Below are 57,671 nucleotides of genomic sequence, written 5' to 3' on the forward strand. Positions count from 1 at the left end.
TTTTTCTTGATAAGAAGTTTCTTTAGGTATACCAATAAAAAGTTCTCCTCTTTTACTGATAATTTCTAATGTTTCTTCTTGTGGTAATAACTGTTGCTTTGAAAAAGGTGATAGCGGATTACTCATTCGTTAAGTTGGTTTAACACCAAATTACAAATAAATTGTTAATTACAATCAATTTACTTAATAATTTCTAGCGTTCTACTGTTATCCTGATTTAAAGATATTTTAATACTCACTGCATCTTCAGGTAATAAATTAGCAATTTTATGAGGCCATTCTACTAAGCACCAAGCATCTGAGTAAAAATAATCTTCTATACCAATGTCTAAAACCTCTTCCTCATCGTCTATACGATAAAAATCGAAATGAAAAACAGTATTGTCAGTTCCTCGATATTCATTTACCAAAGAAAAGGTTGGACTAGACGTTATATCGTTAACACCTAACAGATGTACCAATTCTTTAATAAGAGTTGTTTTTCCAACTCCCATATCACCATAAAACAATAGGGTTTTAGATGATATATGCTCAAGAACTTGTTTGGCTACTTCTGGTAGTTGATTTAGATTATAAATAAGTTTCATAATACAAGTTGTTACAATATTATTTGGGGTCTAAAACAACAAACGGAATAATCATTTCTTCTAAAGAAACACCTCCGTGTTGATAAGTGTTTTTGTAATAACTAACATAGTGATTGTAATTGTTTGGGTAAGCAAAAAACAAATCGCCTTTGGCAAATATAAAAGAACTACTCATATTAATACTAGGCAAATGAATAGTTTTAGGGTTTTTAGCTACCAACACATCTTTATCTTCATAGGTTAAACTTTTACCAGTTTTGTAACGTAAGTTTAAACTAGTATCTCTATTTCCTATTACTTTTGAAGGAGCCTTTACATTAATAGTACCATGATCTGTGGTAATAACTAATTTCATTTTATGCTCTTGTGCTTTTATAATGATATCTAATAAAGGTGAATTCTTAAACCAACTTTGTGTTAAAGACCTATAAGCCTTATCGTCTGAAGCTAATTCTTTAATTACTTCCATATCTGTTTTGGCATGCGATAACATGTCTACAAAATTATAAACAACAACAGTTAAATCGTTAGATACACAAGACTTAAAGTTATTAGCCAATTTTTTTCCACTGTTTAAATTGGTTATTTTGTAGTATTCATGTTTAATATTTAAGCCTAATCTTTTTAACTGAGCTTTTAAAAAGTCATTTTCATGCAAGTTTTTTCCTCCTTCATCAGTGTCATTTTTCCAGAATTCTGGATGTAGTTTTTCCATGTCAGATGGCATTAACCCCGAAAAAATAGCATTTCTAGCATACTGTGTAGCAGTAGGCAAGATACTCATAAACGGTCTTTCTTCTCTTTTTTTGTAATGAGTAGATAAAATGGGTTCAAAGGCCTTCCATTGGTCGTATCTTAGGTTGTCTATGACAATCATTAAAGTAGGTTCGTTTCCTAATTCAGGAACCATCCAATCTTTAAATAAGTTATGAGACATCATTGGAGCATCAGAATCATGATCAAACCATGTAGGGTAGTGCTTGTCTATATACTTACAAAACTCATTATTAGCTTCAGTTTTTTGAGACATTAATATTTCTCGCATCCCATAATCTTCGATGCTTTCTAACTCTATTTCCCAGTAAATCAATTTTTGGTATAACTCAATCCACTCTTCCCATGAATTAATCATGGCTAAATCCATCGCTATTTTTCTGAATTCTTGCTGATAGTTAGAAGTGGTTTTTTCTGATACCAACCTTGAATAGTCTAAATTCTTTTTAATACTTAATAAAATTTGGTTTGGGTTTACGGGTTTAATTAAGTAATCTGCTATTTTAGAACCAATGGCTTCTTCCATAATATACTCTTCTTCACTCTTGGTAATCATAACTACCGGTATATTAGGCCTTTTTATGGCAATTTCGGCTAAAGTTTCTAATCCTGTAAGCCCAGGCATATTCTCGTCTAGAAATATAATATCAAAATTATTTTCTTCAATTAATTCTAAAGCTTCGGCTCCACTTAAACAAGGAGTAACTTTACAGTTTTTCTTTTCTAAGAAAATAATATGAGGTTTTAATAAATCTATTTCGTCATCTACCCAAAGAATATTGATGTGGCTCATGTAATAAAAAGTATTTAAAATTTAGTTACTCAAAACAAATTAAGTAAGTTTGTATGCATTCGTAAAAACACTTTAACAGAAAAATAACAGCATTTTTCTAATAAGAATCTAAAATACTAATTTAAAGTTTAGCTTATTGAATTCTACTCACAAACTTAAGATATTAAACGACCCTATCTACGGTTTTATTACAATTCCCAACGAACTTATTTTTGATGTTATTCAACACCCTTATTTTCAGCGATTAAGAAGAGTGTCGCAAATGGGATTGACATATTTAGTATATCCAGGTGCTCATCATACTCGTTTTCATCATGCATTGGGGTGTATGCACTTAATGAATAAAGCAATTCAAGTATTGCGTTTTAAAAAAATAGCTATTTCAGAAGAAGAAGCTACGGCTTTATTATTAGCCATTCTGCTTCATGATATTGGTCATGGTCCTTTTTCTCATGCTATGGAACACAGTATTGTTGAAGGTATTACCCATGAAGAAATTTCTTTGGCTTTTATGGAAGAGTTGAATAAGAAATTTAATGGTAAATTAAGTTTAGCCATTCAGATTTTTAAAGGAGATTATCCGCGAAACTTTTTCAACCAACTAATTAGTAGTCAGTTAGACATGGACAGGGCAGATTACCTAAAAAGAGATAGTTTTTACACAGGTGTTGCAGAAGGAAATATAAACTCCGAACGTTTAATAACTATGTTAAACGTAGTGAATGATGAATTGGTTGTAGAAGAAAAAGGAATTTATTCTATAGAAAAGTTTTTACTAGCTAGAAGGCTTATGTATTGGCAAGTTTACTTGCACAAGACAAGCTTAGTAGCTGAGCAACTATTAGTAAGGGTACTAAAAAGAGCTAAAGAGCTAACACAAAAAAATATTGATTTAGACGCGAGTAAACCATTTAAATATTTTTTAAACCATCAGATAAATGATACGAATTTTACTTTGGAGCAATTAAAAACATTTGCACTTTTAGATGATTATGATATCATGGCAGCCATGAAATCATGGATGAGTCATGAAGACGTTGTTTTGTCTAATTTGTGTAAGATGATTATTAATAGAGATTTGTTAAAAATATCGATTAGCTCGAAGTCTATTTCTAAAGAAGATTTTAACAAATTAAAAGAGGTTACAAAGAAAAAATACGATTTAGAAGATTATGAAGTAGAATATTTTGTGTTTAAATCGTCTGTAAGTAATCAAGCTTACGATTCAGATAAAACAGCAATAAATTTATTGATGAAAAATGGAGACGTTATAGATGTTACCGATGCTTCAGATCATTTAAATTTAAAAACACTGGCCAAGCCAGTTAAAAAATATTTTGTTTGTTACCCTAAAGAATTATAAAATTTAGAAAATAAAATAAGCGTCTATTTTCATTAGAACTTCAATTTACAAACTCATTTTTATATATTTGCCTTTAATGGAGTTTACAGCAGAACAAATAGCCGGTATATTAGAGGGAGAAATCCAAGGAGATCCTTTAATTACCGTATCTACTTTGGCTAAGATAGAAGAAGGTACTCAAGGAGCCTTAACTTTTTTAGCAAATCCAAAGTACACACAATATATATATACTACTCAAGCATCTATAACAATAGTTAACAAGGACTTTGAGCCCGAAAAAGAGATTACAACTACTTTAATAAAGGTAGAAGATGCGTATAAATCTTTTTCTAAGTTATTAGAGTATTACAATCAGGTAAAAAATAATAAGGTTGGCATAGAACAACCTGTTTATGTTTCAGATTCGGCTACATACGGAGAAAATATTTATTTAGGAGCTTTTGCATACTTAGGTAATAATGTAAAAATTGCAGATAATGTAAAGATTTACCCAAATGTTTATATAGGTGATAATGTAACCATAGGTAGCAATACTACGTTGTTTGCAGGAGCAAAAGTATATTCTGAGTGTGTTATAGGAAATAATTGTACCATACACTCTGGAGCAATAGTAGGTGCAGATGGTTTTGGATTTGCGCCAAATGAACAGGGAGAATTTCAGAAAGTACCACAAACAGGTAATGTTATTTTAGAAGACAATGTAGATATAGGTGCTAATGCAACTATAGATAGGGCTACATTAGGATCTACAATAATTAGAAAAGGAGTTAAGCTAGATAATCATATTCAAATTGCTCATAATGTTGAAATTGGTAAAAATACTGTTATAGCTGCTCAAACAGGTGTTGCTGGTTCTACTAAAATAGGAGAAAGTTGTATGATTGGAGGGCAAGTTGGTATTGTAGGACATATTACTATTGGTAATGGTGTAAAAATACAGGCTCAATCTGGAATCGGTAGAAACGTAAAAGATAACGAAGTACTACAAGGATCTCCAGCGTTAAATTATGGCGATTATAACAAATCATATGTTCACTTTAAAAATTTGCCTCGTTTAGCAAATAAAGTTCATCAATTAGAGAAAAAAATAAATAATGACTGATTTAAGTATCGAAAAAAAGCAACGAACAATTGCTAAAGAGATAACTTTAACCGGAGTAGGTTTACACACCGGAAAACAAGTAACATTAACATTTAAACCTGCAGAACCAAACCATGGTTATGCATTTTGCAGGGTAGATTTAGAAGGAGCTCCCATAATAGAAGCAGACGCTAATTATGTAGTAAATACTCAAAGAGGAACAAACCTTGAAAAAAAAGGCGTTCAGATACAAACATCAGAGCATGTGTTAGCAGCTCTAGTAGGTTTAGAAATAGATAACTGTTTAATTGAATTGGATGCTTCTGAACCTCCTATAATGGATGGTTCTTCTATTTATTTTATTGAAGCATTAGAAGAAGCGGGAATTGTAGAACAAGACGCGCAACGTGAAGAATATGTTGTAAAAGATGTTATTTCATATAAAGACGAAGAAACGGGTAGTGAAATTATTATCATGCCTTCAGATGAGTACCAAATAACTTCTATGGTAGACTTTGGAACCAAAGTTTTAGGTACCCAAAATGCTACGTTGAATAAAATTTCTGATTTTAAAAAGGAAATTGCTAGCTCTAGAACTTTTAGTTTTTTACATGAGCTAGAAATGTTGTTAGATCATGGCTTAATTAAAGGTGGCGATTTAAATAATGCTATTGTTTATGTAGATAAAGATATATCTGAAGAGACAATGGGCAAATTAAAAACTGCATTTAATAAAGACAATATAGCAGTAAAGTCGAATGGAATTTTAGATAATTTAACTTTACATCATCCTAATGAAGCTGCAAGGCATAAGTTGTTAGATGTAATAGGAGATTTAGCTTTAATAGGTACTCGAATTAGAGGTAAAATAATAGCAACTAAGCCTGGTCATTTTGTAAATACTCAGTTTGCAAAGAAAATGGCAAAAATTATAAAAATAGAGAAGCGAAATAACGTACCTTCTTACAATTTGCACTTACCACCCTTGATGGATATCCATAAAATAATGGATATGCTACCTCATAGACCTCCATTTTTATTAATTGATAAGATTATAGAAATGTCAGACACCCATGTGGTAGGAGTGAAAAATGTTACCATGAATGAGCCTTTCTTTGTAGGGCATTTTCCTGGAGCTCCTGTTATGCCAGGTGTTTTACAAATAGAAGCTATGGCACAAACAGGAGGTATTTTAATATTAAGTACTGTTCCAGATCCAGAAAACTACTTAACCTATTTTATGAAAATAGATAATGTTAAGTTTAAGCAAAAAGTATTACCTGGAGATACATTGGTGTTTAAATGCGATTTAATCTCGCCAATACGTAGAGGAATATGTCATATGCAAGCCTATGCTTATGCCAACGGAAAAGTTGTAGCTGAAGCAGAAATGATGGCACAAATTGTTAAACAAAAGAACTAATTTATGAATCAGCCACTAGCATATGTACATCCGGGAGCTAAAATAGCTAAAAATGTAGTAATAGAGCCTTTTACTACTATACATAACAATGTTGTTATAGGAGAAGGAACTTGGATAGGATCTAACGTAACCATTATGGAAGGGGCTCGAATAGGGAAAAATTGTAATATTTTTCCAGGAGCAGTTATTTCTGGTATTCCTCAGGATTTAAAATATAATGATGAAGATACTACTGTAGAAATAGGAGATAATGTTACTATTAGAGAATGTGTTACTATTAACAGAGGTACTACAGATAAAATGAAAACAGTTATTGGTAATAATTGTTTAATTATGGCGTACTGTCATGTCGCTCATGATTGTATTGTAGGTGATAATTGTATTTTTTCTAATAATACAACTTTAGCAGGTCATATAACTATTGGAGACAATGTAGTTCTAGCAGGTATGGTGGCTGTGCATCAATTTTGTTCTGTAGGAAATCATGCTTTTGTTACTGGTGGAACTTTAGTAAGAAAAGATGTTCCTCCTTATGTGAAAGCAGCAAGAGAACCTATTTCATATGTTGGAATTAATTCTGTAGGTTTAAGACGTAGAGGATTCTCAACAGAAAAAATAAGAGAGGTTCAAGATATTTACAGAATATTATACCAAGGAAAACATAATAATAGCCAAGCTGCTGCTGTTATAGAAGCAGAGATGGAAGCAACACCAGAAAGAGATGAGATTCTTCAGTTTATAAAAAACTCAAAAAGAGGAATCATGAAAGGATATTTTAAAACCAACTAAAAAAAGAGAAATTATGGCAGATACGTCAGATATTAGAAATGGGTTATGCATACGTTATAACAGCGATATTTATAAAATTATAGAGTTTTTACATGTAAAGCCAGGTAAAGGTCCTGCTTTTGTTAGAACTAAATTAAAAAGTGTAACTACAGGTAAAGTAATAGATAACACATTTCCATCAGGAAGAAAGCTTGACGATGTTCGTGTAGAAACACATAAATATCAGTTTTTATATCCAGAAGGAGATACTTTTCATTTTATGCATACTGAAACATACGATCAGATAACATTAGAAAAGCAATCATTAGACGCCCCAGGATTGTTAAAAGAAGGAGAAGTAGTATCAGTATTAATTAACAGTGAAGATAGTATGCCACTATCTGTAGATATGCCTGCAAGTGTTATTTTAGAAGTTACCCATACAGAGCCAGGTGTAAAAGGAAATACCGCTACCAATGCTACCAAACCTGCAACAGTTGAATCTGGAGCAATAGTAAATGTACCTTTGTTTATAAATGAAGGAGATAAGATTAAAGTAGAAACAGCTAAAGGTACATATAAAGAAAGAGTTAAAGAATAATTTTAAATGAAGTTTCCTCAAAAACATACTTTAGAACAGATAGCTACAATAATTGATGCCGAATATGTAGGAACTCACGACTTTCCGGTTTTAGGAATGAATGAGATTCATGTAGTGACTCCAGGTGATATTGTTTTTGTAGATCATCCCAAATATTATAAAGCGGCTTTAAAATCTGCTGCAACTATTGTTTTAATAAACAAAAGAGTAGAATGCCCTGAAGGTAAAGCTTTGTTAATATCAGATGATCCTTTTAGAGACTTCAATAAGTTATCTAAGTATTTTAAACCGTTTATAAATGCAGATAAATCTATTGCAGATTCTGCTATAATAGGTAGCAATACAATTATTCAACCCAACGTATTTATCGGCAATAATGTAACCATTGGGGATAATTGTCTTATACATGCCAATGTTAGTATTTATGACGGAACTGTTATAGGTAACAATGTTACGATACACTCGGGTACTGTTCTTGGTGCTGATGCTTTTTATTATAAAAACAGACCAGGTTATAGAGATAAGCTAATTTCTTCTGGTAATGTGGTAGTAGAAGATAATGTAGATATTGGCGCAGCTTGTACTATAGATAGAGGTGTTTCTGCATCTACCACCATTGGTGCTGGAACTAAAATAGACAATCAGGTACAAATAGGACACGATACTATTATTGGTAAAAAATGCCTATTTGCATCTCAAGTAGGTATAGCCGGATGTGTAGTAGTAGAAGATGAAGTAATTCTTTGGGGACAAGTAGGTGTTAAAAGTGGTATTAATATAGCTAAAGGTACAGAAATTTTTGCACAGTCAGGATTAGGTCATTCTACAGATGAAAATAAAAAGTATTTTGGTTCTCCAGCTACTGAAGCTAGAGAGCGTTTTAAAGAAATGGCCTATATTAAGAGATTACCTGAGATTATTAAAAAGATTCAATAATTAATTACCAAAACTATGAGCTCAAAAGAATTTGTAAAGTCGTTTTATGAATCAGATTTTTATAAAGATCCTGAAATCTTAAAAGGATTTCTTCATCCAGAATGTGAATTGTTTTGGAGCAGTAGTTCGGGATTTGTAAAGTTTAATTACGACCAAATAATAGAACATGGAGTTCGCATTTCTGAATCTTTTAAAGAGTTAAGAGCCGATATTAGCCATATCATAGCAGAAGATAATTTTGTAACTGTTCGTTATACGTATTATGCCGTTTCTTTTGAAGATCCGGAGGAAGAATTCTGTTTGGCTCACTTTATTTCAATTTGGGAAGTTAAAGAAGGTAAGTTGTTTAGTTGCCATGAAATGAGTCAAATGGCAGATGAATTAGCAGTAGATAACAACGCTTATTTAGCTGTTAAAGTTTCCTAATTTATTAGGTAAAAATTAAGTAGAAAAAATTACATTTGTAACAATATTAAAAAAACTAAAAAAATGAGTGTTTTAGTCAATAAAGATTCTAAAATTATAGTACAAGGTTTTACAGGAAGTGAAGGAACATTTCATGCAGGTCAAATGATCGATTACGGTACAAACGTAGTTGGTGGAGTAACACCAGGTAAAGGAGGTCAAACTCACTTAGGAAAACCAGTTTTCAATACTGTAGAAGAAGCAGTAAATAAAGTAGGCGCAGATACTACAATTATATTTGTACCACCAGCTTTTGCTGCTGATGCAATTATGGAAGCTACTGATGCTGGAATTAAAGTAATTATAACTATTACAGAAGGAATTCCTGTAGCAGATATGATTAAAGCTAACGCTTATGTAAAAAATAGTGGAGCTAGATTAATAGGACCTAACTGTCCAGGTGTAATCACTCCAGGTGAAGCAAAAGTTGGTATCATGCCAGGTTTTGTATTCAAAAAAGGAAATGTAGGAATTGTTTCTAAATCAGGAACCTTAACTTACGAAGCTGCAGACCAAGTAGTACGTGAAGGTTTAGGAATTACAACTGCAATTGGTATTGGAGGAGATCCTATTATTGGAACTACTACTAAAGAAGCTGTAGAGTTGCTAATTAACGATCCTGAAACTGAAGCTGTAGTTATGATTGGTGAAATAGGAGGGCAATTAGAAGCTGATGCTGCTAACTGGTATAAGGCAAGTGGTAGTAAAAAACCAGTTGTTGGTTTTATAGCAGGAGAAACTGCACCAGCAGGAAGAACAATGGGGCATGCAGGTGCTATCGTTGGAGGTTCTGATGATACAGCTCAAGCTAAAAAAGCGATCATGAGATCATGTGGAATTCATGTAGTTGATTCTCCAGCAGAAATAGGAGCTAAAGTAGCAGAAGTTATCGGGTAATTCATCTGATTTCTTTTTGTAATAAAATTCGTTAAAAAACGTTATCTATTCGGATAGCGTTTTTTTTATTGCTATTTTTATTCGATTTAAAAAAATTAAATTTTCATTATGAAAAAACTAACCGTAGTTTTAGCACTTGCCCTAGCATTGGTAAGTTGTAAAGACAAAAACATGAATTCTGTTGCAGACAAAAAAGAAGTTGCAGTAGAAAACCATACTGATACGAAAGGTTATGAGTATGAAACCGTTACTAACGATCCAACAGGATTACGTTTATATACCTTAAAAAATGGTTTAAAAGTATATTTAAGTAAAAATACAGACGAACCAAAAATACAAACTTTTATAGCTGTAAGAGCTGGTTCTAATTACGATCCTAAAGAGTCTACTGGTTTAGCTCATTATTTAGAGCATATGGTTTTTAAAGGGACTCATGAGATAGGAACTTTAGATTGGGAAAAAGAAAAAGAGTATTTAAAACAAATATCAGATCTGTATGAAGCTCATAGGGCTGAAAAAGATCCTATTAAGAAAAAAGAATTATATAAAAAAATAGATGAAATTTCACTAGAAGCATCTAACCATTCTGTTGCTAACGAATATGATAAAATGATTAGCTCTCTTGGTGCAACAGGAACAAATGCTCATACATGGTTTGAAGAAACAGTATATAAAAATAAAATACCAGCTAACGAATTAGAAAAGTGGCTACATGTAGAAAGTGAGCGATTTAGCGAGTTAGTATTACGTTTGTTTCATACTGAATTAGAAGCAGTTTTTGAAGAGTTTAATAGAGGACAAGATAACGATTGGAGAAAAAGTTATAAGGCTATGCTTGAAGGATTGTTTCCTAACCATCCATACGGACAGCAATCAACAATAGGAACGTCAGAGCATTTAAAAAACCCTTCTATGGTTGATATTCATAATTACTTTAATAAATATTATGTGCCAAATAATATGGCTATGGTATTAGTAGGTGATATTGATTTTGATAAAACTATAGCAATGGTCGATGCCTCTTTTGGTAAAATGGAAAAGAAAGAAGTTGTACATCCAGAATTGCCTAAAGAAGAGCCTATTACAGCTCCTGTAATCAAAGAAGTATTTGGTCCTACAGCAGAAAATATTTCAATTGCTTTTAGATCTAATGCAATAGGAACTAAAGAGCACAAATTATTGACTATGGCTGATATGTTATTGGCTAATGGTAAAGCAGGTTTGATAGACTTGAATTTAAATTAAAATCAAACAGTACAAAGCGCTGGATGTTCACCAACGTTTTTGAATGATTATGGTTATCATAATTTTACTGGTTCTCCTAAAGAAGGTCAAACTTTAAATGAGGTAAAGGATCTATTATTAGCTCAAATAGAAAAATTAAAAAAAGGAGAATTTGATGAGTGGATGCTTGAAGCAGTAATTAATGATATGAAATTATCTGAAACCAGACAATATGAAAATAATTCTGCTCTTGCTTCTGCATATTATAATGCTTTTATACATAGACAAGATTGGAAGGATAAAGTTAATTTTTTAAACGAATTAAGAAAAATAACTAAAGATGAGATAGTAGCTTTTGCTAATGAGTTTTACAAAGATAATTATGTAGTAACTTATAAACGTAAAGGAGAAGATAAAAACATTTCTAAGGTAGAGAATCCGGGTATAACACCTGTTAATTTAAATAGAGGTAAACAATCTGAATTTGTTGAAAACTTTAACAAGAAGGAGTCAGGTAAATTAGAGCCATTGTTTATAGATTACAAAAAAGAAATTCAAACTAAAAAATTGGCTAACGGAGTAGAGTTATCTTATATTAAAAATAAAAATAACGATCTTTTCGACCTTAATATAATTTTTGATATGGGTAAAGACCATAATAAAAAATTAGACTTAGCAGTTGGTTATTTAGATTATTTAGGAACTGATAAGTATACGCCAGAAGAAATTAAAAAAGAGTTCTATAAATTAGGAGTTAGTTATTATGTTTTTGCAAGCGATGATAAATCTTACGTAGGTTTAAGAGGTTTGAAAGAAAACTTACCTAAAGGATTAGAATTGTTAGAACATTTATGGGATAATGCTGTTTCAGATCAAGAAACATATAACAAATATGTAAAAAAAATAGCTAAACAACGAATTGATAATAAAACTCAAAAGGGCAATATTTTATGGAATGGTTTGTATAGTTATGGTAAATATGGAGAAGAATCTAGATTGAGAAACATTTATCAATTAGATGAATTAGAAGCCATGAACCCTAAAGAGTTGGTTTCTTTAGTTAAAGGAATGAAAGATTTTAGCCAACGTATTTTTTATTACGGAAAAGATGTAGATAATGCAGTTAATGCCTTAAATACATATCACAAAATAGCACCTGAACTAAAAGAATATCCAAAACCTGTTGAGTATGTAGAAAATAATACTGGCGGGAATGTGTTTTTTGTAGATTATGACATGGTGCAAGCAGAAATGTTATTGTTGGCAAAAGGTGAACCTTTTAAAGCTGAAAATATGGCTGCTTCTACATTGTTTAATTCTTATTTTGGAAGCGGCTTATCATCTATTGTTTTTCAGGAAATTAGAGAGTCTAAATCGTTAGCCTATTCTGCTTTTGCTAGTTACCAAAATGCAAGTGAAAAAGAAAAAAACAACTATGTTATGGCATATATGGGGACCCAAGCTAACAAAATGGAGCAAGCTGTAAATGCTATGATGGATTTAATGAATAATATGCCAGAAGCAGAAGAGCAGTTCAATGCAGCTAAAGAGGCTGCGTTAAAGAAAATTGCAGCTCAACGTATTACCAAGTCTAATATTTTTTGGTCTTACGAAAGGTTAAAGAAACTAGGTATAGATAATGATAATAGAGAAGTTATGTATAATACTATTAAAAACATGACTATAGAAGATTTAAAAACTTTCTTTGATAAAAACATTAAAGGAGAAGAGTATAATGTTATGGTTATAGGTAATAAGAAAGATGTAGATATGGACGCCCTAGCAAAACTAGGAAGAGTGCAAGAAATGGATGTAGATTACTTATTTAATTACAAGACTAAAGAAATAAATCCATAAGCATAAAATATATTTTTAAACGCCTTCTGAATTAGAAGGCGTTTTTTATTAAAAAAAGTTACTTTTACGTCTATTGTTTTAGTTAGTTTTATGAGTAAAGTAATAAGTGTAAAAATTAGAATAAAATACATAATACTGTTGTTTTTAGTATGGGGTAGTATTATTGCTTTTCTATCTGTTAATAGATACTTTGTAGGATTCTATGGAGATTTTCATTTAACCTTTACTAATTTAATACTTGAAAAAAAATTTCTGTACTCTACTCAAGGAGTACTTTTTGAATTGCTTTCAATATGTTCGATAATTATTTTGTTAGTACCTATACAAATAGATTTAAAAAGCACTAGAGTCTATCAAATAGTTACAGGACTTTATAAAATAATTAAACATATTGGTAAAGGTGATTTAACGAAGTCTTTTAGTTTAGAAAAAGAAGAAAAATTATCATTACTAGTTCTTTGTGTTAAGTTTACTTTTTTACCCTTATTGGTAAACTTTATGTATCACAACATAAAAAATCTATTACATCATTTAAGTAAATTTTCAGGTGATTGGTTAAGTATTTTATCGCCAGAAATATTTTGTCTATTCACATTTAAAGTTCTTTTTTATTTAATTCTATCAATAGATACCGTTTATTTTGTATTTGGGTATTTAGTTGAGTCTAAAAAACTAAAAAGCACGATAAAGAGTGTAGAACCAACTCTATTTGGTTGGATAGTTGCATTAGCTTGTTACCCACCATACAATGAATTGTCTAGTTGGTTTTTGGGTTGGCACTCTAATGATTTTGCAACATCGTCTAACACAACACTAAATTACATATTAAGTATTTTGTCAATATTAATGTTCACCATATATGTTATGGCTACAATTAATTTAGGTGCAAAGGCCTCTAATATGACTAACAGGGGTATTGTATCTAAAGGAGCGTATAGTATTGTTAGGCACCCAGACTATATTTCTAAGAATATAGCTTGGTGGTTAATGGGTATACCTTTTATTGCAAATTATGGTTATATAGCTGTTCTTAGCTTAATAGCGTGGTCTTTTATTTACTATTTACGAGCAATAACCGAAGAGAAACATTTATCGCTAGATAGAGAGTATATAGAATATAAAAAGAAAGTTCCTTATAAGTTTATACCAGGAATATATAAATAATAAATGAATATTTTACCAGAAATTACTACTAAAACCATCGCATTTAAGTTGCGTGCTAAGGCGGAGCGTATGATTAAAAAGAAACATCCTTGGGTGTTTGAAGATAGTATCGTAAAGCAAAGTATAGATGGAAATGCAGGAGATGTTGCTGTAATTTACGACCATAAAAAGAATAAATTTTTGGCCTGTGGTTTATACGACCCTTTTTCTCCAATAAAAATTAAAATGCTTCATTTTGGAAAAGCAACTAAAATTGATTCGTTTTTTTTTAAAAGCAAAATTCAAAAGGCTTTTGAGAAAAGGGCCGAACTTTTAAAAACAGATACGAATAGTTATCGCTTAATATATGGAGAAGCAGATGGTATGCCTAGCTTCATTGCAGATGTTTATAATAATGTTTTAGTTATTAAATTATATTCTGCTATTTGGTTTCCTTATTTAAATGATTTGTTAACAGTCTTAGTTGAAATAACCTCTTGTAAAACAGTTGTCTTGCGTTTAAGTAGAAATGTAGCCAAACTTAAAAATAATTTTGGTTTAAAAGACGGGCAAGTTATTTATGGAAAGTTAGATAATAATGTAGTAGAATTTATGGAACATGGAATTCATTTTTCTGCTAATGTTATTTATGGGCATAAAACAGGTTATTTTTTAGACCATCGAGAAAATAGAAGGAGGGTAGGCTCGTTGTCAAAACATAAAACAGTATTAGATGTTTTTTCTTATGCAGGCGGCTTTTCTGTTCATGCATTGGCCAATGGAGCAAAAGAAGTAACGAGTTTAGATATTAGTAGTCAGGCATTAAAGGTAGCTGAGCAGAATGCAAAATTGAACAAATTTTCTGGTGTTCATAAAACTATAGCAGCAGATGCATTTAAAGGGCTTCAGGAACTTATAAATCAGAAAAATAAATTTGATATAGTAATAATAGATCCACCATCTTTTGCTAAAAGTGCTAAAGAAATAGAAAGAGCAAAGCATAGTTATGAGCGATTAGCTAATTTAGGATGTAAATTAGTAAATGACAATGGAATTTTAGTGTTGGCTTCTTGTTCATCAAGAATTGTTGCAGATGATTTTTTTGCTATTTGCGAATCTAGCCTGCAAAACAATTCTATTCAATATAAAATACTAGATACTACATTGCATGATCTAGATCATCCTGTAATATTGAGTTTTCCAGAAGGAGCATATTTAAAATGTCGTTATTATCAATTTAATTAAGTTTGTTATTGTAAATAATTCGCCAAATATTTGTTAAATATTAGAAACATGTGTAAATTTAAGTCTAGATTACACACAATCTTTCATTTTACCTTACTCTAGTGCGTCTTTTTATAAGGCATCATTTCCCCTTTAAAATTTCTCATCCCAAAACAATAGTTTTTAACATTTACAATTGAAATTCTTAAAACATTTCAATGCGATAAATCTAGTGTAATGGAGAACAAAAAGAGAAAGGTGTTACTCATTTTAGAAGGTACATATCCCTTTTCAGGAGGAGGGGTTTCTACTTGGGCACATATGCTATGTAATCAGGTTTCTAATGCATCATATACATTATACAGTATTAATGCTAACCATGAAACGAAATATAAATATGAGTTGCAAAATATAGATCAAGTAATTCAGGTTCCTATTTGGGCTCCTCAAGAACCAAGAGAATATATTAATTACTCATCTTGTTCTTATTCTAGTTTTATTATAAAGAAAGAATCGACATCTAATAGGGCTATTAAAAAACAGTTTTTACCACTATTTAAGTCATTATTATACATTATTTATCAAAATAAAAAATCAAGTTTACAACTGTTTGATTTGACACTTTACAATATGTGGCTTTTCTTTAAAAAATATGATTATAAAGCAACTATGCAAAATGAGTTTGTTTGGGAAACATACTGTGAAACCATCAAAAAAATCAACTCTCATTATAAAGATGAAATTAGTATACAAGATTTAACTATAGGATTGCGATGGATTTATCGTTTTATTATGCCTATATCTATAGATGTGCCTCAAGTAGATATTGCTCACGTTACTTTAGCAGGATTTCCTATAATTCCTGCTTTGGTTGCACAATATAAATATAAAGTACCTATTGTTATAACAGAACATGGCGTTTTTATTAGAGAACGATTGTTAGCAATTAATGGATCAGCATATTCATATTTTTTAAAAAAGTTACTCATCCAATTTTCAGAACGTATTACTCAGTTAAGCTATTATAAAGCAGCAAAAATATTGCCTGTTAATGCGTTTAATATGAAATGGGAGAAAAAATATGGAGCAGAGCAATTTAAATTAAAAACCATTTATAATGGCATTGATCATTTAAAATTTATACCTAGAAAAAAGCCAGCATACTTAATGAACACACCTATTGTAATTGCTGCTGCAAGAATTTTTGAGCTAAAAGACTTAAAAACAATGATTCGCTCTTGTTCAGAGGTGAAAAAAGTAATTCCTAATGTTAGATATATTGTATATGGAAATAAAAATGCAGTGCCAGAATATACAAAACAATGTGAGCAACTTATTGAAGAATTAAATGTGTCAAAAAACTTCATTCTTGCAGGTTTTCATAGCAATCCACATATGTTATATGCAGAAGGAGATATATCGATACTTACATCAATTTCAGAAGGGTTTCCGTATACAGTACTAGAAGCTATGAGTTGTGGTTTACCTGTAGTAGCTACAGATGTAGGAGGGGTTTCTGAGGCAATGAATAGTTCTTGTGGATTTATTTGTAAACCAAAAGACTATAAAGCCATTGCTAATAAGGTAATTACACTTTTGCAAAACAAAGGTTTGAGAAAACAAATGGGATTAAATGCTAGAAAAAGAATTGAAGAAAACTTTACAATTAACAATTTTATTTCAGCTTATGAAGCTGTATATAATGAAGTAATTCAGCAACAAAATAGAGATGTCCAAAGTCTATATAAGAATGTGGTAAAAGAAGCCTCATAAATTAACCTACCCATGGAAAGTAAACCTATAATAATCACTTAACCATTGGTAAATGAATAAACAAAATATAAATATTGATGTATTAACAGAGCAAATTGCAAATAAAATAGGAAAGCCTGTAAGCGAGACAGTAGTTTTAGCAACTATAGAATCTTTTGGTATTCGAGAAATTGATGCTCAACAAGACTATGGAATGCAAAGCTTAGATATATTGGCTAGTAAAATTTACACAAGCTTGATAGAAGTATCGAAGCAATTTCAATTAAAAAATGCGAAAGAAATAGCAGATACTGACACAGAAACTATGGCTGTTTCAGGGTATTTACATACTAAAATAAGACTGTTCTCTAAATATTATCCTTTAGGAATATTGCACTTATTACCTGTAATTATACAAATAGTTGCTATTATTCTTTTTGGTTATTCTCTTTGGACTTATATAGGATTTAATCAGCTACAATCTACAGCCGTTGTACTAGGAGTAATATTAGGGATGGTACTTTCTGGAGGTTTTATTCAGGTAATAGGCAAACAATTATCATTTCATTATAACTACAAGAATTTTGACTTAATGAAATCTAGTTTGCAATACATTTTAAAACTAGCTTTAATAACAACATTAGGTTTTGGAGTTTTTGTTTTTTTAGTTAATTGTTTAATACCTGCTTTTCCAATATCATTTATACTTATAGGTCTATGTTATGCACTTTTAATTAGTTACTTATTAGTTTTATTAGCAACCCTTTATCCGTTAAAAGAAAGGTGGATGATTTCTACAGCTGTAGCTTTGGGCACCTTGGTAGCAATTCTTTCTTTATTGTTGGCTAATATGAATATATATTTAAGTCATTGGTTAGGTATGCTTACAGTGATTTTTACCATAAAAGGATATTTAAGATACTATTTTAAAAAGCAGATTAAAACAGATACAGTATCTAACAATAAAGTAAGGGTAAGTAGCTTTATTTACAATAGCTATAAACATTTTATTTATGGCTTACTGTTATATATTTTCTTTTTTATAGATAGAATCTTAGCCTGGTCAGTAAGCATAAATGAAAAATCACCCCTATTAATATATTATGAAAAGAATTATGAAATAGGAATGGATATAGCTATTCTAGTGTTTTTACTTTTATCGGGAGTATTAGAATACGCAATGGCTTCATTTACCAGTTTTTTGTCTTTAGAACAGAAAAAAACTTTAATAACAGATATCAAAGCGTATAGTAGAAAATTAATGAAGCTTTATTGGCAAAATATGGTACTATTCTTTGGTTCAACCATTTTTATTTTTGTTTTTATATATCTAATTATAACCTCTTCATGGGGCTACGAAGCTCAGTTTAAAGAAGTACTAAATAATGTCAGTATAAATGTATGTATAATAGGCAGTATTTCATACATACTGCTGGCTTGGGCAATACTCAATGCACTCTACATGATGTGCTTAAATCAACCAAAAATCATTATTAAAGCTTTATTTATTGCATGTTTAGTAAATGTATTTTTCGGCTTTGTTTTTAGCAGACTAATTAGTTATGAATATAGTGTTCTCGGTCTTTTATTTGGAACATTAGTTTTTTTAATATTAAGCTTAAAAGCATGTGCAAATTATTATCAAAAACTTGATTATTATTACTATGCTGCATTTTAAATACATATTGCTACTATTACCAATTATAATATTTGTTCAAGCAAGAAAATTACCTGCTTGCAAGAGTTCGGTACTTATATGTTATGGCAAACTAAACCCTGTAGATATTTCTAATTACGACTATGTTATTTTAGAAGCAGATTTATATACCAAAAAAGATATTGAGTTAATAAAAAAGAATAATAAAAAAGTACTCTGTTATATAAGTCTAGGAGAGGTAAATCAACACGCTAGTTATTTTGAAGATTTAAAAGGAATGGTTGAAACTAGAAATCATATTTGGAATAGTTACGACCTAAACTTAAACTATAAAAAAACAAGAAATGTATTAAGTAAGGTAATTAAGAATAGATTACTGAAAGGTTTTGACGGTTTGTTTTTAGATAATATAGATAGTTATACAGTATATGGAAACCAGTATAAAAATTCAAGCTACTTAGTAGCTTATTTAGAATTACTAAGAAAGAAATATCCAAGTATTCACATAATGCAAAATGCGGGTTTGCCCTTATTAGACAATACAAGTAAATATATTAACTCATTGGCTGTAGAGTCAGTTGCTTCTAATTATGATTTTTCTAAAAAAGAATACCGATTAAGAAGAATTAGTGATTTTATGAGGCAGAAAAAAGCAATACAGCGAATAGAAAAACAATATCAAAAAGAAATTATTGTAATTGAATATGCTAATACTGAAGCCCTGTATAAAGAAATAAAATCGCGATTAAAAAGTACTAATTGGAATTGTTATGTAGCAAAGATCGACTTACAAAAGCAATCAATTTTTTCTAAAAATTAATACCATGCAAATAACGACTAACCTCATATTTATTATGTTAAGAATAGCTATAATATTCTTAATATGGTATTATATAAATTTAAAGCTGTCTAATAAAAATAACAAATGCAATGTTTTTGATTTTTTGGTAAAGAAAGGCCTGGTATATGGAAGTTTATTAGCTTTTTGTTCATTTGTTTTTCTCTTGTTAGGTATTTATGATTTTTTAAATATTCTAATTGTAATGAGTGTTTTTGGTTTATTGTTATCATACGATTTTAAAAGTATTCAATCTGCTAATTCAGTATTTTATAATAAGCTAAAGCAATATTTAGTACTAAGTATTAAAAGGGTAGAAGAGGGTAACTTTTTTTCAAAAACATTTTCTATTGGCTTACCTAGTAAATATAAAAAAGAAGCCTTAACCCATGTTATATTATTTATTCTTATTGGAGGAATATGCTTTTGTAGTAGAGCCTATTTTTTAAAATTCGATCAATATGTTTTTTCTGATTCGTGGTTTAAAAGCATTGAGTATATATCAGATTTAAATAATCAACACTGGTTACTTGGTAATAATCAGGCTTTTGGAGCTTATATCTTTGTAGATTTTTTAACAAATATTACACAACAAATACCCGAGACCTCTCTATTTATTTTTAACATTATAGTATCAATCTGCTTAAGTTTTATATTGTATTGGACGGTATTAAAAATTGGTAATACCCAAAAAACTGTAGCGTTATTAACAGCTCTATTATTCGCTGTTTTTTATAGGGTTTTGCCTGTAAACTTAACTTCTATAAGCCAAATTAGTCCAATACTTTTATCTCTATTATTTGTGGTCCCCTTAATGGTTTACCTGTTAAAGCCTAAACTATTTAGCTCAAACAAAGCGTTTTTCTATGTTTGTGTGTTTCTTTCGTTTTTCGCTATAGCATGTATTAGTGTATTTACTTATATAATCATAGTATTTCCTCTTTTAGTGTTGTTGCTATTATTGAGTAAGCGAAAGCAAGCTTTATCTATTTTAATATGTTTGCCTCTTTATTTATTAGTATCAATTATTTTAACAGTTGTTTATAATTTAAACGGAATAGATATATTATTATTTGTAAAAAGTAATATAATAGCTGTTAGTTCCTATACCCAAACTCCACATTTACTCTTCCCTTTAAAAATATTGCTTCATGGCGTTCAATTCATATCTTTTATTACGCTAGTTGTTATTTTTCTTTTTAAAAAGGATAATAGTAGAAGCATAAGTATAGTTTTGATTTTTTACAATGTATTAGTACTAATCAATTCATTTAAATTAATATGGGTAGATACTGATTTATTAATAGAAGTATTTACAGTATTTATTCCTTTAACGTTGGGGCTTTCTCTAGCTGTTTTAGGAAGAGTCTTTAAACCTTTATTTAAGAACAGAGTATATTATAAAAGGTATGTACTACCTGTGGCAACTCTTATTAGTTTTTTTATTGTTTCAGTATTTTTTAATAAGAATGTGACACAGCATTTAGATGAATCAAATCAATTTGCATCAAGAATCTTAAGTGTTTACGAAAATATTTCAAGCAATTATTTACCATATAGTTATGCAGTAGTAAATGATAAGAAATTACAATCTTTTAGTAAACAAAAACATTACTATCTATCATTCGAAGAGTTTAATCAAAATTACTTAAGAAAAGACCAACTATATCACGCTTTTAGGGTTAAAGAAGATATTCTAAAAAAGAATCCAGAATTAGTAATACCTAAATCTATTTTACTCTTTATTTATAAAGATAACGATGTAACAGAATTAGGGCTAGATTCTTCAATTGAAACCATTGAACTCAGTAAGAAAAAGTTGTCTAGCTTAAAAGAAAGAAATAGAGACATAAAATTGTTCTATGAGAATGATATTTTTAAAGTAATTGAAATAATTAACGAACCCAAATCAAGTAAAATTACTGAGTTAATGATATATTAAATAAAGTATGCTATGAAAAAGAAGGTTGTTTTTAGATGTTTCTTGGGTATTATGATATTAATTTTATTCAATAATTGTGCAGAAAATATAAGTTACTCACAAGCTTTTTTAGACAAAATGAACGAAGATTATCTAAATGAAAATAAAACATCGTTTAGTTATTCTACATATTACTTAAAAGAAGATCAAGTAGTAGAGTTTATTATTGATAGCAAAGATTCTAAAAGTAAAAGTTATGCCCAATCATTACAGCAAGTTTGTAATTATACAAAAATACCATTCAAAAAAAACACTATAGATAATTGGAATAATAATCATTTTATAATAAACAACACTGTAAGAGTTATTTGTATAAATAACACGATTAAGCTAAATGATAATGCTATAAGTAATTTATTAAGATTTGTAGCGAATGGCGGAACATTAGTGATACCCAATTATTTTGAAGATAAAAGAATGGGGTACTTTTATGGACTAAAAGTAGAAGCCAATTATTCAGTAAATAGCAATGCTTATGGGTATTATTTTTTAACCAATATTCTTCCTAATCATAAAGGCAAAAAACATAAAAAAAGGCTATTGCATAACGGACTTGCAAAAGAAAATTTTAAAAACAATGTAGAGGTTTTGGCTTCTGCAATAAATGACCCAAATTACCCTGTAATTATTAAAAATAAGATAGGAAAGGGGGAAGTCGTCTTTTTTAATTCAGATACATATTTTGAGCGTAATGATAGAGGTTTATTTTTTTCGAGTATTCTAACTGGCTTAGAAGGTATAGCGTATCCAATAGCTAATTGTGCTACAATTTTTTTAGATGATTTTCCTGCCACTCTATATGAAAGTAAAGAAGAACCAATAGCTGCTGAGTTTGATTTAACATCAGCTCGTTTTGTAGATCAAATTTGGTGGCCAGATATGCAAAAATTAGCCCAAAAATACAATATCAAATACACTACAACTATTACATTTAATTACAATAAAAAAGTAAACCCTCCTTTTTTGTATTTAGGTTGGGATGAGTTAAAAAAAACTAGTAATTCTGGAAGTTTAAGTGATTGGATAACAAAAGATGTACTTAAAAAACATCATGAATTAGCTTTTCATGGTTATAATCATGTTTCTTTAACAAAAAAGAACTGGGAAAAAGAAAATATAGAACTTTCACTAAATACCGTAAAAAAGAAATGGGTATTAAGTAGTTATGGTAAAATGCCTGTTACTTATATTCCTCCAACCAATATTATTGATGAATTTGGCTTACAAACTTTAAGTAATTCTTTACCAACAATTAAATATATCTGTAGCGCTTATTCAGGCTCTATAAAAAATGGTAGCGGTAGAGAGTTTAACCCAGATCCATACAACGATAAATTATTTGATTTCCCCAGAGTTTGTAGTGGCTTTTATCTAAACGGTGAAAAATACTTCAATCAACAGTCTGTTTATTTATTTACAGGTATTTGGACACATTTTGTGCATCCAGATGATGTATTACAAATTCCCAATAAGCAGCACAACGATCATGCTTTTGAGAAAAGAAATAGTTTAGGTTTAGGATGGTACGATGCAAGCAAAGGAAATACTGGTATGTATTATAGGTTTGACTCTTTGTTAAAAAAACATAAACATACGTACCCATTAAGTAATTATTACACAGCAAGAAAAGGAGCAGAATTAACTAGTAAGTGGAGAGCAGAAAGCTATAAGCATACGGTTAACAATAACTTATATTCTGTAAAAGCATTTAATGATAATAAACATAATAATCATTGGTTTGTTTATGTTACAGATAATAATATTTCTAGAATAGAGAAATATTTAAGAAACAATGGCTTACCGTTTAGTAAAACGAGTTTATTAAAAGGTAAGTTAGTGCAAATAAAAACACAAAAGCCTCAGATATCATTACCAAACTTATCTAAAATAGACTACAGAAATATTATAAGTGAAAACGAATTAATAGCATTTCGTAGTTATGATAAAGCTAGAAAATTACATTTCAAAAAAGTACTGGAAAGTGAACAGAATAATGAAGAAAGCATTGATAGCAAAATTCATAATTTAAGACAACAATTATTTCAACCTAAAGAGATAAACTTAACCAATTGGAATAAATATGCTAAATACAAAACCTGGATTAATGATCCATTAGATGTATGGGATGATTTAGAGCATTATTATAGAATGCATAATGATCCTTCAATAGCAGCATATAGTAAAGAGTTATCTACAAAGATTTGGTATCCTAATGATAGTATCCAACATCTATGGTTAACAAGAAATATTGAGTTGAACAAGAATAATTTAGCTCATCATAAAGAATATGTATATAACTATAATACAGAAGATAATAGCACTAGAGTTATAGCATCACTTGAAGAAATTGCAACTAGAGAACCTACCGTATACAATAAGGAAATGTACATAAAACATTTATTGTGGAATGGTTCTAATTTTTCGCAAAGTCAGTTAGATAAAATAGAACCCTCAGACCAATATAGTGATGTAGCTAAAGATGTGGCTTGGTTTTATTATAACAAAAATAACTTACTTAAAGCATCTGCTTGGTCTAAACATGCCAAAAATATAGATATAGCTGTTAAATTAGATTGGCTATTTAAAACCAAACAGATCGATGAATTAAAAAGACTATATAAAAACCATATCCAAAATTCACCCAACAATGATAAAGCAAAAATTGCTATGGCCTACATTTATCATAGTTTGGGTGAATTTAAAAATGCATGCTTAATAACAGAAAGTATAAACAATACTTATACAGGTAAAAATAAGTTAGTAAAGATGTTAAATAACGATATTAAGTATGCAAATTTATCTGTACAAATAGATTTGTTAACTAGTGATATAGATTTGTTTAACACAAAAATTAAAGATAGTTTATTAACAGAAATTAGAGTAAATAATCATAATTACATAAGTTTTTCTGGAGATGTGGGTAGTGATAAAGCAAATACGTCATTTTTTGATAAGCGCACTAGTTATATTATAAAAGGGAATCAAAATTTTGAGCATCAAATATCATTAAACAACAGCACTTTATACCAATTAAAAAACACAACTATAGAAGAAGATAATGTAGATAGAGATGTAATCGGAATTAGGTATCAGTTAAACAATCCTGAAGAGTTTAAAAAAATAAACTATTGGGTTAATGTTGGAGTAGAAAAAGATTTAATCGATGATGAATATTTATATAATGGAAGTATAGGAGCTAAGCTGTCAAAAGAGAAGAATTTTATTTCAGCTCAATTGCAAACTTTTCCTGTGAGAAATGGCCCCAGTTATAGCAAAAAGATCTACAGAAACAATATGTCTGTATATTTTGAACAAAAAGTATTACAAACAAAAGGAAGTTTAACTGCTTTTACACAAGGGAATTATTACTCTGATGATGTGTTTAGTAATGCAAATACAGTTAAATTTCAGTATAATGTTTATAAACTATCTGAGGTAACATTTAAACCTTTTACAGAAGGTCATTTGAGTTTTGCATCTATAGATAGAGTTAATAGTTATCCTTATTGGATAATTAACAATAGATATTTTGGAGGAGGAGGCTTAGGGCTCACTTATGGAAATCAATATAGTTCAAAAACATTTATACATATAGATGGAGCTTATTTTTTAGATGATTATACAGATGCTTTTACAAGGTTTACAGGAAATACATCGGTTAGATTTTTTAAATATTTTGTTTTTACAAGTAGCTTTGAGTACTATATTCAATCACAGTTTTATTCGAATAGATTTCAATTTGGTTTGAAATATTTTCTAAAATAAATAAGACGCCTTAAAAAGACGTCTTATTAATATATAGTTTGTTAAAATGCTACTTAGTGGTTGATTACAATTTTCTTGGTGAGTTTAGAATTGCCATCTGTAATTCGTAAAATATAAATACCATTGCTTAAAGAGCTCGTTTGTAATACAGCTTTATTTTGAGATGTATTGTTTTTTTGAGCAATAACTTTTTGTCCAAGTGCATTATAGATTTCAATATTGTATTTATTAATATTTTCCAATTCAATAATCAATTTATCATTGGCTGGAACCGGATGTATTGTATATTCAATAATACTATTGTCGGTAATACCAAGAGCTTGATTGTTTACGTTTATGGTTGTATTTAATTTATTATAACCTGTATTACTCTCCCAAGTATTTGTATTGGCTAATTGAATAGCATATGCAGGATTATTAGCTAAACTAGATCTGCTGTCAGGTAAATGCAAGAATAATTCATACTCACCATCATAAATATCGTTTGGTAAAACTAAGGTTTCATTAATATCAGTTACAGTATTCGGTTCCCATTGTCTAGTATCAGAATTCAAGGCTATTTTAAATTCATCATTATTATTAGTGTTTCTTAAAACAAGAAATGCAGTTCTAGGGTTGTACAAAGTAGCAAAACCTTTGTTTTCAACTTCTATATACACATTCAAATCTGTAGAAACATTTTGAGGAAATACACCATTTTTTAAACTAAACCTATAACCAAGTCTATTCTTTATTTCAGAATAGCAGCCACCTGAGTTAAACTCATTTAAAACATCTGGGTGGTAGTCAGAGTTTAAGTAAGACCAATGAAATAGTTCCATTTCTGTTAGAGCATTAGAACAGTTAGATCTAGAATTGTTATTACAGGTTTCACCTCCCATAGGAGTATATTTAGTTTCTTGGTTTAAATAGGGGTATTCTGTACTTATATTTACATAAGTGCCATAATCATCATTAGAAGCTAAAAAACAATCGTTATGGTGTCCAATTCTACTTTTGTTGCTATTGTTAAACCCTTCTGCGTCTGTAATAGCATTAGTATTATACATATTTTGCTTTAATTTTGGAGTTCTAATTTGAATCATTCTATCAGAAGGTAGAATGCCAAGAATAGCTTCAACAATATCTTTTCTATTTTCATAGTCATTTGTATTTGGAGGCATACCAAAATGATTGGTATAATACCATTCTCCCCAAACTCCAATAAAACCAGCCTGCATTACTGCAATTACATCGCTATTGCTTTGCAGAATTGGAGAAAGTTGATTCAAATGACTCAGTATTTGTTCTTTACTAGCATCGTATGCTCCACTAGTGTTTTCAGTATAAGCAAATTTTATTACAGCCTTTAGGCCAGCATTTCTTAATACATTAAAATCTGCTTGCATTTTATTAAGATAGCTTTGAGAAATAGGACTATTAATAAAATCTTTTAGGTAAAAGATTCTAATAATCATAGTAATATTGTCGTTAGTCCTCCAGTTTTCAAGCTGATTTTGATTTAATGAAACATAATTGTTAGATTGAGCTTCTGTATAATGGTAGATTCCTCTTTCTGGATTGGCAATCTCTAAATTACTTTCTGAATAAGTAATAGCATTGTTTTGAGTTATTCCTGTGCTCCACACGAATAACAACAGTAGTAATATTTTTTTCATTGGGGTGAAATATTAAGTTACACTAAGTGTAATCCATTTTATGGAGCAAATATATATATATAGTTCATTTTCAATGATTTAATGTTGTAAACAAAAGTTTTTTTGTAGTTAAATTGTTAATAATAAACTAATTAGAAACATTTGTTAATAGTGTTTAATAATAATTCTCTTACTTGCTACAACTTTGTTGCTAGAAAATATTTTTGCAATATAAATTCCATCTTGTAAATGAGTTGTTTGAAGTTCAATTTTGTGTAGTGTAGAATATGGTATTGCTGTTATAACTCTTTTGCCGTAAGAGTTGTAAAGTTTAACAATGTAATTATCAATGTTGTTCCACTCAATAAACAAAGCTCTATCTGCTGGTGTTGGATAAATAATAGGAGACTGTATGTTTTTTAACAATAATGAGTCTATTTTTCTTTCTTGAGCAAAAGAAATAAACGCTAATAAAATAGAAGTTGCTACAATGGTTAAATTCATAAGATAATGTATTTGAGGTAATAGGAGAAGTTAATTTATAAACGCAAATTGTGTATAACTTATTGTTATAAATAGATGTTACAAGTATTTCATTTATAATTTTGTCTCCTATGAAGGAAATAAAAACAATACCCATTTACAACCGTAAAAGTCAGAAATTAACCAGTATAACAGAATCTGAATTTAAAGCTATTAAAGACGATGTAGATGAACGCTTTTTTATAGTAGAAGGGGAGTTTGTAATGGTTAAAAGTCGTTTTTTTAGAACAGAACACTTAGTAACACATCAAAAGTTATATATAAAAGATAAAAAAATTACTTTTCAGAAGCAAAAAGGGATCGACTATAAAAAGGTATTGTTTATTTTAGAATCACCACACAGGCATGAATATGATTATGAAAAAAACTTTTCTCCTAGAATGCCTTTATATGGTAACTTAAATACATTTCAAAGTCATTTTGAATCTTTAATGTTTGAACTAACGGAAGAAGAAAACTATGCTTATGAGGTTGTTTTATATAACCCTGTTCCGTACCAAACATCATTGCATTATCTCTTAAAAAGGAATGTAAAAGAGCAGACGCGTTTCAAGTTTTGGTTGTATGGTTGGCTAGAATTAAAATATCATAGAGAGTTTGATCGTTATTTAAATCAATACAAATTTGATTATTATTTAAATGCTAGTACCAGAATGTATAAATCTATTATATCTTATAAGTTATCTACTCTGGTTAACACAGAATATCAAGTGTACCACCCAAGTAGTGGTTTTTGGAATAGAAAAGAAGCTAAATTTGGAATCAAAAAAATAATTCATTTAGACGATAGTCATTTCTTATTTCATTTACCAAAAGAAGAAGAAAGGAACTCTATATCTTAAATTCTAAGTAAAAAAGATAATCATTACATATTTTAATTAAGTATCTTTATATTACGGCATAAAACTTGATGTTTATTTTTTATGAATAAATCTATTTATATACTACTCTTAGTTTCTTTTTTGTCCTTTTTTACAGGAACTGCTCAGGTTTTAGATAACCCCATAAATAACGGTGGAGAGATACCATCTCAAATAAACAAGGATAAAAATACTATTCAGCCAACTATAAAAAGAAATAATGACTCGCCAATTAAGTTATTCAACCCTTTAGAAGCACCCAAGACATTTAGTATGGAAAAAGATCCTAATTTGGTTGATGCTAGCAAAGCTGCAGAAGGTAGAATTAAGGAAGTAAATAATAAGCTTGAGGGCAAAACAGGTAAAAAAGGTAGTGTAAGCGACCAGTATTTAGGAGATGTTACTGTTAAGGGTGATTTTATAAGTATCGAATGTAGAGATCATCAGTACGTAGATGGCGACAGAGTTAAAGTAATTGTAAATGACGTTGTTGTAGCTCAAAACATATTCCTTAATTCATATTATAAAGGAATTAATGTAGATTTAAAAGAAGGATTAAACGAAATTCATTTTGTAGCCTTAAATCAAGGAGAATCGGGCCCAAATACTGCACAGTTTAGAGTATTCAATCTAAAAGGAGAGTTAGTAACTCAAAAAGAATGGAATTTACAAACAGGAGTTAAAGCAACTATAATTGTTGTAAATGAAAAATAATAAAATGTAATTATATTTTATTTCTTCAAATACTTTTTATCTACATAAAAAGTTCCGAAAGGAATAACCGAAGCGATTAAAACTATACCAAGAGTTTTAAATTTCCAATCTAATTCAAATTTGTGCATAATTGCTAAAACAACATAAGCAACAAATAATAAGCCATGAGCCATCCCTATAACTTTTACATATTCTGGATTTCCCCAAACATACTTTAACGGCATTGCTATAAAAAGCAATAGTAGTAACGATAAGCCTTCTAAAAAACTAACTCCTCTAAAAAATTGAATCATAATATTTTAATTTACCATTTGAAAAATCATTACTGCATAAAGAGCAAAACGAACAAAACGCAACAAACCAAATAAAATAACACCTTTAAGAGGGTATTTTATCATTCCTCCAGCCATACATGTAATAGCAAAAGGTATTGGCAGTAAAGCACCTACTATTATTAAAAAACCTCCCCATTTACTGGTGTTCTTTAAATGCTTAGCCATTTTAACTTCTAAATAATTTTTAACAGAAGGTATTTTTAAAGAAGCCTTTCCTAAAAAATAAGAGGTTATTCCTCCTAAGTAAGACAATGTAGCTAATAAAGTAAGATTTATAATCGGATCGCTAGTTTTTTTAGACCAAGCAATAAATATTTCTGGCGGTATTAAACCTAAAATCGTTTCAGATATGTAAAAGACAGATAATACTCCAGTTGTAGAAAATGTTTCTGTCATCATTTTCAATCCATCATTTATATTAAATACAAATTTGTTAAATAATATCAATGCAGAAACAACTATTACTACAGGTAATATTGCCTTTTTTAAACTTTTACCTATAAAAGAATAAAAACCTGTGTACGTATAATACTGATGTAATAACTTAAGTTTTGATTTTTTAGAAGCTGTCTTCATGGTTTATAATGTGGCTTAGGTTAATTAGGGATTAGCGAAGATAATAAGCAAATTAATATAAACCAAAGTATGTCACGGTTTTGTGGTAAACTAAGAAAAAATAGAAGTGAAATATTGTTAAAAACAAGCCGTAGTTTATTTGTATCTAACTAATAACTCTTATATTTGATTTTCGAAAATATTAGATTTAAATAAATTAACGAATATTTTATTAAATGAAACTTTTAGAAGGTAAGACAGCTATTATAACTGGTGCAAGTAGAGGAATAGGTAAAGGAATTGCTACAGTTTTTGCTCAAAATGGTGCTAATGTAGCATTTACATATAGTTCATCTGAAGCTCCTGCTTTAGAACTAGAAAAAGAATTAACTGCTCTAGGTGTTAAAGCTAAGGCGTACAAATCTAATGCAGCAGATTTTCAAGCTTCACAAGATTTAGTTGCTGATATAATTAAAGACTTTGATAGTATCGACGTATTAATTAATAATGCAGGAATAACTAAAGATAACCTTCTTATGAGAATTTCTGAAGAAGATTTTGATAAAGTTATAGAGGTAAATTTAAAGTCTGTTTTTAATATGACCAAAGCTGTACAGCGCACTATGTTAAAGCAACGAAAAGGCTCTATTATAAATATGAGTTCTGTTGTTGGAGTAAAAGGAAATGCTGGCCAGACTAATTATGCTGCTTCAAAAGCAGGTATTATTGGTTTTTCTAAATCTGTAGCCTTAGAATTAGGTTCTAGAAATATTAGATGTAATGTAATTGCACCTGGATTTATAGAAACAGAAATGACAGCTAAGTTGAACCCTGAAGCAGTTCAAGGTTGGAGAGATGCTATACCTTTAAAAAGAGGAGGTAGTCCAGAAGATGTAGCTAATGTATGTGCTTTTTTAGCTAGTGATATGAGTGCTTACGTTACTGGACAAGTGTTAAATGTAGATGGTGGAATGTTAACCTAATATGTTAGGTAAACCTTTTGTATATATATTATTAGTAGTACTCTTATCTTTAGGGGTAACTTATTTTCAATATTATTTTAAAGCAAAGAGAATAGGGGCTAAAGCTCATCTCTTTGCTTTTTTACGTTTTACTAGCTTGTTCTTATTGGGTTTACTATTGTTTAATCCTAAGTTTAAACAAACTAGACTAGAAAATATAAAACCCAAATTAGTTGTAGCCCTAGATGTGTCTGAATCTGTTGATTTTTTAAAAGAAAAAAATCGAGTTCAGGAACTTTTTTCAACAATAAAAACTTCTAAACTGAATAATAAATTCGATATTGATGTATATGGATTTGGTAAAGAAATTAACCCTATTAAAGATTCATTATCATTCACTACTAAACAAACTAATATTGCTAAGGTTTTTAATGGACTTAATGATGTATACAATAGTAATAATTCTATAGCTCCTACAGTCTTAGTAACAGATGGTAATCAAACATATGGAAATGATTATGTAATAGTTTCTAAAACATATAGGCAACCTATATACCCTGTAATTATTGGAGATACTGTTACAAAAACAGATTTAAGGATACAGCAAGTACAACATAATAAATATGCTTTTTTAGATAATGAATTTCCTTTAGAAGTAACTTTAAGTTACCAAGGTGAAGAGCCAGTAAATCAAAAAGTTACAATCAAAAAAAACAATACACCAGTTTATAACAAACAAGTTTCTTTTTCTCAACAAGATAATACTCAATTTATATCTTTAACATTGCCAGCTACCCATATAGGCAAACTAAATTATACCATTTCTATAGAAGCTTTAGATTCAGAGGAAAATATAAAAAATAATTCTAGAGACTTTTCTATACAGGTAATAGACGAGAGCACTAAAGTATTAATAGTTTCACCTATACTACATCCAGATATTGGGGCACTAAAAAAAGCAATAGAAAGTAATAAACTGCGCAAAGTTACTATCGTAAAACCATCTAGTACTATTGATATAAATCAATATCAACTAGTTATTTTGTACCAACCCAATACTAGTTGTAAATCAATTTTCGAAAAGTTAAATCAAGTTCAGAAAAACTATTGGTTAATTGGCGGTTTGCAAACAAATTGGTTAATGGTGAACTCAATGCAGTCAAATTTTAGCTTTTCAAGCACTAATCAAGCTCAAGATTACTTAGGAAATTACAATGATGGTTTTGAACTGTATCAACAAAAAAACATATCTATTGAAACATTCCCTCCTTTAGAATCTAATTATGGTAATTTAACTGTAAATAGCAAGCCCTATACGCTACTATATCAAAGCATTAACGGCTTAACTACTAGTAATCCTTTGTATACTTTTTTCGAAAATAATAAACAAAGATCAGCATTTTTATTGGGAGAAGGAGTTTGGAAATGGCGAGCTCATAGTTTCTTAAACGAATCAAATTTTGAAAGTTTTGATGCTTTTGTTGGAAAAACAGTTCAGTTTCTAGCATCTAATACTAAAAAAGAGCGCTTGGTAGTTAATTCAGAAGATACATATCTTTTAGGAGATGTATTTTTGGAAGCACAATATTTTGATAAAAATTATGTAGTTGAAAATAATGCTAAAGTATCTGCAATAATTAAAGACGTAAAAACCAATAAGGAATTTGAATTTGATTTTCTTTTTAAAGGGAATGGTTATAAATTGGATATTAGCAACTTACCTGCATCTTCTTATGAATACAAAGTTATGGTTAAAAAAGGAGGCTTAGTTAAAACGGGAGTGTTCGATATTGAAAATTTTAATATAGAAAAACAATTTCTAAATCCTAATGTAACAAAACTACAGCAAATAGCTACTAACACTAATAATGAGCTGTATCATATCAATAATATTGATAAATTGTTTGAAGATCTGGCTAATAATGAAAACTATAAAACTATTCAGAAAATTTCTTACAAAGAATCACCTTTAATACAATGGAAATATTTACTAGCAATTTTATTGTTTGTATTGAGTTTAGAATGGTTTTTAAGAAAATATAACGGACTAATTTAAAATTAAATATATAGAGATGGATAAGTTACCAAAGATTGGATTGCCAATTATTTTTGCAGTTGTGTTTATAATATTTTTATTATTTAAAACAGCTGTTACTATTGATGCTGGTAAAGCAGGAGTAATGTTTAAGCGTTTTGGGGGTGGAGTAGATACTTCAACAACATATGGTGAAGGATTTCATATTGTAGCTCCTTGGAATGATATGATTGAATACAAGATACGTCAACAATCAATTTCAGATAAAATGAGTGTTTTATCTGTTAATGGATTAGAGGTTGATGTTGATGGAACAGTTTGGTTTCAGCCTAAAGCAGATATGTTAGGTAAACTGCATCAAGAAAAGGGAAGAGATTATATTAGTACTATTTTAATGCCAGCAATTAGTGCAGCAGCAAGAAGCGTTGTTGGTCGTTATACTCCTGAGCAGTTATATTCTTCTAAAAGAGATGTAATACAAAATGAAATACTTGAAGAAGTTAGAAGAGAGGTAAAGGACCAATACATACAGGTAAATAGAGTGTTAGTACAAGATGTTACTTTGCCATCTAAAATTAAAGATGCTATTGAACGTAAACTAAAAGAAGAGCAAGAGTTTTTAGAATACGAATTTAAATTGCAAAAGGCAAGAAAAGAAGCCGAAAGACAACGTATAGATGCTGAGGGTAAAGCTGCAGCTAATAAAATTTTAAGTGCTTCTTTAACAGATAAAATTTTACAAGAAAAAGGTATTGAAGCTACTTTAGAATTATCGCAGTCACAAAATAGTAAGGTAGTATTAATTGGATCTGGAAAATCTGGAATGCCAATTATTTTAGGAAATCAATAAAAATTATCAAATACTCAGTATTTCAAAAGCCATTAAATTTATTTTAATGGCTTTTTTAGTGATATTTTTTAATACACTAAAAACGAAACATTTTGTATAAAAAAAGAAAAAATAAGTATCCTAAATAGTTATTTTTGAGCAACCTAAAATTTATCCAACTTATGAAAAACCAACTTATGGTATTAACAACCGTGTTGTTAATATTGTTTTCAAGTAATATAATTGCCCAAAATAAAAGGCAATATGTTCCAAAACCAAAATACAAATCACTATTTAAAACAATACCAATAGTTTCAGAAGAAGATCCAGAATGGGTTAAGTTACTATATTCCGATTCTCCTAACTATAAAGAAATATCAGCAGCTTTTTCTAAATATTACAAAACACAACTATTCAAGAAAAATACACATACACAAAACTTTAAGTATTTTAGTAGAATAGTAAAAAATCAAGACTATTTATTAGAAAATGGAGATGTTTATATACCAACGGTAGCTGAGGAAAATTTAAGAAAAGAAAGGGTTTTACAATCTAGAAATTCTTCAAGTTCAATCAATTCTAATGCCTGGGTTACTATTGGTCCATTCACAACATTTAACTCTGGAGGAGCAACACAAAAATCATCTCAGGTTAATGCCTATACGTTCAGTCAATCTATATCTAACCCGAATGTACTATTTGTTGGAACAGAAACCTCTGGTGTATACAAATCTATCGATAAAGGGTTGCATTGGAGTTCAGTAGGAGATCAAGTATTTAATGATGGTGGAGTAGGAGTTGTAGAGATAGATCCTACCAATGAAAATATAGTTTATGTTGGAGCTGGAAGTAAACTATACAAGACTCTAGATGGCGGAACTACCTGGTCTACATTGTTAAATATCAGTCAACTAGATACTCACGCAATAACAATTAACCCTAATAACCCTAATATTGTTTTAATAGCAGGAAATAAAGGACTTAGAAGGAGTACAGATGGTGGGACTACATGGACTACTATTTATACAGATTGGTGTGGAGATATTCAATTAAAAACTGATAATCCGAATACTGTTTTTCTTGTGAAAAGTAACCCTGTAAAAAATATATCTGAATTCTTTAAGTCTATAGATGGTGGAGTAACATTTTCACTTAAAGGTAACGGTTGGTTTTCACCAATTGGTGGGGTAGCACTATCTGATGGAGGAGCTAGAATAGGCGTTACTAATGCAGATGCTAATAGAGTATATGTTATCTTGCTTGGAAATGAAAATGATTCAGTAGATGACAATAATTATATTGGTATTTACAGAAGTGATGATGCGGGAGAATCATGGTCTACTCCGTATGATGGAGATAACGATGGGAACCCAGACAATGAACCTGGTGGACCTTATAGCGAAGATCATTGGTGTTTTACACATTTTGGGGTAACTACAACTGGTTATGACCAAGGTTTTTATGACCTTGCTATTGGTGTTTCAGATACCAATCCAGATCACCTTATGGTTGGCTCTTTAAATTTATTTAAATCCGAAGATGGAGGAAAAAGATATACCAGATGGGGAGGCTATGGTTGTACAGGTTGTTCTCCTGGTTACAGGCACCCAGATATTCAAGACATAGAATTTAATGGGGCAGATGTTTGGGTTTGTAGTGATGGTGGTATAGATTATTACGATGGTAATTTAAATTTTATTGAGTCTAGAAATACAGGAGTAAATGGATCTGCTTATTGGGGGTTCGACCAAGGCTGGAATTTTGACGTTTTAGTAGGGGGTAGATATCATAATGGTAATGCAGCATATTACCAAACTTACGGGACAGGAAACTTTTTGTCTTTAGGTGGTGGTGAATCTGCAACAGGATATGTAAATAAAGGAGAAAACAGAAAAGTTTTTCACAGTGACATTTCTGGAAATGAAATACCAGATGTAATCACTGGTGCAATTACAAATATTCCTGGTTACTCATTATATCCTAACGAGCATTATGTTTACTCAAGAAGAAGCGAAGTTACAAACGATCCAAGATATTGGAATATATTATACTTAGGTAAGGATAACAAATTATGGAAAAGTACCAATAGTGGTAAATCTTTTTCTGTGGTTAAAACATTCGGATCAACAGATACAGATTTTGTAAAAGCTATTGAAGTTTCTAGAAAAGACCCCAATATTATTTTTGTTACTCAAAATGTAGGTAACAGTGGTAAACTATGGAAAAGTATAGATGGAGGCACAAATTGGACAGACGTTACCATACCAGCGAATCATCAAACAATGTATTTGTCTTTAAATACCGAAAATGAATTGTTTTTAGCTTTAAATAACGGTTATAACAATACTAATAAAGTTTTTAAATCTATAGACTTAGGTGCTACTTGGACTAACTTAAGTACTCCGGCCCTAGATGGAGAATGGATAGAGAACATTCAAGTACAAAACGGTACAGACGGAGGAGTTTATTTAACTTCTAACAAAACAATTTGGTACAGAAATAATTCTCATAGTGATTGGCAATTATTTTCAAATGGTTTACCAATACATTTTAGAATTACCAAAATATTACCTTTCTATAGAGACGGAAAAATTAGAATTGCTGGTAATCGAGGGATATGGGAAAGAAATTTGTTTGAAATATCCGAACCTAAAGCGCAACCTATGGTGGCTACAAAAAATGTACATTGTAGTAGAGAAGAGGTTCAGTTTGAAGACTTTTCAATATTAAATCATGCCGGAGCTACTTGGCAGTGGCAATTTCCGGGAGCTACAACGGTTTCGTCTACATCGGTAAGAAATCCAAGTGTTACCTATGCAAACTCTGGAACATATGATGTAACACTTACTATAACAGATGGAAACGGAAAAACTGACACGAAAACTGTTACACAAATGATTTCAGTAGGCGAAAACTACTGTTCGCCAGAACCAAACCCAGAACAAGCACTTCAATGCTCAGAAAATAACCATTATGCCATTAACAGTACGATTAATTTAACAAATATTACAAATTTTAGCTGTACAGCTTGGGTGAAACCTAATGGAATACAACCAGATTATTCAGCAATTTTTAGTTTGTCATCAGGTAATAATGGTCCAAACAAAAATGCATTAAACTTTAGAGAAGGAAACAATACCCTCGGTATACATTGGAATAATGGTTATTGGTGGTGGGATAGTAATTTAGTTGTACCAGAAAACGAATGGTCGTATGTTGCTATTACCGTAACTCCCACAACTATAAGTTTATATGTAAACGAGCAAAAGCACACGTGGAATATTAATTCAGTACCTTTTGATTTGAACCAAATAATTCTGGGGAGTTATTATGGTTGGCAGTCTAGAAATTTTAAAGGTCAACTAGAAGAAGTTACTTTTTGGAAAAAAACGTTATCAGATCAAGAAGTAAAATTATCAAGACATTTAACCAAAAGTGATGTTAGTAATCCTGATTTAATAGCTTACTATCAATTTAACCATAACAGTAATGGAAAAGTATATGATAAAAAAGGAACTAGTGATTTAGTTTTAAACGGCGATACCAATTTAGTAGCTTCAGATGCTCCTGTTGGTCCTGGTACTAGTCAACTCTTAAATGTCACTTCTGGAGGTATTAAAGATTTTAGTTTGGCGAATCTTTCAATGACTTTTCCTTCTAGTGGAAATTATCCAAATGGAGATATAGTTGTTTCAAAAATTAACATATTACCTAGCAATTTACCTGCAACAAATGTTATAGATAATACCTATTGGATAGTTAATAATTATGGTCTAAATACAAATTTCACTCCATTAGAGAGTATTTCGTTTTCTCAAATAGATAATATCGATACTATAAATAGTAATAATATTTTCATGTATAAAAGAGCTAGTAATGCTGGTTTAACTACGAATTGGAATACTGAGGCTATTGGTGCTGATTCTGTAAATACAAATACTGCTATATTTACAAATACAGCTACAATTGATTCTTTTAGTCAGTTTTTTATAGGAAGTGATCAGGCTCTTAGTATAAGTCAAGAACCTAAACAATATTTTAGTGTTTACCCAAACCCTGTTAAGAATGGAGAAGATATATATTTTAAAGGTCTAAAAACTAAGGCTAGATTCATATTATTTGATGGTACAGGAAAAGAGGTTATAAAAACTATAATCGCAAGTACTAGTAAAATACCTATTTCTAACCTTTCAAATGGTATTTATTTCTATACTGTAGAAACCAATCATAATATTTATACAGGAAAGATTTTAATCGATTAATTATAAGTAAGGGATGTTTACAATAAACATCCCTTACTTATTATATTTTTATAAAAATTTAGACTTTAACTCAGGGGTTGGTATTCTACAAGATTCTTCCTTCCCATACCATTTATACCTATTTTTTGCCACATAGTTATAAGCTATATTTCTAATATTTTCTGGAAGAATTAGAAAGAGGTTTATTCCTTTCCATAGCCCTCCAAATTCTTTTATTATTTTAATAGCTGCGGTAGATTTAGTATAATATGCTTCGCCAGGTACGTATAAAATAATGGTATTTAAACTAGTATCTCTGTAACCAATATATTGCTGTATTTCTTGACCTAAATCTGATTGTAATGAAACAAATCGAAAAATATCTTGTTTATCTTTATCTATGACATAGTTAATAGAGTTATTACATAAATTACATACGCCGTCAAAAAGAATTATTTTTTTATTTTTTGGTAGTTGATCTATCATTATTTCATTCGTTGTACTAATTCTAATTGTTCTAATGAGCATTCTGATGTAAAGAATCCGTAATTCACAAAAGCTTTTTTCTTTTCGATTTTATCTAAAGTACCTACAGCTTTACTATCCATTAGTCGAACTCTATCGCCAATCTTTAAAATATGTTTAGGTTTTGGAGGTTGAAGCGCTTCTTTTTTCTTTTCTTCTTTCTTTTGCTCTCTAATAGCAGTTACTTTTTTCTCTACTTCTTTCTTAACTACTGCTTCTTTCTTTTTCTTTACTATTTTCTCTTTTTTAGTTAGTTTTTTACGCTTAGAGTTTTCAACTTCAACTAACTTTAAAAAGTCACCTATTAAACGTTTCTTTTGCTTGTTGTTAAAATAACTTTCTGCCATTTTATCAACTCTTTCACCAAGAGTAAGTAATTTTCTATTAGCATCGTAAAGTTCTTGATAACTTTCTAGTTTATTTTGAATACGTTGGTTAACCTTTTCTAGTTTTTCGGCTTCTAATCGTTTCTTTTCTTCTTCAGTAGATAAATTTTTAGTTGTCTTTTCTAATTTAGATCGTTCCTTTTGTAATCGAGCTATGGTCTTATCAAATCTAACCTTGCCACGTTCAACTTTCTTTTTTGCTTTATTAATTAAACTATATGGTATACCATTTTTTTGAGCAACCTCAAAAGTAAAAGAACTACCTGGTTGCCCCAATGCTAATTGAAAAGTAGGGAGTAGGGTTCTATTATCAAAAGTCATGTTAGCATTCGTCATTGCTGGTAGCTCATCAGCTAAAATTTTTAGATTAGCATAATGAGTTGTGATGATTCCGTAAGCTTCTCTTTCGTAAAAAACTTCTAAAAAAGCTTCTGCTAAAGCACCTCCTAATTCAGGATCTGATCCAGTACCAAATTCATCAATTAAAAACAGTGTGCTATCACTACATTTTTTTAAAAAATGATTCATGTTTTTCAAACGATAACTATAAGTAGATAAATGATTCTCGATAGATTGATTGTCTCCAATATCTGTTAAAACTCTATCGAATAAACACATTTTGCTTCGCTCATGTAGCGGTACCAAAAAACCTGATTGTAACATTACTTGTAACAGACCAATAGTTTTTAAGGTAATACTTTTACCTCCTGCATTCGGTCCAGAAATAACTATTATTCTATTATCGCTATTAAGATCTATTGTTTGAGGGTAAGTTTTTTCTCCTTTTTCTGTATTGTTTAAATAGAGTAAAGGATGGTAAGCATCTCTTAAAAACAGCTCTTTATGAGAACTTATTTCTGGTAGTATTGCATTTAATTTTTGCGCATACTTTGCTTTTGCTGCAATGCAATCTATTTTAGTTAAAAATAATTGATACTCTGTTAATAGCTCTCTATAATCGCGAATAGTTTTTGTTAAGTTTTTTAAAACTTTTATAATCTCATCACGTTCCTGATATGTTAAATCTTGTAATTCGCGAGTTAATTGCAAAGTAGCCTGTGGTTCTATATAAACTATACTACCTGTTTTAGAACTTCCTAATAGCGAGCCTTTAACTTTTCTTCTATGCATTGCGGTTACTGCCAATACACGTCTGTTATCTATAACGGTTTCTTTAATATCATCTAAATAGCCTAAATTATTATGATGAGATAATGCAGATACAAAACTCTGATTTATTTTTCCTTGTATTCCTTTTAATTGCCTCCTTATAATGCCCAATTGTTCAGAAGCATCATCTTTTATTTCACCAAAGCGATTAATTACTTTATTAATAGCTTCACTTATAGCTTTTGTATTTAGTATTTGATCACTTGTTTCAAATAAAACAGGGTAATATTCTTTAAATTTTTTAAAGAAAGAGATTAAATCATTACTAGATTCTGCTATTGTTTTAATTTTTCTAAAGCTTGAAATTTCTAAAAAATAATCTTCAATCTTTAAAAAATTTAATTCGTCTGTTATAGATTCAAAAAAATGATTTGGGATGATATTTTCATTTTCAAAAGAACTTAAATATTCATTGGTCTGATTTAGTGCTATTTTAAGTTCTTCTTCATTTAAATAAGGCTTAAGCTTAGAAATTTCATTAGCACCCAATTCTGTTATAGTAAGTTCTGATACTTGTTCTAATACAGTTTGAAATTCTAAATCTTGTAGGGTTTTAGAGCTAATGGTTTTCATTAAACTATTTTACTTTATTTTTGATTTGCAAAAATACATAATATTATGAATGTTAATGCTACTGGTTCATGGAAAGAGTTACTAGAAGAAGAATTTAAGCAACCTTATTTTAAAAAGTTAAGACAGTTTGTAGTTAATGAATATGAGAAGAATACCTGTTACCCTCCAATGAATGAAGTGTTTAACGCTTTTAAGTATTGTGAATTATCCAATTTAAGAGTAGTTATTTTAGGTCAAGATCCTTACCATGGAAAAGGGCAAGCAAATGGCTTGTGTTTTTCTGTAAATAATGGTGTTAAGCACCCTCCATCTTTAGTAAATATTTTAAAAGAGTTAAGCAGTGATTACAATACCATGTATCCTGCTTCAGGAAACTTAGTTCAATGGGCAAAGCAAGGAGTTTTGTTATTAAATGCGACCTTAACTGTAAGAGAAAGTGAAGCTGGAAGTCATCAAAACAAAGGTTGGGAAGAATTTACAGACAATGTTATACAATTAATATCTGATTATAAAGAAGGGGTAGTTTTTTTACTATGGGGTGGATATGCAAAAAAGAAGGCTAAAATTATAGATAAAAATAAGCATGTAGTTCTTACAAGTGGACACCCATCTCCATTAAGTGCTAACAGAGGATACTGGTTTGGAAATCAGCATTTTTCTAAAACAAATACTGTTTTGTTAGAGAATAATAAAGAGACTATAAACTGGAATATAATTTAATTATTTATTTTTTATATAGCTCTGTATTTTGTGTTGAAATAAACACTATCTTGCCGATTCAAATATTTTAATTTTTTATTACAATGACTGGTACAGTTAAATTTTTCAATGAATCAAAAGGATATGGATTCATTACCAATGATGAAACAGGAAAAGATATTTTCGTTCACGTTACTGCGATTGAAGGAGAATCTTTAAATGAAGGAGACAAAGTAGAATACGAAGAAGAAGACGGAAGAAAAGGAATCGTTGCAGCTAACGTTTCTGTATTATAATAAGACTTTTTATTTTACATGGCTATTAAAGCTCGGTATTAACCGAGCTTTTTTATATTTCATAAACCAATTCTTCGTAAGAAGCTTTGCGAGGTATAATATCTAACTCGAGTAATTTATCTTGGATATTATTGACCGTTTTTGGACTTAAATTTTCTTGAGACCACTCTGTTAGGCTCAACCACTCTTGCACATCATCTAATTCTTGATCATATCTATGAGCAATCATTCTATCTATACTAGGAATCATCTTAAACTCTTCTGTAGTGGTGTTTATGATATCTAGTAAGCTTCTTATTTCATCTTCATGCTTTTCTAACACTTCATTTCGTACAGCAATTACAAAACATGGCCAAGGAGTAGGGCAGTAACCAACTGTTCTAAAGATACCTTTGTCTACATATGGTTTTGTGGTAAACTTCTCCCACATAAAATAATCTCCAATACCATTAGGCAACCCATTTACAGCACCTTCTAAATTTTTAATTACTTCGAAGTCTAGATCAGCTTTTGTATCCCAACCATTATTTTCTGCATTAACATAAGCCATTAAATGAGAACCTGATCCGTAACGACTAATAGCTGCTTTTGTTCCTTTTAAATCATCTATTTTTTCGTAATTAGAATTAGCTGCAACATGAATTCCCCATATTAATGGAGTTTGAGTATAAACCTGAATTATTTTACATTCGTTACCATTAATAATATCTCTTATTATCCCTTCGGTAAGTATAACTGCTAAATCTATTTCTTTTTCTCGAAGTGCTTTACACATTTGTCCAGTACCTCCAAAAAAATCATGCCAACGCAAATTAATACCTTCTTTTTGATAAGCTTTATCTCGTAAGGTTAAATACCAAGGAAGATTAAAATGTTCAGGAACGCCTCCAATTTTTAAATTAAGCATTTTAGTCAACTAATTTATCTAAGCAATATACAATTAAATCATTTACAATTTTTTCTGGATTAACAGAAAATTCACCCGTAGCTCTATTGGCTAGTATAGCATTCATAGATACAGCTTTGTGCCCTAATAACTTAGCTAATCCGTAAATACCTGCAGTTTCCATTTCTAAATTAGTAAGTTGTTTGCCATTAAAACTAAAATTAGCTAGTTTTTCATTTAATTCAACATCTTGTACCGCTAACCTAAGTTTACGAGATTGAGGTCCGTAAAAACCAACATTAGTAGCTGTAAAACCATTAATTACCTGATCTGATTTTAATTTATTACCTAAGCTTTCATCAAAAGAAACAACATACGGATCAGACTTTTCCTTAATCCAACCTGTTTGCTCTATTAGAGCATTAGAAATATCTTTGTGTTGTACATGATCACTATTATAAAAATGCAACAGGCTATCAAAACCAACTGCTAATTCAGACATTAAAAATGAATCTACAGGAATACTGTTTTGAAGTGTGCCAGATGTTCCTATTCTAACAATATTCAATGATGTATGCTGTTTTTTAATCGTTCTGCTACTAAAGTCAATATTAACCAGTGCATCTAATTCATTAAATACAATATCAATATTGTCTGTACCAATTCCAGTAGAAATTACTGTTATTCTTTTTCCTTTATAATAACCTGTTTCTGCTTTAAACTCTCTTTTTTGCTTAGAAACTTCTATAGATTCAAAGTGCTGAGTTACATGAGTTACACGATCGGGGTCACCTACAGTAATAATGGTATTAGCTATATCTTCTGGAAGTAAATTTAAATGGTATATACTCCCATCTGGATTGATAATTAATTCAGATTCTGGAATTCGCATTCTCTATAAATTTTAAGGAAAGCGAAAATACTATAATTTTAGAATTTTTCCATCAATTTCATTGTATAAGTAGTTGTATTTTAAACTACCACCAAGGTATGAGTAGTCATTTCTAATTGAAGGGTAAAAGTTTTGTTTTTTTTGATACACATCTATTCCCAAGTCATTTAACTGAAATGGAACATAGCTTTTAAACAATTTCTTTAATTCTTCTATTTTAACTTTGTATTGAATGTCTCCAAATCCATATAAATTCTGATTGCTTAACAAGAAATTTATCAGAGCTTTTTCATTATTAGGATTTTTTGTAAATACTGTATCTAAAATGGTGTTTTCTATTTCGTTTAAACCATTTTTAATAGTAGGAAAACGTTTTAAATGAGCATCTAGTGCTTTATCTAAATATTGAAAAGTAGAAGAAGGAGGGAGGTTTTGTAGCTTTAAAGGAGAGTCTGAGCAGTATAGTTGCCAAATATAATCTGCATACTCTATATCGTCTTTAGATAGTTCTTTTCTTTTTAAAAAGAACTCTTTTAATTCTTCATCTTTCAATTCACTCAAACCTTTTAATTCGTTGTAGTTTGATTCTTTTCCAGAACAAATCAAAGATATTTTTGCCTCTTTTCTATGTTTTTTAATCCAAGATAGAATTGCCAACATGTTAATCTGACAAAATAGATCGTATTCAAACCACAAGACTATTTCATCTTGTGTTTTTTGCTGACACAAACTCCTAAACTCTTTAAGTGTTAAATCTATAAATCGTTGTTTAGTTACTTTATAGGTAGAAGAAAGAAAGTCGAAACGTGATTTCCAAAAATCTTCAGTTCCAACATCAGTAGTTGTTTTTCCTTCACAAAGCATTTCTCTCCAAGTAAATATTTTACCAGGAATATTTAAAGACTCCAGTTTAGATGTGGTAAAGTCTCCATTAGTTATGTGCAAAAGGTTGTTTTTCATAGACTTGGGGCGGTTTCTGTTATTATAAAATTAACGAATTATTTTCTGTTTTAGTGTTAAAATTTATAATTATTATCCACAAAAAAAGAGCTACTCCTCTGTAACTCTTTAAGTTATAATTATATTATTGATAATAATTTAGCCACCCACTCGTTTCACTTTAAACCCCTTATCCTTTAAAAACTCCATTATTTTATCTCGGTAATCTCCTTGAATAATAATTGTATCGTCCTTAAAACTGCCACCTACACTTAACATCTGTTTAATTTCTTTAGCTAATTGCTTAAAGTCTGATGTTGCTCCAGTATAACCATCTATTATAGTAGTTGCTTTTCCTTTTCTTTTTTCATATTTACACAATAAAGGTTCTTCTTGCAACCAAACATTTGACTTTTTGATAACTTCGTCTTCAGATTCTTGATGGTCCGGAAAAAGGTTTTTCAGTTGATCTTTTAAATCCATGAGTTTTTAAGTGTTTAGCTATTACTAATAATTATTTTTTTATCAACCCTAATTCAACTAAACGTTCATGTAAAAATTCACCAGCAGTTATATCTTCAAATTGCTTAGGGTTTTCTGCTGTAATACAATTGTCTAAGCAGTTTAAAGGCATTTCACTAATTGGATGCATAAAGAAAGGGATAGAATATCTAGAGGTTCCCCATAATTCTTTTGGAGGATTTACTACTCTATGTATAGTTGATTTTAATCGGTTATTAGAATGTCTAGACAACATATCTCCAACATTAATCATTAATTCATCTGGTTGCGCAATTGCATCATGCCAATTACCTTCATGATCTTGTACCTGCAAACCTTTACCATGAGCGCCCATTAACAGGGTTATTAAGTTAATGTCTCCATGAGCTGCTGCACGAACTGCATTCTTAGGTTCTTCTTTAATAGGTGGGTAGTGTATAGGTCTTAATATACTATTTCCGTTATGAATATAGTTGTCAAAATACGTTTCTTCTAAATTTAAGAATAAGGCTAAAGCACGTAAAACATACTTTCCTGTCTTTTCTAACATTTGGTAAGTTTCTTTACCAACTTCGTTAAACTTAGGCAATTCACTAACTGTAACATTAGCAGGATATTCTGCTTCTAATTTGGGATTATCATCTACATACTGCCCAAAATGCCAAAACTCTTTTAGATCACCTTCTTTTTTTCCTTTAGCAGATTCTTTTCCAAAAGAAACATAACCTCTTTGTCCACCAATACCAGGTATTTCATACGATTGCTTAGTTTTTACTGGTAATTCAAAAAAGTTTTTAATTTCTTTATACAGGTTTTCAACTAATTCGTCACTTAAAAAGTGGCCTTTTAAAGCAACAAAACCAATATCTTCGTAAGCTTTTCCTATTTCGTTAACGAACTTTTGTTTTCTTGATTCATCTCCAGATATAAAATCTGATAAGTCTACACTAGGTATTTTTTGCATTTCTAATAAATTCTAAATAGTTAATAACTTTTCTAAAGTAAAACACTTGAAGCTTCAAAAGTATGAAAAAACAAGTAGTTAATCGACAAATGCTCCCTATAGAGTTATTAACAATTACAAAAAATATAACCTGATACTTTGTAAATGTTATTTTTTTCTACACTTTTGATATATTCAAAAATTATTTAAAAAGAATGATGATTACAGAAAAAACCCCAATTATATTTGATAAAAAAGGATTAAGTAGCGAAAAACTTTTAGACCTTTATAAAGCAATGCTTAAACCTAGAATGATAGAAGAGAAGATGCTTATTTTGTTGAGACAAGGTAAAATATCTAAATGGTTTTCTGGTATCGGTCAAGAGGCAATTTCTGTAGGAGTTACCTCAGTTTTAAATAAAGAAGAGTATATTTTACCTATGCACCGTAATTTGGGGGTTTTTACTACAAGAGAAATACCTCTTTACAGACTGTTCTCGCAATGGCAAGGAAAGGCTAATGGTTTCACAAAAGGTCGTGATAGAAGTTTTCATTTTGGAACTCAAGAATATAAAATTGTTGGAATGATTTCTCATTTAGGCCCACAATTTGGTTTGGCAGATGGTATTGCCTTAGGTAATTTATTAAAGAATAATAAACAAGTTTGTGCAGTGTTTACTGGAGATGGTGGAACTTCTGAAGGTGATATACATGAAGCTTTAAATGTTGCTTCTGTATGGAGTTTACCTGTTTTATTTTGTATAGAAAATAATGGTTACGGCTTGTCTACACCAGTAAATGAACAATTTAATTGCAAAGATTTAGCAGATAGAGGTAAAGGATACGGTATGGAAGCTCATATTATAGATGGAAACAATGTTGTTGAAGTTTATAATAAGGTAAGTGAGTTAGTTGAAAGTATGAGAGAGAATCCAAGACCTGTATTGTTAGAATTTAAAACTTTTAGAATGCGTGGGCACGAAGAAGCAAGTGGTACCAAGTACGTACCGCAAGAGCTTATGGACGCTTGGGCTGTAAAAGATCCGATAGAAAACTTTAAAAATTATTTACAAACTGAAGGTATTTTAACCGAAGCTAAAGAAGTAGAATTAAGAGCTGAATTTAAGCAAGAAATAGACGATAACTTAAAGCTTGCTTTTGATGAACCTAATATTGAACCTGATTTAAGCATTGAGTTAAATGATGTGTTCCAAAACACAGCATATCAGCATATTGATAAGAACAACGAAGTAAAAAACATTCGTTTGGTTGATGCTGTTTCTGAAGGTTTAAAACAATCTATGGAGCGTCATGACAATTTAATCATCATGGGGCAAGATGTTGCAGAATACGGTGGTGTTTTTAAGATAACAGATGGGTTTGTAGATGCTTTCGGAAAAGAAAGAGTTCGTAATACACCTATATGCGAATCGGCTATCGTTTCTGCTGCTTATGGCTTGTCTGTTACAGGTATGAAAGCAGTTATGGAAATGCAGTTTGCTGATTTTGTTTCTTCTGGTTTCAATCCAATAGTAAATCTACTGGCAAAGTCTCATTACCGTTGGGGGCAAAATGCAGATGTTGTTGTGCGAATGCCTTGTGGAGCCGGTGTAGGAGCAGGGCCTTTCCATAGTCAAACAAACGAGGCTTGGTTTACTACAACTCCAGGTTTAAAAGTAGTTTACCCAGCATTTCCAGTAGATGCAAAAGGTTTATTGGCTAGTTCTATAAACGATCCTAATCCAGTTTTATTCTTCGAGCACAAGGCTTTGTATAGAAGTATTTATCAAGATGTACCTACAAATTATTATACACTTCCTTTAGGGAAAGCGAGTTTGTTACAAGAAGGTAAAGATATTACTATTATTACTTTCGGAGCAGGAGTACATTGGGCGTTAGAAACTTTAAAAAACAATTCTGACATTTCAGCAGATTTAATCGATTTACGTAGCTTAGTTCCGTTAGATAAAGAAGCTATTTTTAATTCTGTTAAAAAGACTGGAAAAGCAATTATTTTACAAGAAGATACTACTTTTGGAGGGTTTGGATCTGATTTATCTGCTTTAATTATGGAAAATTGTTTTGAGCAATTAGATGGACCAGTAAGAAGAGTATCTAGTTTAGAAACTCCAATACCATTCTTACCAGCTTTAGAAAAGCAATACTTACCAAAAGACAGGTTTGAGCAAGAGTTGAAAGATTTATTAGCTTATTAAATTATTAAGTAACATATTACTGGTAAATAACCAGTGTTCAGGGAAATCAGCTGTAATTAGCTGATTTTTTTGTGTATATGGATGTATAAAAGCCAATTCTTTAGCATGTAAAAACAGCTTATCCGACTTTATTTGATCCATAAACATACGGTTATGAAAACGATCTCCGTATTTAGGATCGCCAATTAATGGGTGACTAATTTTATTCATATGAATACGCAATTGATGCAATCTTCCAGTTTTTGGTTCTAACTTAACTAAGCTATAGCGAGAAGTAGGATAGGGGCCTACTGCTACCTTAATTTCAAAGGTTTTTAAACAAGTATAATGAGTTAAAGCTTCTTTATACACCAATGCATCTCTTCCTTTAACAGGTGTATCTATTATTCCTTTTTCAGGAATAAATCCTCGTACCAAACCGTAATAAATTTTCTGTATGGAGTTACTCGTAAATAATGTTTGAAAAGCCGAAACATATTGCTTTTCTTTAGCAAAGACAACCAAACCAGATGTTTTTCTGTCTAAACGATGTACCGGATAGAAGGGAAGTTGGTATTTATCGAAAAGTAATTGTACTAATGATTTTTCATCTTGTTGGTTTTTAGCCATTGTAGAATGATGAACTAATACATTATTTGGCTTATTGACAATAAGTATGTAATCGTCTTCAAAACAAATCTGCATTATACTTTCTGATTTTTGATACTTAAAAACAATAGTAAACCTAAGCTACTACAAATAGCAAAACCAATAAACATAGGTAGTGCTGTTTTATCAATAAAACTACCTATAAAAGTAGCTAAAGGAACAGAAAAAAGTGTTGCCACAAAACCCGTTACGGCTGCTCCAATACCTGCTATATGACCAATAGGTTGCATCATTAAAGCTCTTAGGTTTCCAAAAATAAAACCTAAACAAAAGAACTGTAAACCAAAAAAGCTTAACATAATTTCAACAGATGGATTTTCTGAATTAAAAAACAAGAATACATAGGTTGTAGAAACCAAAACATATCCTATTAATGCATAAAAAAGTAGTTTTTTCATACCATATTTCATTACTAACTGTCCGTTAATAAACGTTGCTCCACCAACTGTTAATGCCAATGATGCAAATATATAAGCAAACTCATCTACTAAACCATATTGAATTTGAAAAACCTGTTGAGATGCACTTAAATACACCATAAAAGACCCTGTAATTAAAGCAGAAATAATAGTACAAATAGTTGTTTGCTTAAAGCTAAAGGTTTGCAAAATACCATTAGTAAATACCTGTAAATTAAAAGGCAATCTATCTTTTTCTTTTAAAGTTTCTGGCTGACGGATAGCAAACCAAACAGCCACCAAAACAACAAATACCAATTGAGACGAGAAAATAGCTTGCCAAGAATAATGGTTTAATATAATTTGACCCAATGCAGGAGCTACTGTTGGAACAATAATGAATATAACAGTAACAAAAGACATTATCTTTGCCATATAATCACCTTCATAAGAATCTCTGATGATTGATATACTAATAGTTCTTGGAGAAGAAAGAGCAATACCTTGTAAAATTCTACCAAAGAGCATCATTTCTAATGACTTTGAGTATATGCAAACAATACTAGCTAATACAAATAAAATTAAACCAATATAGACTATATTCTTACGCCCATAAGTATCAGATAATGGACCAAAAAATAACTGTCCAACTCCTAAACCAAGAAAGATCATAGTTACTAATAATTGACCATCAGTATCACTTCTATAACCAATGCTCAAACCAATCTGACTAAGTGCTGGTAATAAAGCATCTATAGATAAAGCCACTAATGCCATTAGTGAAGCCATCAATGCAACAAATTCTAGTTGAGATGTTTTTTTATTCTGCATTGTGCAAAAATAAGTTTAATATATAAGAGGACTGTAGTTAGAATAGAATTAATATTTTCTATTTTACATAATATAAATTATAGTACAAGTGTCAATATTTGTTGTATGTCATTTGTAAGCTATAATTCTATACTATGTAAAATATCCCCGAAACTTCTGTAATTCTTTTTAATATTCAGTACTTGGGTCATTAATATTTCAAATACGCGATTCTCACGGATTAAGATTTTATATATTAATAAGGAAAGTCATTTGTAGCTATAATTTGCCATTATGTAAAATTGCCGCTACCAAACGCTCGATTGTTTTTATATAATCAAATTGCTTAATGCAATTTATTTATAACACAATTATCCATCGCTTGCCAACGCCAAAAAAAGCAAAAAGCTTTTAACTTCGCATTTATAATTCATCTGTAATTAAAATTCTCGTTGTAAAAAATTTTCAGGAACTTCTCGTTAATATTACGCAACATTACAAAATTTTCCTTTACTTAAATCCTAGCTTAAAAATTTCTGTACACTTGCTTTATTCTAGCTTCCATTAGAATATTCATTTAATTGGTACTTCTAATATTATGTAAAATAGAAACTAAAACTGTTAAACTTCTTAAGGTTTGATTTATCTTTTTTTCTTGATAAAGAAGAACAAAAAAATCAAGACTGCACAAAACTTTGGAAACAATTACGGTTCGTTGCTCTATATTTTAGGAAACATTGTAACTAACCAAGATTACTATAGAACATACTTGAAAACGCATAAATACCAATAAAATAGTGAGTAAACCCCTAAAATATGGTCGCTCCACTTTCCTATTGTTTTAGCCAAAGTTTTATGGGGTCGGCAACTTCGAACTATTATATAGATTTAGAAATTTAGCGGTATAGCTGTTATTATTTTTTTGCAATTGATTTGGTGTTCCTTCAAAAATTAATTCACCTCCATTCTTACCTCCTTCTGGTCCTATATCAATAATCCAATCAGCATTATTCATAATATCTAAACTATGTTCTATTACAATTACTGAATTACCTTTATTCACTAGCTTCTCTAGTAGTTCAATGATTTTAGTAATATCTGATAAGTGTAAGCCAGTTGTAGGTTCATCTAGAATATAAATGTTTCCTTCTTTGTGTAATTCACCTGCTAGTTTTACACGCTGACATTCACCACCTGAAAGCGTTGATAATGGTTGCCCCAATTGTAGATACCCTAAACCTACTTCTTGTAATACTTTTAGCTTCTTTAAGATTTTACTATCTGTAAAAAAATCTATCGCCTGATTTACTGTCAGTTCTAAAACATCTACTATCGTTTTATTGTTCAGTTTATATTTTAGAACTTCTTTATCATATCGATTACCATTACATTTTTCACAATTAGTTTTAATGGGATCCATAAATGCTAAATCCATTAAAATATATCCTAATCCTTTACAGTTTTCGCAAGCACCATCTGCATTAAAGCTAAATAAAGAAGCTTTAGTATTAGAGTTCTTCTCTGCAAATAATTCTCTAACTTGGTCGAATACACCTGTATATGTTGCTGGATTTGAACGTATAGATTTACCAACTGGCGATTGGTCTATAACAATTGCTTCAGAATATTTACTTAAAAACTCTTTATGGATTAGTGAGCTTTTACCAGAACCTGCAACGCCTGTTACACAAACAAATATGTTGGATGGTATTTTAACATCTATATTTTTCAAGTTATTTGCTGTGGCATTTTTGATTTCAAAAAAATCTTTCCAAGGCCTAAAGTTCTTCTTTACCGGTATCTTTTGATTTATGTATTTACCTGTTAATGTATTAGCACGTGATAGTTCTTTAAAGCTTCCTTGAAAAACAACCTCTCCACCTTTACTTCCTGCATGTGGTCCCATATCTACAATATGGTCTGCAATTTTAATTAAATCAGGATCGTGCTCAACCATTAATATGGTATTACCCTGGTTTCGCAATTCTTTTAATAAACTCGCAACTAAAGCCACATCTCTAGGATGCAAACCAACACTAGGCTCATCTAAAACATATAGCATTTCTGTTAAACTATTACCCAACTGTTTTGCCAATTGAACACGTTGTGCTTCTCCGCCAGATAAAGTTCCTGTTGCTCTTGATAAGCTTAAATAACCTACACCAATTTTGATAAGATTATCAGTTCTTTTAATTAACTGTTCTAAAATGGTTTCTGCTTCTTCACTTTTTATTTCCCTGAAAAATTCTAATAATTCTGTAAGTTGAAGTTCTCCCAGTTCATGAATATTCTTCTGATTAATTTTACAAGCTAACGCTTCTTTTTTTAATCGCGCTCCGTTACAATCTGTACACGTTGTAGTCTTAACAAACTGTGTTATAATTTTTTGTCTTGACTTTGAAAGGCTATTAAAATCTTTCTTGAGAAATCCTCTATTTATTTTGGTAACAATTCCATTAAAATTAGCATCAAAACCTTGTTCTCCTTCGCTTAATTTAAACTTAATTCCATCAGCATAAAATAGCATTTCTTTTTCCTTATCGGTATACTCTTTTAAAGGCTTGTCAGCATCAAAAAAACCTGTGTTTATAATTATTTTCCAAGCGAGGGAATTCACTTTAAAATCAGGAAAAAGTATTGCACCTTGTTTCAAAGATTTGTTCCAATCTATGATTCCGTTTATGTCTAAATTGTTTATGGTACCAGCTCCTCCACATTTTGGGCACATGCCCTCAACAGAATTTGGCGAAAAGTGATTAGACATACCAACTGCAGGCAGTCCAACCCTGGAATATAACAACTTTAAAAAAGCTGAAATTTCAGAAAGTGTACCAACATTAGAGCGCGAATTACCCACAATCCTTTTTTGTTCTAAAAGAATAACTGGCGATAGATTAATGATTGAATCGTAGTCTGCTTGGTCATATTTTGATAAACGACTTCTAGCAAATGTGCTAAATGTATCATACAGCTGTCTTTGTGCTTCAGCTGTTATGGTTTCAAAAACTAATGATGATTTACCCGAACCCGACAAACCTGTAAATACTACAATTTGATTTCTTGGTATTTCAACATCAATATTCTTTAAATTGTTCTGTCGAGCACCTTTTATTTCTATATGCTTCATAATATCTATACCCTTTGAAGTAACCAGTTTAATCCTTTATAAAAATCTTTGATAGTTAATACCCCTAAATCAGTTTTCTTATTTTGAGAAGCTGCAGCTAATGCAAAACCATTTGTATAATCTGAAATTATGTCGGCAAATACCCCCCCCTCTTTTTCATCATTTAATAAAGTGATTGAATGTGCTCTAATAGAGTTTATAAGGTCAAATAATTCTTGATTGAATAATGAATGGTCTGCTAATAAAAGTCTTGTTACATTTGGGTGTTTAAAAACACGCTCACAATAATTTACTAATAATTGTTTGATTGCTTCTTTAGAATTTACTGTTTCTGAAATTACAGATACATCTTTATAAACAATCTCAACAAGATTTTTTATTATGTCATGACGTGTACCAACATGATTTTTTAGTGCCATTGCTGTTACCCCAAATACTTTTGCCAACTTTCTAAATGAAAGCTCTTTTTCTCCTTGATTATCTATAATTTTAAGAGCCTCTTTTAGAATTTCATCTTTAGACAAAATCAGCTTATCATTAGTAGGCCTTCCTATTGGATTTTTTGACATAATTAATCGTTTATTAATTGATAATGGTTTTGTATAAATCCAAATTTCATAGACTTTGACGAAATTAACTCTAAATCAATATCTTTTTCTAATTCTCCAAATAATCTTTTGCCTTTACCAATAAGAATTGGTATTTGAGTAAGCGTAATTTCACTTATTAAGCCTTTACTTATAAATGACTGAACTAACTTGCCTCCATCAATATATATTTTCTTTAAATCATTTTCATAAAGAAACTTCATAAGTTCTTTGGGTTTAAGATTCTTTACAGTTACTTTTTTTTGTAGCTCTTTAGGAACGTCATATTGAGTCAATGTTCTGCTCATTACATAAGTATGCATTTTATATGGCCATTGGTTAAAACCAACTATAGTTTTATAAGTACCACTTCCCATAACAAGTGCATCCATTTTCTTTGTAAACTCTTCAAAACTATTGTCGTTTTCATCAACTTCATATTTCATTAACCAGTCTAATGAGTTATCGCCTCGTGCTACAAAACCATCTAAACTTGCAGCCATAAAGACATATCCTTGTGAATAACCTTCTTTCATATTTATAAAATTAAAAAGTGTAAATATACAGCGTATAATTACAATATAAAAATTGTATTCCATTCCACACACATTCCACTACTCTCTTATCGTCGTTGCGTGTAAAGAGTGTTCCATTAACTTTAGAAAAGAAGCTTTGGAGAAGAAAACATTTAAAAGAAAAATCAGCAAATGAAACTATTTCTTTTACCAAAGCAAAGTAACATAATGCTGACCATTATAGTACAAATGTATTGTATCAGTAAAATGGCGAATACTGTGTATTTAACATAATTGTAGATATAATGAACACACAGTGTTTTATATCGTCAACAATTATGTTACAGCTATTTTACGACTAATGTTAGTTTATAATTCTATATATTCATTATTTATTTTACACACAAACGCGATGCATTTATAAGCTCTTTAATTTAAATTAGAAATCTGGCGAATAATTTCCAACACTTGCCAACGCCTAAATAAAAACTTACCTTTTTGCTATTATTAAAAATCACGTATTCGATAAAATATACGTCATAAAAAATTTTAGACGATTCTCGTAAGCTTGCCACAAGAGCATAAAATTACTCTGCGAGATAATTTCTATGCACTTGTTATATGTAGAACTTGAATTAATGCTTTTTTTTAGTGTTTCATTATCTTTAGTCATATTTCACTATATTTTAGAAAACCTTAGAACTTACTTAGTTTATATATAACTAAAATTAAAAAGCGAGAACCCAATTTTATTCGGTTCTCGCTCTCTAAAATATCATCACTCCACTCACCTATTGTTTAAGCCAAAGTTTTATGAGGTCGACAAAAAAACTACATCTGAATACCATTCTGAGACTCGATTGGCCCAGGTATTTCTGAGTCATCATCACCTATCATTTGTCTAATATCGATTTCTATTCCACGTGACATAGTTGTTATTGGAACATCATTAGCGATACCTTCAAATGGATTTTCAGAAACTTCTCCTATACGCTCCATGGTATGAAAAATCCAAGAAATTACGATACTAAATGGAATTGTGAACCACACAAAATGGTTTCCTATAAATTCAATAACATGATGAAAACCTCCTTCAGGATAAGGCTTCCAAGTTTCAACTAATTCTAATACTATATTACCAATTTTATCAAACTCGTGCATCATTCCAAAGGGTAATAATGCCACGAAAATCCAAATAAAAAAACGATTTAAAGTCGCAAACTGCCTTGGATATGGAAAGTTCTTAATACGCTCTGCTTTACCTTGTAAGGTGAAGAATTCTACCATCATCTGTTCCATTTCTAAAAAAGAAAACTCCCAAATATGACCACTTTCCTTAAGCTTACGAAGTTGCTTTGATTGTAAATTAATACATGCGGTTTGCTTGTTATTCTTACTTAAAATGAATTGTTTGTCGTCTTCGGTTACATAACCATCTAACTCTGCAGCTAAAGTGAACTTACGTTCATTAATCTGAATACCTTCCATATACTCCTTATCTGATTTATTTTTGCTGGAAAGTTCCCATGGTTTTGGTGTACGAAGCGCGTGACGCAATGAAGTCATCCACGTAACATGACGCATAATCAGTTGCTTTTTTATTTTAAAAAGTTCGTCTTCAGAATAGTGGTCTTTAGCATGTTCATTGGTAATAAAATCGTTTACCATAATAGCAAATGATCGCGATGCATTAACAATACCTCCCCAAATTTTACGAGCTTCCCAAAGACGTCCATATGACGCATTATTTTTAAATGAAATTATAAACGCAAGTGCTGTACCTACTAATCCAATTGGTAACCAAGGCAAGTGTAACCAATACCATTTAAATACAGAATATAATATGACAGGAATTAATGATAGAATTACAAAAATGTAAATATAACGCCTTGTCCAACCAAGCATTTCTTTAACGGAATAATTTCTTCTTGTTAACATGGACTAAAATTTAATATGTTGATCTTAAATACGATTGATTCATCATAAAGCAATTTAATATAAATTTAGATTGCTTCCAAAGCTTCTACTAACACATCAGGATTAGGACGTTTGGTATAGTCTATAGAATACTCTACGTATTTAATAACACCATCAGTTCCAATAATAAAACGCGCTGGTATTGGTAAGGTCCATGAATCATCACCATTATAATTTGGTAAGCTTATTTTGAAAGTATCCTTATATAAGGATTTAAGTGGATCTTTCATTGTCCAACGTAAACCAAATTGTGCTGCAATTTTATTTTCTGTATCACTAGTAAATCAAAGTTTAATCGTTGTCTCTCTACTATTTGCTTGTTATGTTTTTCTAGTTGTGGAGAAATACTTAACATCGTTGCGTTTTGAGTTTCAAACTGAGATTTGTAACGCTTTAGATTACTTAAATCCAAATTACAATAAGGACACCAAACGCCTCTGTAAAATGTAATGATTAAATCACCTTTTTGTAATAATTCTTTACTTGAAATCATTTTGCCTTCCTGGTTTGGAAGTAAAAATTCTGGCGCTTTATCTCCTACTTTCAATATACTTTCTCCAATGCCAGAAGTTTCTAAATCTTTAGTTGCTTGATGCATAATAGCAACATTTTCTTGAGGCATACTTCCCTCAATCTTTGCTTTTAATTTTGCTAAACTCTCTTCTAATGTCATGACTTAATTGTTTAAAATATGTTGCTTTATATGCTCATCAAAACGTATAAAATCATTTTCAATATCTGGGTTTTTCATAACGTCATAAGCTACAAATGTTGGTAAAGCTTCCATACCAAAGAATTTAAAATTTAGGTGTGTTGGTAAGAATAAATCGTCTACGCCATTTCCTGAGAAGAACCATTGGTTCTTGTCATTAAAAGCGCTTTTTGGTGCATTAAAGGTTAGGGACAACATATATTTTTTGCCATTTAAAGTTCCTCCTGTTCCATACTGTTTTGAAGCATCTTCTCTTGTACGACCATCACCAGCGCATAATCTACCATCCATTCCAAAAGAGTATACATAGTCCTGATATTTTTTGAAGCTCCATGGTGTTCCCATCCAATTTACGGGTGATTGTACAATAACAATGTCTGCCCATTGATGCTTAGAAATTTCATCATCAATATTATAATCGTCTTTCATTGTTGTGGTTTTGATTTCAAAATCTTCGTTTGGCAACAGATCTTTTAAACGATTTACCAAACTCTTGTTAAGCTCTCCTTTAGAGAATTCGTATTCCTCATGAGCATTAATTATGAATATGTTTTTCATTTTCTTTACTTTAAATAAATTGTTTCACAAAGATACTATTAATAGTTTATTTTTGATATCATTGTAATTTTTTACTTAAATTTGTGGTAACAAAAAAGTAACTATGGCACGTAAAGTAATTGATAATCCTAATCATTGTTCTTTGGTTCATGCAATGAATATCATTGGTGGTAAATGGAAACCTATTATAATTTATCTCTTAGCTAATGGCAGCTTAAGGTTTGGGAAGCTCTTGATATTTATTCCAAATATTTCTAAAAAAGTACTGACTGAACAACTTAGAGAGTTAGAAAGTGATGGTCTAATTATTAGAGAACGCTTTGCCGAGATACCACCAAGAGTTGAATATTCATTGTCTAAAAAAGGTGAAGCCTTACTCCCTATTTTAAAGCAGTTAAGTGAATGGACTGTTTCAAGCTTTGAAGATGTTGAATTCGAAACTTGTAGAATTATTAGTATTTAGATAGCAATTA

47 protein-coding genes and 2 pseudogenes are annotated in these 57,671 nt (G+C 30.3%); 26 read left to right on the forward strand and 23 right to left on the reverse strand.

Annotated elements, in window-relative coordinates; translation table 11 throughout:
- The 3 genes and pseudogenes from ACFQ1O_RS00045 to porX all read right to left on the reverse strand — a co-directional run.
- Positions 1–126 (reverse strand): annotated as a pseudogene (locus ACFQ1O_RS00045) (alanine dehydrogenase); the annotation flags it as partial.
- 53 nt (positions 127–179) lie between these two features.
- Complete coding sequence (gene tsaE / locus ACFQ1O_RS00050; protein WP_377712007.1) at positions 180–587, reverse strand: tRNA (adenosine(37)-N6)-threonylcarbamoyltransferase complex ATPase subunit type 1 TsaE; 408 nt, start codon at positions 585–587, stop codon at positions 180–182.
- 19 nt (positions 588–606) lie between these two features.
- A complete protein-coding gene (porX, locus tag ACFQ1O_RS00055) occupies positions 607–2,154 on the reverse strand; it encodes a T9SS response regulator signal transducer PorX (protein WP_377712009.1) in 1,548 nt (515 codons plus the stop codon).
- Positions 2,155–2,290: 136 nt separating this feature from the next.
- Here porX and ACFQ1O_RS00060 point away from each other — a divergent pair, with 136 nt between their 5' ends.
- The 16 genes and pseudogenes from ACFQ1O_RS00060 (at position 2,291) to ACFQ1O_RS00135 (ending at position 25,129) form a co-directional block, all read left to right on the forward strand.
- A complete protein-coding gene (locus ACFQ1O_RS00060; RefSeq protein ID WP_377712011.1) occupies positions 2,291–3,517 on the forward strand; it encodes an HD domain-containing protein in 1,227 nt (408 codons plus the stop codon).
- A gap of 76 nt (positions 3,518–3,593) precedes the next feature.
- Positions 3,594–4,619: a UDP-3-O-(3-hydroxymyristoyl)glucosamine N-acyltransferase gene (lpxD, locus tag ACFQ1O_RS00065; RefSeq protein ID WP_377712013.1), complete on the forward strand. Its 1,026-nt coding sequence runs from the start codon at positions 3,594–3,596 to the stop codon at positions 4,617–4,619.
- Positions 4,612–6,021 carry a bifunctional UDP-3-O-[3-hydroxymyristoyl] N-acetylglucosamine deacetylase/3-hydroxyacyl-ACP dehydratase gene (locus tag ACFQ1O_RS00070; protein WP_377712015.1) on the forward strand — a complete coding sequence of 470 codons (1,410 nt, stop codon included), beginning with the start codon at positions 4,612–4,614 and terminating at the stop codon, positions 6,019–6,021. Before lpxD ends, ACFQ1O_RS00070 begins: the two co-directional genes overlap by 8 nt.
- A 3-nt stretch (positions 6,022–6,024) precedes the next feature.
- Positions 6,025–6,810 carry an acyl-ACP--UDP-N-acetylglucosamine O-acyltransferase gene (lpxA, locus tag ACFQ1O_RS00075; protein WP_377712017.1) on the forward strand — a complete coding sequence of 262 codons (786 nt, stop codon included), beginning with the start codon at positions 6,025–6,027 and terminating at the stop codon, positions 6,808–6,810.
- Positions 6,811–6,823: 13 nt separating this feature from the next.
- Entirely contained in the window at positions 6,824–7,390 is a 567-nt protein-coding gene (gene efp, locus ACFQ1O_RS00080) for an elongation factor P (RefSeq protein ID WP_377712019.1), read from the forward strand.
- A 6-nt stretch (positions 7,391–7,396) separates the two neighbouring features.
- Complete coding sequence (locus tag ACFQ1O_RS00085; RefSeq protein WP_377712022.1) at positions 7,397–8,326, forward strand: UDP-3-O-(3-hydroxymyristoyl)glucosamine N-acyltransferase; 930 nt, start codon at positions 7,397–7,399, stop codon at positions 8,324–8,326.
- A gap of 15 nt (positions 8,327–8,341) precedes the next feature.
- Complete coding sequence (locus tag ACFQ1O_RS00090; protein ID WP_377712024.1) at positions 8,342–8,752, forward strand: nuclear transport factor 2 family protein; 411 nt, start codon at positions 8,342–8,344, stop codon at positions 8,750–8,752.
- A gap of 63 nt (positions 8,753–8,815) precedes the next feature.
- Positions 8,816–9,688, forward strand: a complete 873-nt coding sequence (sucD, locus tag ACFQ1O_RS00095; RefSeq protein WP_377712026.1) for a succinate--CoA ligase subunit alpha — start codon at positions 8,816–8,818, stop codon at positions 9,686–9,688.
- A 108-nt stretch (positions 9,689–9,796) separates the two neighbouring features.
- Positions 9,797–12,769 (forward strand): annotated as a pseudogene (locus ACFQ1O_RS00100) (M16 family metallopeptidase).
- 90 nt (positions 12,770–12,859) lie between these two features.
- Positions 12,860–13,933, forward strand: a complete 1,074-nt coding sequence (locus ACFQ1O_RS00105; RefSeq protein WP_377712028.1) for a methyltransferase family protein — start codon at positions 12,860–12,862, stop codon at positions 13,931–13,933.
- 3 nt (positions 13,934–13,936) lie between these two features.
- Complete coding sequence (locus ACFQ1O_RS00110) at positions 13,937–15,157, forward strand: class I SAM-dependent rRNA methyltransferase (RefSeq protein WP_377712030.1); 1,221 nt, start codon at positions 13,937–13,939, stop codon at positions 15,155–15,157.
- 216 nt (positions 15,158–15,373) lie between these two features.
- Positions 15,374–16,909, forward strand: coding sequence for a GT4 family glycosyltransferase PelF (pelF, locus tag ACFQ1O_RS00115; RefSeq protein WP_377712032.1), 1,536 nt, complete (start codon positions 15,374–15,376; stop codon positions 16,907–16,909).
- A gap of 52 nt (positions 16,910–16,961) precedes the next feature.
- Positions 16,962–18,566 carry an exopolysaccharide Pel transporter PelG gene (gene pelG / locus ACFQ1O_RS00120; RefSeq protein WP_377712034.1) on the forward strand — a complete coding sequence of 535 codons (1,605 nt, stop codon included), beginning with the start codon at positions 16,962–16,964 and terminating at the stop codon, positions 18,564–18,566.
- Positions 18,553–19,365: an endo alpha-1,4 polygalactosaminidase gene (locus tag ACFQ1O_RS00125; RefSeq protein ID WP_377712036.1), complete on the forward strand. Its 813-nt coding sequence runs from the start codon at positions 18,553–18,555 to the stop codon at positions 19,363–19,365. The genes pelG and ACFQ1O_RS00125 overlap by 14 nt, the downstream gene beginning before the upstream one ends.
- 223 nt (positions 19,366–19,588) lie before the next feature.
- The gene (locus tag ACFQ1O_RS00130) at positions 19,589–21,325 is read left to right on the forward strand and encodes a hypothetical protein (protein ID WP_377712038.1); all 1,737 of its coding nucleotides are present in this window, start codon (positions 19,589–19,591) and stop codon (positions 21,323–21,325) included.
- Positions 21,326–21,376: 51 nt separating this feature from the next.
- A complete protein-coding gene (locus tag ACFQ1O_RS00135; RefSeq protein WP_377712040.1) occupies positions 21,377–25,129 on the forward strand; it encodes a DUF2194 domain-containing protein in 3,753 nt (1,250 codons plus the stop codon).
- 53 nt (positions 25,130–25,182) lie between these two features.
- Here the strand turns inward: ACFQ1O_RS00135 and ACFQ1O_RS00140 are convergent, their stop codons facing one another.
- Positions 25,183–26,787: a T9SS type A sorting domain-containing protein gene (locus ACFQ1O_RS00140; protein WP_377712042.1), complete on the reverse strand. Its 1,605-nt coding sequence runs from the start codon at positions 26,785–26,787 to the stop codon at positions 25,183–25,185.
- Between the two features lie 144 nt (positions 26,788–26,931).
- Positions 26,932–27,270: a T9SS type A sorting domain-containing protein gene (locus ACFQ1O_RS00145; RefSeq protein WP_377712044.1), complete on the reverse strand. Its 339-nt coding sequence runs from the start codon at positions 27,268–27,270 to the stop codon at positions 26,932–26,934.
- Between the two features lie 110 nt (positions 27,271–27,380).
- On the opposite strand from ACFQ1O_RS00145, the gene ACFQ1O_RS00150 reads away from it, so the two are divergent.
- Positions 27,381–28,151 (forward strand): hypothetical protein, encoded by a 771-nt coding sequence (locus ACFQ1O_RS00150; protein ID WP_377712046.1) that lies wholly within the window; start codon positions 27,381–27,383, stop codon positions 28,149–28,151.
- An 81-nt stretch (positions 28,152–28,232) separates the two neighbouring features.
- Positions 28,233–28,883 carry a hypothetical protein gene (locus ACFQ1O_RS00155; protein WP_377712048.1) on the forward strand — a complete coding sequence of 217 codons (651 nt, stop codon included), beginning with the start codon at positions 28,233–28,235 and terminating at the stop codon, positions 28,881–28,883.
- Positions 28,884–28,900: 17 nt separating this feature from the next.
- On the opposite strand, the gene ACFQ1O_RS00160 is transcribed toward ACFQ1O_RS00155, so the two are convergent.
- Complete coding sequence (locus ACFQ1O_RS00160; protein WP_377712050.1) at positions 28,901–29,176, reverse strand: DUF3817 domain-containing protein; 276 nt, start codon at positions 29,174–29,176, stop codon at positions 28,901–28,903.
- A gap of 6 nt (positions 29,177–29,182) precedes the next feature.
- The gene (locus ACFQ1O_RS00165; protein WP_377712052.1) at positions 29,183–29,794 is read right to left on the reverse strand and encodes a YqaA family protein; all 612 of its coding nucleotides are present in this window, start codon (positions 29,792–29,794) and stop codon (positions 29,183–29,185) included.
- A 215-nt stretch (positions 29,795–30,009) separates the two neighbouring features.
- Here ACFQ1O_RS00165 and fabG point away from each other — a divergent pair, with 215 nt between their 5' ends.
- The 4 genes from fabG to ACFQ1O_RS00185 all read left to right on the forward strand — a co-directional run bounded on the left by fabG (position 30,010) and on the right by ACFQ1O_RS00185 (position 37,861).
- The gene (fabG, locus tag ACFQ1O_RS00170) at positions 30,010–30,756 is read left to right on the forward strand and encodes a 3-oxoacyl-[acyl-carrier-protein] reductase (RefSeq protein ID WP_377712054.1); all 747 of its coding nucleotides are present in this window, start codon (positions 30,010–30,012) and stop codon (positions 30,754–30,756) included.
- Between the two features lies 1 nt (position 30,757).
- On the forward strand, positions 30,758–32,791 hold the full coding sequence (locus ACFQ1O_RS00175; protein WP_377712056.1) for a VWA domain-containing protein: 2,034 nt from the start codon (positions 30,758–30,760) through the stop codon (positions 32,789–32,791).
- A gap of 16 nt (positions 32,792–32,807) precedes the next feature.
- Complete coding sequence (locus tag ACFQ1O_RS00180) at positions 32,808–33,620, forward strand: prohibitin family protein (RefSeq protein ID WP_377712058.1); 813 nt, start codon at positions 32,808–32,810, stop codon at positions 33,618–33,620.
- Between the two features lie 161 nt (positions 33,621–33,781).
- Positions 33,782–37,861 carry a LamG-like jellyroll fold domain-containing protein gene (locus ACFQ1O_RS00185; protein ID WP_377712060.1) on the forward strand — a complete coding sequence of 1,360 codons (4,080 nt, stop codon included), beginning with the start codon at positions 33,782–33,784 and terminating at the stop codon, positions 37,859–37,861.
- Between the two features lie 48 nt (positions 37,862–37,909).
- Here the strand turns inward: ACFQ1O_RS00185 and ACFQ1O_RS00190 are convergent, their stop codons facing one another.
- Positions 37,910–38,326 (reverse strand): thiol-disulfide oxidoreductase DCC family protein, encoded by a 417-nt coding sequence (locus ACFQ1O_RS00190; RefSeq protein WP_377712062.1) that lies wholly within the window; start codon positions 38,324–38,326, stop codon positions 37,910–37,912.
- Complete coding sequence (locus tag ACFQ1O_RS00195; RefSeq protein WP_377712064.1) at positions 38,326–40,494, reverse strand: endonuclease MutS2; 2,169 nt, start codon at positions 40,492–40,494, stop codon at positions 38,326–38,328. The genes ACFQ1O_RS00190 and ACFQ1O_RS00195 overlap by 1 nt, the downstream gene beginning before the upstream one ends.
- 45 nt (positions 40,495–40,539) lie before the next feature.
- Here ACFQ1O_RS00195 and ACFQ1O_RS00200 point away from each other — a divergent pair, with 45 nt between their 5' ends.
- Positions 40,540–41,214, forward strand: a complete 675-nt coding sequence (locus ACFQ1O_RS00200; protein WP_377712066.1) for a uracil-DNA glycosylase — start codon at positions 40,540–40,542, stop codon at positions 41,212–41,214.
- Positions 41,215–41,297: 83 nt separating this feature from the next.
- Complete coding sequence (locus ACFQ1O_RS00205; protein ID WP_377712068.1) at positions 41,298–41,489, forward strand: cold-shock protein; 192 nt, start codon at positions 41,298–41,300, stop codon at positions 41,487–41,489.
- 52 nt (positions 41,490–41,541) lie between these two features.
- Here ACFQ1O_RS00205 and ACFQ1O_RS00210 read toward each other — a convergent pair whose 3' ends face one another.
- The 5 genes from ACFQ1O_RS00210 to ACFQ1O_RS00230 form a co-directional block, all read right to left on the reverse strand.
- Positions 41,542–42,396, reverse strand: a complete 855-nt coding sequence (locus ACFQ1O_RS00210) for a substrate-binding domain-containing protein (RefSeq protein ID WP_377712070.1) — start codon at positions 42,394–42,396, stop codon at positions 41,542–41,544.
- A 1-nt stretch (position 42,397) separates the two neighbouring features.
- Positions 42,398–43,267 (reverse strand): nucleoside phosphorylase, encoded by an 870-nt coding sequence (locus ACFQ1O_RS00215; protein WP_377712072.1) that lies wholly within the window; start codon positions 43,265–43,267, stop codon positions 42,398–42,400.
- A gap of 30 nt (positions 43,268–43,297) precedes the next feature.
- On the reverse strand, positions 43,298–44,227 hold the full coding sequence (locus tag ACFQ1O_RS00220; protein WP_377712074.1) for a DUF1835 domain-containing protein: 930 nt from the start codon (positions 44,225–44,227) through the stop codon (positions 43,298–43,300).
- A gap of 138 nt (positions 44,228–44,365) precedes the next feature.
- Positions 44,366–44,689, reverse strand: a complete 324-nt coding sequence (locus tag ACFQ1O_RS00225; protein WP_377712076.1) for a translation initiation factor — start codon at positions 44,687–44,689, stop codon at positions 44,366–44,368.
- A gap of 31 nt (positions 44,690–44,720) precedes the next feature.
- Positions 44,721–45,671: an isopenicillin N synthase family dioxygenase gene (locus ACFQ1O_RS00230; protein WP_377712078.1), complete on the reverse strand. Its 951-nt coding sequence runs from the start codon at positions 45,669–45,671 to the stop codon at positions 44,721–44,723.
- A 194-nt stretch (positions 45,672–45,865) separates the two neighbouring features.
- Here ACFQ1O_RS00230 and ACFQ1O_RS00235 point away from each other — a divergent pair, with 194 nt between their 5' ends.
- Positions 45,866–47,866 carry an alpha-ketoacid dehydrogenase subunit alpha/beta gene (locus ACFQ1O_RS00235; RefSeq protein ID WP_377712080.1) on the forward strand — a complete coding sequence of 667 codons (2,001 nt, stop codon included), beginning with the start codon at positions 45,866–45,868 and terminating at the stop codon, positions 47,864–47,866.
- Here the strand turns inward: ACFQ1O_RS00235 and ACFQ1O_RS00240 are convergent.
- From ACFQ1O_RS00240 to ACFQ1O_RS00280, 9 genes are all read right to left on the reverse strand, one after another.
- The gene (locus tag ACFQ1O_RS00240; RefSeq protein ID WP_377712082.1) at positions 47,855–48,550 is read right to left on the reverse strand and encodes a pseudouridine synthase; all 696 of its coding nucleotides are present in this window, start codon (positions 48,548–48,550) and stop codon (positions 47,855–47,857) included. The genes ACFQ1O_RS00235 and ACFQ1O_RS00240 overlap by 12 nt on opposite strands.
- Positions 48,550–49,743 (reverse strand): multidrug effflux MFS transporter, encoded by a 1,194-nt coding sequence (locus ACFQ1O_RS00245; protein ID WP_377712084.1) that lies wholly within the window; start codon positions 49,741–49,743, stop codon positions 48,550–48,552. Before ACFQ1O_RS00245 ends, ACFQ1O_RS00240 begins: the two co-directional genes overlap by 1 nt.
- A gap of 832 nt (positions 49,744–50,575) precedes the next feature.
- Positions 50,576–52,849: an ATP-binding cassette domain-containing protein gene (locus ACFQ1O_RS00250; protein WP_377712086.1), complete on the reverse strand. Its 2,274-nt coding sequence runs from the start codon at positions 52,847–52,849 to the stop codon at positions 50,576–50,578.
- 5 nt (positions 52,850–52,854) lie between these two features.
- Positions 52,855–53,418: a TetR/AcrR family transcriptional regulator gene (locus ACFQ1O_RS00255; protein WP_377712088.1), complete on the reverse strand. Its 564-nt coding sequence runs from the start codon at positions 53,416–53,418 to the stop codon at positions 52,855–52,857.
- A 2-nt stretch (positions 53,419–53,420) separates the two neighbouring features.
- On the reverse strand, positions 53,421–53,972 hold the full coding sequence (locus tag ACFQ1O_RS00260) for a dihydrofolate reductase family protein (protein WP_377712090.1): 552 nt from the start codon (positions 53,970–53,972) through the stop codon (positions 53,421–53,423).
- Between the two features lie 810 nt (positions 53,973–54,782).
- Entirely contained in the window at positions 54,783–55,889 is a 1,107-nt protein-coding gene (locus ACFQ1O_RS00265) for a bestrophin family protein (protein ID WP_377712092.1), read from the reverse strand.
- Positions 55,890–55,954: 65 nt separating this feature from the next.
- Entirely contained in the window at positions 55,955–56,158 is a 204-nt protein-coding gene (locus tag ACFQ1O_RS00270; RefSeq protein ID WP_377712094.1) for a hypothetical protein, read from the reverse strand.
- A complete protein-coding gene (locus ACFQ1O_RS00275) occupies positions 56,155–56,601 on the reverse strand; it encodes a redoxin domain-containing protein (RefSeq protein WP_377712096.1) in 447 nt (148 codons plus the stop codon). Before ACFQ1O_RS00275 ends, ACFQ1O_RS00270 begins: the two co-directional genes overlap by 4 nt.
- A gap of 3 nt (positions 56,602–56,604) precedes the next feature.
- Positions 56,605–57,198 (reverse strand): NAD(P)H-dependent oxidoreductase, encoded by a 594-nt coding sequence (locus ACFQ1O_RS00280; protein WP_377712099.1) that lies wholly within the window; start codon positions 57,196–57,198, stop codon positions 56,605–56,607.
- 103 nt (positions 57,199–57,301) lie between these two features.
- Between ACFQ1O_RS00280 and ACFQ1O_RS00285 the strand changes: the two genes are divergently transcribed.
- Complete coding sequence (locus tag ACFQ1O_RS00285; RefSeq protein ID WP_282122421.1) at positions 57,302–57,661, forward strand: winged helix-turn-helix transcriptional regulator; 360 nt, start codon at positions 57,302–57,304, stop codon at positions 57,659–57,661.
- Positions 57,662–57,671 lie beyond the last annotated feature (10 nt).

Origin of the sequence: Pseudofulvibacter geojedonensis (assembly GCF_042675745.1) — a bacterium.
Lineage (GTDB): Bacteria > Bacteroidota > Bacteroidia > Flavobacteriales > Flavobacteriaceae > Pseudofulvibacter > Pseudofulvibacter geojedonensis.

Coding starts and splice junctions, on each gene's coding strand:
- tsaE (WP_377712007.1), bottom strand. CDS start 587: ATGAAACTTATTTATAATCTAAATCAACTACCAGAAGTAGCCAAACAA.
- porX (WP_377712009.1), bottom strand. CDS start 2,154: ATGAGCCACATCAATATTCTTTGGGTAGATGACGAAATAGATTTATTA.
- lpxD (WP_377712013.1), top strand. CDS start 3,594: ATGGAGTTTACAGCAGAACAAATAGCCGGTATATTAGAGGGAGAAATC.
- ACFQ1O_RS00070 (WP_377712015.1), top strand. CDS start 4,612: ATGACTGATTTAAGTATCGAAAAAAAGCAACGAACAATTGCTAAAGAG.
- lpxA (WP_377712017.1), top strand. CDS start 6,025: ATGAATCAGCCACTAGCATATGTACATCCGGGAGCTAAAATAGCTAAA.
- efp (WP_377712019.1), top strand. CDS start 6,824: ATGGCAGATACGTCAGATATTAGAAATGGGTTATGCATACGTTATAAC.
- ACFQ1O_RS00085 (WP_377712022.1), top strand. CDS start 7,397: ATGAAGTTTCCTCAAAAACATACTTTAGAACAGATAGCTACAATAATT.
- ACFQ1O_RS00090 (WP_377712024.1), top strand. CDS start 8,342: ATGAGCTCAAAAGAATTTGTAAAGTCGTTTTATGAATCAGATTTTTAT.
- sucD (WP_377712026.1), top strand. CDS start 8,816: ATGAGTGTTTTAGTCAATAAAGATTCTAAAATTATAGTACAAGGTTTT.
- ACFQ1O_RS00105 (WP_377712028.1), top strand. CDS start 12,860: ATGAGTAAAGTAATAAGTGTAAAAATTAGAATAAAATACATAATACTG.
- ACFQ1O_RS00110 (WP_377712030.1), top strand. CDS start 13,937: ATGAATATTTTACCAGAAATTACTACTAAAACCATCGCATTTAAGTTG.
- pelF (WP_377712032.1), top strand. CDS start 15,374: ATGGAGAACAAAAAGAGAAAGGTGTTACTCATTTTAGAAGGTACATAT.
- pelG (WP_377712034.1), top strand. CDS start 16,962: ATGAATAAACAAAATATAAATATTGATGTATTAACAGAGCAAATTGCA.
- ACFQ1O_RS00125 (WP_377712036.1), top strand. CDS start 18,553: ATGCTGCATTTTAAATACATATTGCTACTATTACCAATTATAATATTT.
- ACFQ1O_RS00130 (WP_377712038.1), top strand. CDS start 19,589: ATGAGTGTTTTTGGTTTATTGTTATCATACGATTTTAAAAGTATTCAA.
- ACFQ1O_RS00135 (WP_377712040.1), top strand. CDS start 21,377: ATGATATTAATTTTATTCAATAATTGTGCAGAAAATATAAGTTACTCA.
- ACFQ1O_RS00140 (WP_377712042.1), bottom strand. CDS start 26,787: ATGAAAAAAATATTACTACTGTTGTTATTCGTGTGGAGCACAGGAATA.
- ACFQ1O_RS00145 (WP_377712044.1), bottom strand. CDS start 27,270: ATGAATTTAACCATTGTAGCAACTTCTATTTTATTAGCGTTTATTTCT.
- ACFQ1O_RS00150 (WP_377712046.1), top strand. CDS start 27,381: ATGAAGGAAATAAAAACAATACCCATTTACAACCGTAAAAGTCAGAAA.
- ACFQ1O_RS00155 (WP_377712048.1), top strand. CDS start 28,233: ATGAATAAATCTATTTATATACTACTCTTAGTTTCTTTTTTGTCCTTT.
- ACFQ1O_RS00160 (WP_377712050.1), bottom strand. CDS start 29,176: ATGATTCAATTTTTTAGAGGAGTTAGTTTTTTAGAAGGCTTATCGTTA.
- ACFQ1O_RS00165 (WP_377712052.1), bottom strand. CDS start 29,794: ATGAAGACAGCTTCTAAAAAATCAAAACTTAAGTTATTACATCAGTAT.
- fabG (WP_377712054.1), top strand. CDS start 30,010: ATGAAACTTTTAGAAGGTAAGACAGCTATTATAACTGGTGCAAGTAGA.
- ACFQ1O_RS00175 (WP_377712056.1), top strand. CDS start 30,758: ATGTTAGGTAAACCTTTTGTATATATATTATTAGTAGTACTCTTATCT.
- ACFQ1O_RS00180 (WP_377712058.1), top strand. CDS start 32,808: ATGGATAAGTTACCAAAGATTGGATTGCCAATTATTTTTGCAGTTGTG.
- ACFQ1O_RS00185 (WP_377712060.1), top strand. CDS start 33,782: ATGAAAAACCAACTTATGGTATTAACAACCGTGTTGTTAATATTGTTT.
- ACFQ1O_RS00190 (WP_377712062.1), bottom strand. CDS start 38,326: ATGATAGATCAACTACCAAAAAATAAAAAAATAATTCTTTTTGACGGC.
- ACFQ1O_RS00195 (WP_377712064.1), bottom strand. CDS start 40,494: ATGAAAACCATTAGCTCTAAAACCCTACAAGATTTAGAATTTCAAACT.
- ACFQ1O_RS00200 (WP_377712066.1), top strand. CDS start 40,540: ATGAATGTTAATGCTACTGGTTCATGGAAAGAGTTACTAGAAGAAGAA.
- ACFQ1O_RS00205 (WP_377712068.1), top strand. CDS start 41,298: ATGACTGGTACAGTTAAATTTTTCAATGAATCAAAAGGATATGGATTC.
- ACFQ1O_RS00210 (WP_377712070.1), bottom strand. CDS start 42,396: ATGCTTAATTTAAAAATTGGAGGCGTTCCTGAACATTTTAATCTTCCT.
- ACFQ1O_RS00215 (WP_377712072.1), bottom strand. CDS start 43,267: ATGCGAATTCCAGAATCTGAATTAATTATCAATCCAGATGGGAGTATA.
- ACFQ1O_RS00220 (WP_377712074.1), bottom strand. CDS start 44,227: ATGAAAAACAACCTTTTGCACATAACTAATGGAGACTTTACCACATCT.
- ACFQ1O_RS00225 (WP_377712076.1), bottom strand. CDS start 44,689: ATGGATTTAAAAGATCAACTGAAAAACCTTTTTCCGGACCATCAAGAA.
- ACFQ1O_RS00230 (WP_377712078.1), bottom strand. CDS start 45,671: ATGCAAAAAATACCTAGTGTAGACTTATCAGATTTTATATCTGGAGAT.
- ACFQ1O_RS00235 (WP_377712080.1), top strand. CDS start 45,866: ATGATGATTACAGAAAAAACCCCAATTATATTTGATAAAAAAGGATTA.
- ACFQ1O_RS00240 (WP_377712082.1), bottom strand. CDS start 48,550: ATGCAGATTTGTTTTGAAGACGATTACATACTTATTGTCAATAAGCCA.
- ACFQ1O_RS00245 (WP_377712084.1), bottom strand. CDS start 49,743: ATGCAGAATAAAAAAACATCTCAACTAGAATTTGTTGCATTGATGGCT.
- ACFQ1O_RS00250 (WP_377712086.1), bottom strand. CDS start 52,849: ATGAAGCATATAGAAATAAAAGGTGCTCGACAGAACAATTTAAAGAAT.
- ACFQ1O_RS00255 (WP_377712088.1), bottom strand. CDS start 53,418: ATGTCAAAAAATCCAATAGGAAGGCCTACTAATGATAAGCTGATTTTG.
- ACFQ1O_RS00260 (WP_377712090.1), bottom strand. CDS start 53,972: ATGAAAGAAGGTTATTCACAAGGATATGTCTTTATGGCTGCAAGTTTA.
- ACFQ1O_RS00265 (WP_377712092.1), bottom strand. CDS start 55,889: ATGTTAACAAGAAGAAATTATTCCGTTAAAGAAATGCTTGGTTGGACA.
- ACFQ1O_RS00270 (WP_377712094.1), bottom strand. CDS start 56,158: ATGAAAGATCCACTTAAATCCTTATATAAGGATACTTTCAAAATAAGC.
- ACFQ1O_RS00275 (WP_377712096.1), bottom strand. CDS start 56,601: ATGACATTAGAAGAGAGTTTAGCAAAATTAAAAGCAAAGATTGAGGGA.
- ACFQ1O_RS00280 (WP_377712099.1), bottom strand. CDS start 57,198: ATGAAAAACATATTCATAATTAATGCTCATGAGGAATACGAATTCTCT.
- ACFQ1O_RS00285 (WP_282122421.1), top strand. CDS start 57,302: ATGGCACGTAAAGTAATTGATAATCCTAATCATTGTTCTTTGGTTCAT.